We start from the raw sequence: 48,357 nt of genomic DNA on the forward strand, positions 1-48,357 counted from the left end.
TGAAACATTACTCCGTGAGGAGTTATGATAATAATTGTATTGGGCTTTTTTTCAGCTATTTCTTTACCTATTTTATGAAAATTGTCGCTTGTATCACTTATTTTCTTTTCTTCACCTTTTCCCACCTCTGGGATTACAATTGGTGGATGTGGTAATAAATATGTTCCACTTATACTCACTCAAATCACCTCATAATTCTATTTATTTCTCAAAATAAAAAGCATCACAATTAAGTGATACTTCTTATTTTAATAGAGGTTTTATCACCTCAAAAGTAGCCTTTATTTATTTAAACCTATTTTCTCGTTTATTGCTTCGTCTCTTATCTCTTTTCTCATTCCATCTAAAGCTTCTTCTCTTCTTTCATTTTTAGCTGATAACACTTCTTTTGTATGTGGATCATCAGTTCTTTCTATAGTTTCATCAGCAAGTTCACAATTTCTTATAGTATTACTAATATTATGCTGAATTCTCTCTACATTATTACTTCTATCATCAGGTTTGTTCTTCATAATTACGTTCCTCCTTGGTTTAAAATTATATGAAGAGTCTCTAAACAACTTCACTTTTATTTTGTCTAGAAAAATATTAATTATGCTACTAAAAACATGCTTACATTAGTATCCATTGGATATTTTCATATATAGTGATAAAATTAATTATTATATTTTGTGGAGGAAAAAATCTTGAATTTAAAAGAAAAAATAAAAGAACTTCCTTCTACTCCTGGCGTATATCTTATGAAGGATTCTTTAAATAATATAATTTATGTTGGTAAATCTAAAAACTTAAAAAGCAGAGTTGGATCATATTTTCAAAATTCAAAGTCTCATTCACCAAAAGTTATAAAATTAGTTCAAAACTTGAAAGATTTTGATTATATTCTTACTGATACAGAGTTTGAGGCTTTTCTGCTTGAATGTAAACTTATTAAGGAAATTAAACCTAGATATAATAGATTAATGAAAAGTCCAAATTCTTATTCATATATAAAAATAAATATTAATGATAAATACCCTAATCTAGAACTTTCTCAAAGCATTACTACAGATGATGGAAATATTTATTTTGGGCCTTACAAAAATAAAAATACCCTTGAAAAAGGAATTAAAAATCTAAAGGATTTTTATAAAATACAATGCACTAATAATTCAAGAAAAGGCTCTTCTTGTTTAAATTATTCCTTAGGCTTATGTATGGGAATGTGTCAAAATAAACTTCCAAGGGAAGAATATATGATTACAATTAACAAAATTATTAATCTTCTAAATAATGAAGATAAAAGTATTCTTTATGAAGTAGAGTCTATGATGAACATTGCTGCCACAAATTTTGATTTTGAGAATGCCGCAAAATATAGAGATTATCTAACTTCTGTTAATTATCTAATAAATAAAGTTAAAGTTATTGAATATACAAAAGAAAATAAAAATATTGTTTTACTTGAACCATTAAATAATGAAGAAGTCAAAATCTTTCTCATAAGTGGAACTGAAATATTGTATAGCTATATTGATAAATTAGATAATCTTCAAGAATTAAAATTAAGCATAAAAACTTATATTAATACTTATTTCAGCTCTGAAATACTAAACTCTTCAATACAAATTGGACGAGATGAAATTGATCAGACTGAAATCATTTATTCATATGTAAAAAATAAATCTAATAACTGCAGATTCTTTGTTGTTACTGAATCTTTATTAAGAACTAATAGTTTGCTAAAAGGCGGTTTAATTGATAAATTACTTTTAACTTTATAATAATCATATTAATTTAAATAAACTCATATTAAAAAAATCAGGTAGTATTCAAATACTACCTGATTTCTATATCATTAATTAATTAGCTTTTGCTTTAAAATAGTTTGTCCCCCAAACTCCTAGAAGAATCATTGTTGATCCCATAACATGATATAAATGAAAACTTTCATGTAAAAATACTACTCCAGCAACTATTGATACAATTGTTGAAATATTAGCAAATACTGAAGACCTTGAGGCTTCTAACTTAGAAAGTGTAAAATTGATTAAAAAATAAGCTATTATTGATGATAAAATTCCAAGGTATAAAACTGAAGTAATAAAGGTTGTACTACTTAAAGGTTTAAAATACTCTGAGATATTTTTATTAATTAAATGATTAATAATTGAAATTCCATTAAAACATATTGCACCTAAGAACATCATGAAGTAAGTAACCTCAAAAGGAGTGAAATGTCTAGAAATTCTCCTAGCAATTATATTAAAGAAGGCAGCAGAGAACACTGCTCCTGCTAATAATAATACTCCTAAAAGTGAACTTCCTGAATCATTAGAACTATCCATTAATATTATTAAAATAACTCCTGATACGGATATTATTATACTAATTCCTTGTTTTAAAGTTGGTTTTTCATCTAGTATATATACGGCTAGGATTGTTACTACTATTGGAATTAATGCTATCATAAGCCCACCTAAGGAAGTGGACGTCCTTTGAATTCCATAAGTTTCAAAGATAAAATAAATGATTGGCTCAATAAAAGCAAGAATGACAAGCCACTTTAAAGGTTTATTTCTATAATCAACCTTTATTATCTTAAATATTATTAGTACAGTCATAACAAGAAACGCTGCTAAAAATCTAAAGGAAAGCAATGCAAACGGGTCAGCAACACTCAAAGCTTTTTTTGAAAATAAAAAGCTAAGTCCAAATATAAAGTTAGTAATTACAGCAGTAATGTAGGGTATAATGGTAGATTTATTTTTCATTTTATCAGTCCTTTTCTTAAGTTAGTCTATATAATTGTTAAAACAATTTACATTAATAAAAGTAAAAAAGTCGCTATAGAATATAGTTCTCCGACAGGAACTAATATAGCGACCTATAATAAACACAATAATTATCACTAAAAATGAGTATACTACATTGTCTAGGAATGCTCAATACTATTCATATATTTTACTTTTAATTATATAACCTTGAAAAAGGATCATTTTCTCTATCTTCATTCCAAAAATACTCTATTCTCTTACTAATATCTAAAGCTTTATCTTTCGAAAAAATGTCTTCAATGAATCCTAATGCTAAGTCCATTCCTGCTGATACTCCAGCTGAAGAATATATGTTTTCATCCTTTACCCATCTAGCTTGTTTGATCCACAATACTTTTTCATTTTGCTCTGTTACCCAGTTAAATGCCTTTTTATTAGTTGTTGCTTTTCTATTATTAAGTAGTTCTGTCTTTGCAAGAAGAGCTGTTCCAGTACACACAGTCAATACATATTTAGCCTTAGAGGCAATATCATTAATTAATTTTATAAATTCCTTATCATTAACTTTTTCTCTTGTTCCCGCTCCTCCTGGAATAAATAATATTTCCTCCACTGATAAATCTTCTTTATAAGTATTAGTTTCAACTCTTACCCCATGACTATTTGAAATAATTCCTCCATTAAGAGATATAAAATTAAGCTTAATTGCTTCTGGTATTTTCCCAAATATCTCAACTGGCCCAAAGACATCTAAGGTTTCAAATTCATCAAACATTAATATATTCATTCTAAATCTCACTTTTATCACTCCTTTAGCTTAAGTAAATAATAAATTTTAACTCACTACTCTTTTTAAATATTTTATTTTTCTAAATATAATTGATATTAAACAACTACCCATAAACGCTAAAAAAATAACTATAGGAATATCAATAATGGTATTACCTGTTATATTACTTAAATCTACTCCAAAGACGTTCATTTTTATAATAGTTAAGAAAAATGGATGAATTAAATATATACCAAAAGTATTATTTGATATCATCTCAAATATATCATCTTTTTTATTAAAGAAATTCTTTGATAAAATAAAAACTGCCATTGACATTAAAATACAAGTTATTGAGCCACTACTTAGGAAAAACTGATCTAGACCTCCGCTCTTATAAAGCTCAGTAGTTCCAAATATGGTTACAAAAATGCTTAAAAATCCTATTAGGTATATTATATTTTCTAGAACTTTATTTAAGCAATAATTATTTAAATAGTATCCTAGCACAAAGTATCCAACTTCCCATCCAAATATAGTTACCTTTAGATTCACATCCACACCTAAAAATTTTGTGATTAATGGTAAAATACCACTTATAACAAAACATATCACAATAAAGTATTCTATATCATTCTTTGAAGCAGAATTAATAAATATTTTAATAATAGGTAAAGAAAGATATAATCCAAACAGCATATATAAATACCACATATGATAAGATGTAGTACCCAATAATAGCTCACTCACCATATCATAAATTGAAAATGTATGAATGTATCCCATTGAATATAAATTAAATAAGTAATAGAAAATCCCCCAGAATACCATTGGTATAATAATTCTTATTAACCTTTTCTTTAAATTAAGTTTTCTTTCTTTCTCTAATAATAAGGCACCACTTATCATTATAAAAATTGGCACAGCCCATCTACCTATAGAATTATATACTATAGCGCCCCACCAATTAGTTGTAAATGACAAATTTTTATCTACTACTAGCGAGCCTGTTGCATGAATTGCTATTACTGCAACACAAGCAAATACCTTTAATGCTTCGAAGTAATTATTTTTTCCCCTCATATATATCACCCCATCTAATTTTACTCCTTTAAATACCTAATGTAAAATTATGTAATAATAATTATATATATTCATCAAAATGAAAAAGAGCCCTGTTTTTTTAGGGCTCCTTATTATAAATTTATTTATATAATCTTTTGATTAAATTATTTATGCTGCTTCAGCATCTTTTTCAAAGCTACTAACAAATTTATTCTTTTTAAAAATCACATTTATTAATGACTTAATTAGAAATCCACCGATTAAAAAAGCAAACATAAATGTTAACATTATTCTAATATCTTGATGAAGCACTGAAGAATTTATACCAGATATGATCATTCTTAGTGTATTTATTGAATAAGTCATTGGGAAAACATGTCCTACAACTTTATAGAATGTCGGTGCAGTTTCTATAGGGAATGTTCCACCTGAAGATGAGAGTTGAAGTAAAAATACAACAAACATAATTGGTGTACCTATAATTCCTATTGCATAAGATACTCCATACATTACACTAAAGAATACTACTGATATAAACATATTGCTTAAATAAAAATTAGGTATACTTGTTACATCAATTTTTAATCCTTTTACTAATGCAAAACTTAAAATTAAAGCTTGAACTATTGTCATTAATGAACCTGCTGCAAACTTTCCAATAAAGCTCTTTAAAAACTTATTTTCTACAATATCTAGACGTTTTATGATAGACATTATTAGGTTTACAAACATAGCTCCAAGCCATAATGATAATGAAACAAAATATGGCGCCAAACCTTCTCCATAGTACTTAACTCCGTTTATAGAATTATCCTTTAAGGCAACTGGTTCAGAAACGAATTTAGACATGTCATCAGCAGTAAATTTAAGATTACTATTCATTTCATTATATCCATCATTTAATCCATTACTAAGTTTTTCAGCTCCATCATTAGCATCCTTTAATCCATTTGCTAAATCTACAGAACCACTATTTAACTTATTTAAACCTTCGGCTAAACCTATACTTCCAGCATTTGCAGTTTTTAAACCCTCTTTTAATGAATTAGTTCCATTATTAAGCTGACCCAATCCATTTGAAAGCTCACCAGTTTTTTCTGTAGCTGTCTTTAATCCTCCAAGTATTGCTTCATTTCCGCTCTGTATTCCTTGAGCTCCTACTAAAAGCCTATCTATACCTGCAACGGCTGATTTTTGTGACTCTCCTAATCCAGTAACTACTTGATCAACTCCATCTGAAACTCCCTTGGTACCTAGTTGTAATAACTCCATGTTTTTATCTAAATCATCAGCTACGTTTGCTGAGGCTTTTAACTGATCACCAATATTTGAGCCAATATTAGAAGCATTTACATTATCTATAATTCCTATAGCATTAATTAATGAATCTTTATCTGACTGACTCATATTTGAATTGTTAATGCTATCTACTTCTGCCTTTAATAGTACATCAGCTTGATTAATACCACTTGAAGCTAATTTAACTCCATCACCTGCAGATGTAAGTTTAGTTTTCAACGTAGTATTTAGCTCATCTGTACCTTGCTTAATCAAAGATGCATTTTTACTAACCGCAGATGCACCTTTTTGTAGTTCGTTTATCTTATTATTAGGTTGTGATAATCCAAGCTTTAGAGTATTCAACCCATTGATTAATTCTCCTGAACCTATATATAATTTTTCTTCACCGTATGAAAGTGTATTTAATCCATCTTTAAGATTTTTAGATCCATTTGCAGCTGAACCTAATCCACTTGAAATAGAATCACTACCATTTAACAATTGTCCAATTCCATTATTGAGACTTTTCGAGCCATCATATGCTTGTCCAACACCTTTTGATAATTCATTTCCACCATCGAGTAACTTTTGTGTTCCGTCTTGTAGCGTGCCAGCTCCCTCTCCAGCATCCCTTATTGAAACTTTAACATCATAAAGGTTGTCCACTAATGCTTTTGAGATTTCCTTTTGTATATTTGAACTCACTTCTGATTTAAGACTTTCAGCTACCCTTTGAGAAATTTGAGAAAATATGAAATTTCTTCCTGTATTACCTTCATATATAACTTCTGGTATATTAAATTGTCCATCCTGAGCATCAGCTATCTTCTTAGAGAAGTCTTCTGGAATTACTATCATTGCATAATAGTCCTTGCCTTCTACCCCTTTTTTTGCTTCATCATAGCTTACAAACTTCCAAGACACTTTATCATTATCCTTAAGATTTTCTTCTAATTCCTTACCTACTTCATAAGTTTTGTTATCTTTAGTAACTGATTTATCTTGATTTACAAAAGCAACTGGTACATTTTTAAGACTACCATATGGATCCCAAAAAGCACCTAGATATATTGAAGAATATAGCATAGGTATAATCATAACTGCAGCAATTGTTATCGCCAAAATAATTTTCATTGACTTCTTGCTGTCACTTGAATTTTTTAAACTCATTTAAGTTCCTCCTTTATTTATCTTACGTAATTAACTAAGAATATTATTAAATTTACTATTAGATTTTTGTTTGCTACTACAGAACTTTATACCTTCAAAATTACTTAAACTTAAGTTATTTCCCAGAATCTCTAGTTGCCTTCAATTGAGTTAATAAGTAGTTTTATTTTTTCTATTGGTTCCTTTAATGTAAGAAAATAAATATTTTCAGCCCCTACTTTTCTACTGCCTACAAATCCTGCCTGTTTTAAAACTTTTAAATGATGAGAAATGGCTGGCCTTGATAGTGGCATTCTTTCAGTTATCATATTAACATTAAGTCCTTCAAGTTCTTGTCCTAACAGAATTATAATATTTTGTCTTATCTCATCTGCTAAAACGCTAAAGAAAGGAATACATTCCTTAAATTGCTTTAAAATATCTTCTATGTCTCTCTCTCTTTCCATATTTCACCTCAAGAATGTTTATTGGTTTAATCTATTAAACATATTATTATTTTTATTTTGCCCTGTCAACGGATAAAAATAGCAAAATGTAACTATCCTCTATTATTTACATTTTTGAAAAATTTATATTATTTTTATTAATCCTTTATTTATGAACCTGTAAACTTTTTCTCTGAAAATGGATTGTTGATTATTTTTGTATTTGTTAAAGTTGTATGAACAAGCTTTTTAAAAGCAATTCTTCACTCTAATAATGCCATGTGATTTAAGTTTTATCACATGGCATTTTTTTAAATATTATTTTCCTATAAAAGTTCCCATTCCATTATCTCCAGTATATGCTGGTGCTCCAGGGACAGTTACATAACAGACTACAACTTTATATTCTTCCCCTTTAGGTATACTTTGACTAAATGTTATTACAAATGTTTTTTGTGAACCAGCTACAGGGCTTATTTTAGCCAAATTATCTTTTAGAGAATTGTTTTGATTAACCTTATCATTCTTACCAAGTGTTGCTATACCTTTTGGAGTAACATTTTTAACATCTTGTACCCAGTAGTTTGTTATTTTATTTCCAAGCTTTGTATCTACGTCTTTATCATAGGTTACTTGCACTTGATTTGGTGCTGTCTGTTCAACTTTTACAACCATTGGAACAGGAAATTTTTTGTCCATTTCTTTTGCAATTGAAATATGATTATAATGATCCATAATCGGTCTTGCACTTACCTTATTTCCATAAAATAGTTGACCTGTTATTACTGTACATAGTATTAAAGCACAGTTTAAATACCTCTTCATAAATACCTCCTAAAATAAATTAATAAATTTACGTACAAAAATATCTTCTCCATAATATTTAAAAATATAAATTTTATTCTTTACATATTATCCATAAAAAGAGAGCTTTCGCTCTCAATCCATTACTTGCTTTTGCCCTTTATTCCATTTCCTTGACGTTCACTACTATCAGTTCTTTTAGTTCCAACATTAACTTTTTGCTTATTTTGTTCTTTATTATTACCTTTATTCATAAATAATCACCTCACTAAATATTATATTTTCCTTTTAAAGTGTTAATATTCGTTTTTCTACACCAAAGTAACATATAAAACTAAAAGTATAATATGAAAAACGGTGTTCATAATAAGATTGAAAGGTGGCTTTATAATGAAGAAATTAATCATTTTATTTTTTACTTGCTTATGCATTTCATTTAATATTTCAACCTTGGCTCCTAATGCTGCTCCAAACTCCTTAAAGGAAGGAATATATAAATTATCTGATTTACCGCCCTCAAAGAATAGAGTTTACACTTGTCAAAATATTTCTAAAAAAGAAAGCGTCTTAGTTGTACTATTTGATGATCATCAAATAGCTATACAAGGAATTAGACTTGATCCATCATCAACTAAATACAATTTACTTCCGATGAAAGATGATTACCGACTTGTGATCTTGGGAAAAGGAGAAGTATATATATCATAAATGATTTTGTAAATTTAAGTAGAAATAATTTATTTCCACCTCTTAAGTACTAAAAAAATGCCACAATCTTCTTTATGAAAGTTGTGGCATATAGCTTGCTATTTATTTTCGTTTCGATTGATCATTTAAATTTTTTATCTCTTGTATATCACTAGAACTTGTCATTCCAAAACCAGATGGGTTATTTGGAATTCCTGATTTAATTGAGCTATATGTATTATCCGTCTGCCTTGATTGAGCATTAAGATTTTTTATCTCTTGTATATCACTTTCATTAGATGAAGTTGAACTAAAAGTTGATGCCGTACTTCCCCCTTGTTTTGCTTGAGCATTTAACTTCTTAGTTTCTTCAATTGTTTTTTGACTACTCATAATAAAATTCTCCTTTTCATACTATATATTTTGTTGTCATTGATATTGAATTTGACTCACAAGATATATTATTTCTTGTTGCATGTTACATATAACAAGAATGTTGTTACTATTATACCTATGTTTCATATGTAAAGAAGATTAAGGAAATGCTTAGCTCTTTAGTATAGCAAGCTATGAATTTCTATTTTCAGAAATTTCCCTTTTTCAAACAGTTGGATATCTACTCCAACTGTTTTTCTATATAGTAATTCTCCACTCTCTTATTTAAAATCTTAAATATAGAAAATCCAATCAATGCACCTAATGTATTTAAAATCACATCATCAATATCCACCGATCTAAAGTTTCCTAAATAATATGATATGTATTGAAGGAATTCAATTAATAACGATACTGAAAAGCAAAGAAGTATAACACTTCTATAACTTCTAAATTTATTAGTGATTATTGGAGCCAGAACCGATAAAGGAGCTAGTAGTATTAAATTACCTAAAATATTTATTATCCAAAACTCAATCATATAATGTCTTAAGTCCATTCTTGCATTAATCATATCTTTCACTGTATTAAATACTGGAACTATATTAGGTTCAGGCCTGTCCAACATAGTTCTACCAGAAGTGTTGATAAATAGTGGAAGTAATGTAACCGAAATTAATACTATTAAATAAATAAAAAGTAGTACTATGCTTACTTCTTTATAATCTATAAATTTCTTATTTTGCGATTTTACTTTGAAATATCTAAAAACTTCAATGATAATCACTAATGGAATACCTATTATAAATGCTACTATTCTGTTAATAAACATATTTTTTCTTTAGAGAAAGTACCAAACTTCCTCTAAAATTCACCTCTTTTCTTCATACCTATTTTTTAGAACTTCACTGCTTCATAATTTGGTTATACTCCTTAGTAACGCAGGTGGCTGTAAAAGAATATAATTAACTTACTTAAATTTATAAGTGACAATTCTAGATATCACTATTCCTAATGATATAATGGATATTGTTCCAATCAAGGCTAATATATTGAGAATTTTGTTTGTTTTCTCTTTCAATATTTTAGAAAACACCATATAACATCCTATGCCTACAGCACCGCCAAGTGTATTGCTGATTAAATCTGTTATATCAGTTCCACCAATTGCAAATATGAATTGTAATAGTTCAAATAATAGACTAACTCCTGCTATTGTTATGATTTTTTTACAAAAGGACCAATTATGCTTTATCATACTCAAGTATAATCCAAAGGGCATAAATACTATGATATTTAGAATTATCTCGGTATAATCCAGTTGATTATTTCTAATAACAGAACCAGCAAAAGGTATCAAATTCACTCCTCTAAAATGTGGTAAAGTATTAAAAGATAATTGCAATTTAAATAAAATAATCCAAATTAAAACTAAAAAATATACTACGAATAATCCAAATGTTAGTTTTGCTTGATTGTTTTTGTTTATTTCCATGTCTACTCCTAATAAAAAAGTTTTTATATTCATTTATCTAATTGCTTTCTTAGTTTATATAGTTCTATTACTACAGCTGTATTGGTTTTGATTATAAATTATGTTTTAGGCCTGTACAATACTTGCAGCTCATTCTTAATGTTTCGTAAGGTTTTCTTCATTTATATTTAATTAACATAACTTTATTTGAATTTTTTTAAGTTTATTGGCAATACTGTAATGTGTAATAATTTTCTAATTGGAGGTATATCTTATGGAAACTACAATAATGGCTATAACTATTGACCCTAGAACTGCGCATGCTCCACAAGTTCAAACTGTATTAACTAAACATGGTTGCATTATTACAACAAGGCTTGGGTTACATGAGACTAGTGAAAAATCATGTTCTGAAAGAGGATTGATTCTTTTACATATCAATTCAGAATCAAATGAAGTTGAACAACTTGAAAATGAGCTAACAGAAATTGAAGGTGTTAATGTTAAATCTATGACTTTATAAAATAGCTAAATGACTTCTATTCAACATAAATTAAAGGAGCTTAGTAAAATCTAGCTCCTTTAACATTTAATTATTTTATAATCAATCTTCTTATTCATTATATTATATAAAGTGTCTACAAAAACCTTACTTCCTTCTAATGTATTATAATACACGGCTATTTGTTTTGGATCAAAGCCTTCGATTACTTCGTCTTTTATTTCAACCTTTGGTAATATATAACGAACTCTAGTTATATTACCATACTTATCTATTCCAATTATTAATTTATCTCCAGCTTTTAGTGTAAACATTGAATTGGGATAAAGTATATTTTGTACTATTCCTAGACCATCTTCAACCTTAAATGGAAGTGCATATACACTCCAAACATTAGCTATTTTGATATGCTCACATACCAAGATAATATTACCTACCCAAGTAATTACTGCCCCCGCAGCAGTTATATATTTATGAATATTTTTTAAGTTTCCAGTTCCTATTGGTGCTCCTTGATCTCCAATAATGCTTGTTACTTGAATAGTCCCTGCTCCATCACAAGGCAAGGTGTAATCTGGTCTATTTCCATCATCAACTGAACAAGTGTATCTCTTTAGGCAAACACATCTTTTTAAGCAATGTCTCATATTATTTTCATCTCCTTAATTTAATAATATGAAACCTAAAATATATTTGTTCGATACATTAATTTAACTATTAAGTTCTATCTATCCTAATGGAAACTTTACTTGAATGTCTAGTTTATCATCCACTAATGTCGCTTCTACGCTTCCGCCTATCTGGTCTACTAAAATCTTTACGATGGATAAGCCTAATCCCGTGCTATTATTCCTTGCTTTATCTCCAGTATAGAACCGTTCAAATATTCTATTAACCTCTATCTTCTTAGAATCTTCAACTGGATTTCTAAATGATATTACCGCATCTTTCTTTTTTAACACTTTAACTTCTATATCTCCGCTTGAATGCTGAATGCAATTTCTTATTAGATTTTGAATGATTCTCTTAACCATTTCTTTATCAACATATACATAAATAGGTGGTGTTTCTTCAAATTTTAGCTTCAAATTCCTTTCCTCTAATGAAGGAATAGATGAAACTAAGCATTCTGTCACCATTTTTGTTATGTTTATGGATTCTAATTTAAGTTCTGGATCTGTATTTATAAGGTATGAATACTCGAAAAAATACTCAATTAATTTTCCTAATTCTTGCGTATGTTTTTGAGCAATTTCAAGCTTATTTCGCTGATTATCATTTAATTCACTTTTTTCCATAAGCTGCTGATATCCCTTTATAGCAGTTAATGGTGTACGTAAATCATGTGAAATATTAGCGATTAACTCCTTAACCCGCTTCTCCTCATTAACACTTTTAAGACGGAGGGTTTCCTCCGCCTTAAGGCATCTATTTATATTTGCCCCCAAAGTATTTAGTTTTCTACTTTGAAGTGCTAAACTTATTGGTTGACGCGTTTTGTCTTGTAGCCTTTTATCTAATTGCTTATTTATATTTTTAAGTTGCAGCTCCATAAAGACTATATATATTGCGAGCAAAATTATTATAATTATTAAAATGCAAACTGCAACCATCATAAGCTTTTACCAACCTTTCATTACTTAATTTCTGCTTTTCTAAAAACACTATATGAAACAAGCATCATAATGACTATAAATGCTAAACTAACAATAAGCGCTTTAAATATATCTCCTACTCCAGAATCCAAAGTTAAAAAAGTATAGTTTCCTCCATATGGTGTCCAAGAGAAAATATCACTTAGCACTTGAAACTTATCTTTTAGACCTACTAATTGAGCAAAAAGAATAGTAATTCCATAATAAATAGCAATAACAAATACTGGTCTTCTGATAGTAAGCGAAATTGGTATACATATACTTAATTGAGCACCATATACAACTATCAATGTTAAGATTATCGCAACAAGTTTCCCTACATAACTTAATGTCAAGGTTACTCCAGAATTCCTAGTAATCAAGTTTAAAAAACCTACTCCTACTGAACCCATACTAAATTCTAAACCTGAGTTTAAAGAAATTACTGCTACTAATGCATAGGGGATTAATAGAATTCCTATAGAAATTAAAAACACAATTGATTTTCCTGCAATAACTGTACCCCTACTATATCCGCTGGAAATTGCTGTATGAATAACTTTATTATCAAAATCACCACATATGAATATCCCTGCAATAACAGCACCAATAATGCTCATCATATTTATATCTGAGAACATAAATCCTATTCCAGTCATGCTTTTGTCAATCGTCCCTTTAGGAATAAAATAGGCCATCAGTGCCATTACAATTGAGCTAAATGTTGTAATTCCAACAAGAACTTTAACAGCAAATGACTTTCTTAACTTAAATATGTCTGCTTGGATTAAATTAAGCACTTTGCCCACCTCCTATAACTGAAATAAAGAAGTTCTCAAGAGTATCTCCTTCAACTGAAAAATTTGTAACTATTATCTCATTATCATAAATAGCTTTAGCTACAGTTTTTTTATCATCAAGATAATCATATAGCTTTACACTTTTATCAGGCATGACTTTATAGTTTGTTGTATTTAACTTCATCTCTAAGACTCTTGCTAGTTTTTCTGTTTCATCACATTTAATAAGAATATGATGCTTGGACTTTTCCTCCAGTTCAGAATGTGTTAAAGTCTGCTTAATTTCCCCTTTATGAATAATAATATAATCTGTTGCAGTCTGATATAACTCCGGCAAATTATGACTTGATATTAGTATTGTCATTTGCTTATCTTCACATAATTTTTTTAATAGATTTCTTATTTCCACAACTCCCATTGGATCTAGTCCATTAATTGGCTCATCTAATATAAGAAATTCAGGATTTCCTATTAGAGCAATAGCAATCCCTAAGCGTTGCTTCATTCCTAATGAAAAGTTTTTTGCTTTCTTTTTCCCTGTTTCACTTAAGCCCACTAACTCTAAGAGTTCATCTTCTATCTCCTTATTTGGAATCCCTTTCATTACTCTATAAAGTCTTAAGTTTTCTTTTGCAGTCATGTTAAGTGTAATGCTAGGATATTCAATCATGCATCCAAGTCTTTTTCTTTCCTTTTGCAAAGACTTCTCCTCTGCATTTCCGAAGAGTTCAATACTTCCACTTGTCGGGAAAGAATGTCCTGCTATAATACGCATAAGTGTGGTTTTTCCTGCACCATTTTGTCCTATAAGTCCATATATTTTACCCTCTTCTAATGTAAGAGACACATCGCTTAAAGATTTTATTCCATTATAGCTTTTAGTCAGGTTATTTGCTTTAAAAACATATTCTTTCATTTTCATCACCTGTCCTTTCTATAATCAGTTTAGTGTATAATGGTTTAGAAAAGGTTAAGCTATCCGAAAAGTTGTAAAGAAAAAGATAATTTATTCTTTATATAATCTATAACCTAGACCCCATACAGTTTCTATATATTCTTCTTCTGGATTTGCTTTTTTAAGTTTAGTACGTAAATTACTCATATGGGTTTTTACAGCATTATCATCTCCAAGATATTCTTCTTTCCATATGGATTCATATATATTACCTTTTGAAAATACCTTTCCTTGATTTTGCATTAATAGTTCAATTATTAAATACTCTTTGGCTGTTAAATCTAACTCACTATCATTAACTATAATGCTTTTTGTAGCGGTGTCTAACATCATATCCTTATACTGAAATATTTTATCTACTTTCTTTTGTCTATTTAATCGTCTTAAATTTGTTGCTACTCTAGCTGCAACTTCACCTAAGTCAAAGGGTTTTGTAATATAGTCATCTGCTCCCAGTTTTAATAAATCAATTTTAGTTCCAACCATATCTTTAGCCGATATAATAATCACAGGTATATCTGAGAAATCTCTAATTTCTCTTAAAATCTCATCCCCACTTTTATAAGGAAGCATAATATCTAATAAAATTAAGTCATACTCGTGAGTTTTAGCTTCCTTAATTCCCTCAATACCATTAAAAGATGATTTTATTAAATACCCTTCAGAACTTAATGCTTCTGCTAACATCATATTTACATCTTTATTGTCTTCAATAATAAGTATTTTTTCCATTTTATTCACCCAATTATTTTATATTTATAAACTTATTAATTACCAAAATATCACTAATTATATCATAGGTATAAAATTCTATAAATAGAAACTCTTAATGTATACAGAAAAAGCAATAGGATGAGTTTTCCTATTGCTTTAATTTACTATTTATTAATCTTAACTGAAGTAGAGATATTCTCTTCTTTTCCTGAAGAATTGATAATATTAAATGTTACATTAATAGTTTTTGCAGACTTAAGTTCACTTCTAAATCCTGTTTTATCTAAGTCTAAATAGTAGTTAAATTCATAGCCTTTTCCCTTTTTTAGTTCAGATACTTTTTCTTCCTTTTCAGATGGATCAAGTACTTCATATAATTCATCTGCTGATAAACTTAAAACATTATTTGCTACTTTAAATACAGTCTTATCTGAGCTTATTGTATTAGTTGCCCAGCTCCAATTAAACTTTTTATTAGAACTTTCAGAACTAAACATAACTTTATTTATTTTAATGGCTTCATTCACATCAAATACTAACTTAATATGGCCTTCTTTTTTTCCGTCTTCAAGGCAGTATATTTCTCCCCCTACTCTTCCCCAAAAGTCTTCATCTAGACCTAGCCAACTAGCTTCCTTAAATTCCACACTTTTTACTTTTTTAGTTTCATTTGTATCTTTCGTATCTTTTTTATTATTTGCCTCTTTTTCTTCTGCAACCTTATTACTTGTATTAACAACAGCATCATCTTGCGATTCTGCTGTCTTTTTATTGTCTTGATTATCAATTGCTTTATTATTACTACAACCAGTTGTTATAAATAATAATAAACCAAGTATGCTTAATAAGAATACTTTTTCTTTAACTTTTTTCATTAATTAAGCCTCCAATTTTTTTTAGTATTATACATTATATAAACATATCCATAATTTAGAATATAAATACATTATTACCAACTTCTCAAGTATGTTTCAAAAGTATATAAAAAAAACAATAGGGCTACTTGAGCCCTATTGTTTTGCTTTACTCATAAAATTACTACTATTTGAGTTTGACTTATTTTCTTCAGTATTTAAAACATCAATATCATTAGTAAAGCCTCTATAATTTATAGCTTTATTTGTTTTATTATTTTTATTATTTTTATTTCTGTTCATATTATACTCCCTTCACGATAAACTAATTTTTTTAATAAATTATCCTTCATAGTTTTTGCATATTTAATTGCTATATGTGTGGAAGTTTTTTCACCTTAGAACTTATTACTATATAAAATAAAGCCAGAGATTATATAAATCTCTGACCACAAGATAAGTGTACTTCTGGAGACTTTAACTTCATTTTCGGAGTAATCCTAAAATATAGTTGTTATCAAAATCTGTTCCCATAAGAATCACCTCTCTCAGATTATATTATGTGCAATATAAAGTTAACTATACATGAAGTTTAAGTTTAGTAAAACTCTTATTTTATTCCTAATTTTTCTCTTAATTCTGTTATTTCCGTAGAACTTGCAAGCATGTTTATATCTTTCCTGTCGACAACTACTTCTCCACTTGAATTAATTGAAGCTATATGAGTTTCTCCATTAGTGTATATATCTCTATTATCATTTTTATCTAATTCATCAACAACAATTGCATAATATAGATTATTATTGCCGTCTATAAATATTGCTAAATCAGATGCAAATTCATATCTTCTATTTTGTCTACTTTTCTTATAATAATCATCAATCACAAGATAAACCTCAAATTTATCTAGTTTTTGTAGTTCATCCTTTAATTTTTTATTTTTATCTTCTTCTTTTTGTTTTTCTATTTTTTCTTTTTCAAGCTGTTCAGCCCTACTAACCTCACTTTTAATATTTCCTTCTAATTCACTAATTTGTGCTTCTACTTCTTTAAACTTTTTTTCTTCTATTAATGATTCACATTCACTAATCTTAATTTCAATTTCATTCTTCTGAATAGCTGTTAATTTTGATAAATCAATATCCTCTACTTCTTTTAAATTTTTATTTAAGATATTTATGTTTTCTTTAATTGATTTGTTTTTATTATATATAAATATAATTGCAATAAATAATACAACTAGAACTATACCACAAATAACCCATAATACTTTACTATTTCTATTTAGCTTTATCATATTACCTCCTTTTGAATGATTTTATTATTACTCATTAAGATTATATTTATATATATGAACTAATATTTATAAGTTCCATAAAAACAAAAAAATACTCAAGGGATAAATCTAATTATCCTTTGAGTATTTATAATTATTTTATTAGCTTTCCATAAACATCTTCATATCATCTTCAACATTAGTGATTCCACCAATACCAAAGTTATCTACTAATACCTTAGCAACATTTGGTGAAAGGAATGCTGGAAGTGTTGGTCCTAAATGAATGTTCTTAACACCTAAGTATAATAATGATAATAATACAATTACAGCTTTTTGTTCATACCAAGCTATGTTGTATGATATAGGTAATTCATTAACACTCTTTAATCCAAATACTTCTTGCAGTTTTAAAGCTATTACAACTAATGAATATGAATCATTACATTGTCCAGCATCTAATACTCTTGGAATTCCGCCAATATCACCTAGGTTTAACTTGTTATATTTATATTTAGCACAACCTGCTGTTAAAATAACTGTATCTTTTGGTAACTTTTCTGCAAATTCTGTGTAGTAATTTCTTGATTTAGCTCTTCCATCACAACCAGCCATTACAAAGAATCTCTTTATTGCACCAGTTTTAACTGCATCTACAACTTTATCTGCTAGTGCTAAAACTTGGTTATGAGCAAATCCACCAACGATTTGTCCTTTTTCAATTTCAGTTGGAGCTTTACATTTCTTAGCCATTTCAATGACTTTTGAGAAATCTTTTGTTCCATCTGCTTTAGCTTCTATGTGAGCACATCCTGGCATTCCAGTAGCTCCAGTTGTAAATAATCTATCTTTATATGAATCCTTAGGTATAACTATGCAATTAGTAGTCATAAGAATTGCTCCGTTAAACTTTTCGAATTCTTCTTTTTGTTTCCACCATGCGTTACCATAGTTTCCTGCAAAGTGGCTATATTTTTTAAACTTTGGATAGTATTGTCCAGCAAGCATTTCTCCGTGAGTATATACGTCTACTCCAGTTCCTTCTGTTTGCTCAAGTAACAATTCTAAATCTCTTAGATCATGTCCTGATATTAATATTCCTGGGTTTTTTCTAACTCCAATATCTACTGTTGTTATTTCAGGGTGTCCATAAGTTTCAGTATTAGCTTTATCAAGTAATGCCATACCATCTACACCAAATTTTCCTGCTTCTAATGCAAGTGCAACTAAATTGTCAACAGTTAAACTATCATCTATTGTAGCTGCTAATGCTTTTGACATAAACGCATGAACTTCTTCATTATTGTATTTTAAGTTCATAGCGTGCTTCATGTAAGCAGATAATCCCTTAAGTCCATAAGTTATAAGTTCTCTTAAACTTCTTATATCTTCATTCTCTGTTGCAAGTACTCCAACTTTTTCAGCTTTAGCATCAAATGCTATAGTATTATCAGCTGTCCATGCTACTGCATCTGGCATGATAACTTCTGTTGTTTGCATTCCAAATATTTTTTTGAAGAAACCTCCTGTAATTCTTACTTCTCCAACTTGGCCGCCAGCTTTAACAACTTTATGCTTTAACGCTTCTCTTAATCTTAAAGTTTCTTTTACTCTATCTAAAATAGAATCTCTATCAAAATTTGCATTTGTAATTGTAGTGAATAAATTCTCTACTATATATTTATCAACTTTAGCATCTGTAACTCCAACTTTTCTACCTTCATTACTTACTATAGCTAGTCCCTTAGTTACATATATTAATAAATCTTGAGCTTTTGCTACATGCTCGTCTTTACCACATACTCCTACTTTAGTACAACCTTTGCACCCAGCAGTTTCTTGACATTGATAACAAAACATTGACATATTATGTCCTCCTATTTCTCTATTAGCTATTTCTATATTCAACGTTTTAAATCATACTATATTACTTTGATTTATTCTGTAACTTAAGTTACTAATAAAAAATTAATGATTTATTTTTTTATTTTTATTATTAAAAAAGTGTTTTCATAATAATATTAAGGTGGTATAATATGGATGTGTTAAAAATATGCGGGTGTAGCTCAATGGTAGAGCCCTAGCTTCCCAAGCTAGTTACGTGGGTTCGATTCCCATCACCCGCTCCAAAATAATAAGTATTGGTTAAGAACACTATAAGTAATTTAAGGACTTTGGATTTAATTAATCCTAAGTCCTTTTTTATATTCACTTATCCTAATAAAATATATTTTCCTATACACTATCATTTATAAATTTATTTTCATATTATAAACCATGAAATTTATTACATTGGAGGAATTTTATGAAAAAACTAAAGGTAGTTCTCGCAGCTATTTTATCTCTTTTACTATTAGTTCCTTTCTCAGGCTGTGCTAAAAAATCTACTCCTGAAGGTACAAAGGAATTAAAAAAGGTAAGATTAAATGAAGTTGTTCGTTCAGTTTTTTATGCACCGATGTATGTTGCTATAAATAATGGTTATTTCAAAGATGAGGGCATAGAAATAGACCTTTCTACTGGACAAGGAGCCGACAAAACCATGCAACAGGTTTTAAGTAAAAATGCTGATATTGGCTTCTGTGGACCAGAACAAGTTGTTTACATTAATAATCAAGGTAGAGATGATTACCCTATTCTTTTTGCTTGCTTAACTCAAAAAGATGGTTCTTTCTTAGTAAGTAGAACTGATGAAAAAGATTTTAAATGGGAATCTTTAAAGGGTAAGACAATAATCGGAGGAAGACCTGGTGGTGTTCCAGAAATGTCTTTAGAGTATGTTCTTAGAAATCATGGATTAGAACCTGGTACAGATGTTAAGTTTGTTACAAATCTTGACTTCACAGCAACTGCTGCAGCATTTAAATCTGGTACTGGAGACTATGTTGCTCTATTTGAACCTACTGCTTCCGTACTTGAAAAAGATAATGGTGGATATATAGTAAGTTCAGTTGGAAAGGAAGCTGGTCCAATAGCATATACAGCATTCTTCTCTACAAAATCTTACATGGATAAGAATCCAGATACAATCCAAGGCTTTACTAATGCAATTTATAAAGGACAACTATGGGTAGCTTCTCATTCTGATGAGGAAGTTGCAAAGACTATAAGTTCCTTCTTCCCAGGTACTGATGAATCAATATTAGTAAATGTAGTTAAAAATTATAGAAGTATTGAAGCATTCGCTCCTGATCCAACAGTAAAAGAAGAGAATTTAACAAAATTGATGGATGTTATACAGTCCTATGATAAAAAACTTATACCTACCCGCCCAGCTTATGACAAAATAGTAAATACAGATTTTGCTGCAAAGGCAATTAAAGATGTTAAACTAAATAAATAACTTAAAGGTTTTGAGGATTGCTCCTGCAGTCCTCCTACATAATATAAGGTAGGTGAGCTTATGAGTTTATTAGAACTAAAAGATATAAATCTTAATTATCATTCAAAATCCGGAGAAATAAAAACACTAACTAATATAGATTTAAAGTTAAATCAAGGAGAATTTATTACAGTTCTAGGCCCATCTGGTTGTGGTAAATCTACTCTATTGAATATTATAAGTGGGCTTATTCCCCCATCCTCAGGTGACATTACTTTCAAAAATGAATCTCTAGAATTAAATAAAGATAAAATGGGTTATATGTTTCAAAAGGATCACTTATTTCCTTGGCTTAGCGTTTGGAATAATGTAATCTTACCACTAAAAATCAAACATGAACTTAAAAAGGAAAAACTCGAAAAAGCTGAAGAGCTTTTAAAGGCATATGCTTTATGGGAATTTAAAGATAGATTACCCACTGATTTATCTGGTGGTATGAGACAAAGAGTTGCACTAATTAGAACCTTAACTTTAGATCCTGAGCTATTACTATTAGATGAACCTTTTTCAGCATTAGATTATCTAACTAGACTTAAGGTATGTGATGAAGTTTATGAAATTATAAAAAAGGAAGGTAAAACAGCTATAATGGTAACTCATGATATTAGTGAGGCTATTTCTTTATCTCAAAGAGTAATAATATTATCTAGAAGACCTGCATATGTGAAAAAAGAGCTTACTATAAACTTTTCTGAAGCTGCTGATACTCCATTTAAAAGAAGAAAAGAAGAAAACTTCAGAAAATACTTTGATGAAATATGGGGGGATTTAGATGAGCAATAAAACAAATGAAATTTCAGAAAGTCAAAGAAGTTATCTAAAGAAACTTAAAATTGAAAGATTCAAAGTTGGATTTGTTAGGATACTTATTCTTGTTGTTTTTATATTATTGTGGGAAATAGCCGCTGACAACAAATGGATAGATCCTTTTTTGACTTCTTCACCTTCTAGAATAATGAAATCAACAATTAATCTCTATAATGAAGGAATATTGCTAAAAAATATATGGGTAACATGTTATGAAACCATATTAGGCTTTACTATAGGAACAGTACTAGGAACATTTATAGCAATTATTTTATGGGCATCTCCTTTTACTGCTAAAGTTCTAGATCCATATTTAGTAGTATTAAATGCATTACCTAAAGTAGCCTTAGCTCCTATAATTATATTTTGGGCTGGTAATGGTATAAGATCAATCATTGTTATTGCTTTGTTAATTTCAATAATCGTAACAATTATAAGTGTAGCTTCTGGCTTTAATGAGGTAGATAAAGAGAAGATTCTTCTTTTAAAAACCTTTAATGCAAATAAACTTCAAATATTAAGACACTTAATTATTCCAGCCTCCGTCCCCACATTAATATCTGCACTAAAAATTAACGTTGGTCTATCATGGGTTGGCGTTATAATGGGAGAATTCTTAGTTGCAAGAGAAGGTTTAGGCTTCTTAATTGTATACGGAGGACAAGTTGCTCAGCTAGATATGGTTATGATGAGTATAATATTATTATCAATAATTGCTTATGTCATGTACAAGTTAGTATGGCTCGTAGAGAGAAAAATATATGCAAGTTACGAATAAATGTTGGTAATTATTTATCCTCCATAGTATAATCAATATATATTGTATCGATTTCAATCCAATATATATAACTTTGATATGGGGGATAGACGAATGAAAAAAAATACTTTATTAAGTGCTTTTTCAAAATTAGATGGAATTTTATTAGTAGTTGTACTTATAGGATCTTTCTTAAATCCGATATTAGGTACGGTTTTGGGATGGGGACTAGTAGTATTTCTAATAATTGAGCATAGAGATGGAGTTGCAGCCTTTTTAGGAAACTATTACTATCACAATAAAAAGTATTCAAAAGCTATTAATTGGTATAAGACTGCTTCAAAAATAAAAGGAACTAATATAAAGAATGTAAAGAATTATGTGTTTTTGGAAATAAACTTTGGCTCTATTGATGAGGCTGAAGCTAATCTTAAAGTGCTAATTGAAAAGAATCAATATAAAGATAATAATCTTATAGAAATAAAACTAACTGAAGCAATGATCTATTGGAAAAAAGATGATTTAAACCGTGCCATAGAAGTTTTAAGACCTTTAATGAACGATTTAAATAGCTCTGCAATTCATGGAACATTAGGTTATTTATTAAACTATAGTGATGATTTAGATGAAGCTTTAAGTTTTAACTTAAATGCAAACACTTTATATCCTGAAGATATTTTTATAAAATCTAACTTAGCACAAAGCTATTATTTCAAAAAAGATTTTAATGAAGCATCTAAACTTTTGGATATGTTACTTGAATCACATCCAAGATTTCCAGAACCTTATTATTTTAAAGCTATGATTTTAAAGTCAGAGGGCTTAACAAAAGAAGCTTTTGAAATGTTTGATAAAGCTTATAAAATGCCTGCTGCAACCATGAGCTACGTAACAAAGGAAAGAATAAAAGAAGATTCTAAGGATGTAAATCCTAAATATAATAATGAAGAAGAACAAGAATAAAAAAATGCGACAAATGTCGCATTTTTTATTTTATAAATAATCAGAATTCTTTTTAATATATATTCTTAATGCTTTGATTACTAGATATAAGACATAAATCCCTACACCTAAAAATGCTAGATATAATATCGAAAAAAATGGAAACATAAACATACCCATAAAATCTCCTCCTCCCATAAACATAATTTTATTTCTTATTTTTTAAAGTTATTTCTTCCATTCTATTCATTCTTTTATCTTCTAATTGAGGTTTTTTATCTAAATACCAAGTATATGTTCTTTCTAATCCTACTTTAAGTGAAATGCTTGGCACATGTAATCCATCCTCTAATAATTTCTTAATATCAAGCATATAGGTTACATCTCTAAATGGGAAATACGTTCTAACATCATCTCTTATTTTATTTCTATCTATTTTAATAATATTAGGTTTTTCATTTACAACTTCTCCACAGATAATAATTAATTTTTCAAACGTTACTACATCTGGGTTTGTAATATTATATATCTTATTTTTCTTTTCCAAAAGCATTGCACTTTCAAAGGTTTTAACTAAATCATCAATATGTATAAATTGAGTTTTAGTATTACTTCCATTAGGCATTGGAATAGTTTTTTTATTTTTTATTCTATCAAAAAAATATCCTTCTCTATATAAGTTATTTCCTTCTCCATAAATATAAGTCGGTCTAAAGATTACATATGGAACTCTACTATTTATAATATAATCCTCTGCTTCTTTTTTATCTGTACCGTATTTACCCCAATTAGGGTTTTCACCTTTTTCATCATCTTCATTAATCAGCTCATAACTTGGCTTATAGACAGCTCCTGATGAACAAAATATATAACTCTTTAAATTACTTTTATCTATAGAAGTTAATATACTTTCAACATCCTCTTTTGTATATGCAGAGATATCAAAGATATATTCATAGCTTTTCCCATTTAGAATGTTTTCCACTTCGCTTTTTGACTTTCTATTGCATATTAAGTGATTTCTAAACCCTTTATAATCTAATGGTTTTATTCCTCTTGTAAGAATATCAATACTATAGCCTTGTTTTATAAGATGTTTTGCAAGTGAACTACTTACAAAAGTAGTTCCCCCCATTATAAGAATGTTTTTCATATTATCACTCCCCAAAGTAAACTTACACCTGTAAAATATTTCTATTTCATATATAGCGTAACACATTTACAACCATTGTGCTATACTATGTGAGTTAAGCGTAAATTCACCCTTGCATCTCATCTAAATAATCATCTATTAACTTAATATCTCTAAAATCTTTTTCTCGTCCTAGCTTAAGCTTTTGTTTTCTTATACTCTCTATTGTTGCAACTGAAAGCTCATTAACTGTTTCTACTTCATCCACGAACCAGTTTTCTATTACTTCTATTGAGCCATTTATTTCTATTACTCTTCTTCCATCTGCTAAAGTCTTATATTTATACCCTTTGTTAATTAAGCTGTCAAATAATTTAGAAGTGCAGCCTAAATCAATATCATTAGTTTTTTCTTTTATTCCATGAAGCACTAAGCCTGCCCCTGAAGATATCCAATACTCCCCTAGTGGTAAGTTTACTTCTTTCATAATTCTTATTATATCTTCTTTTATAAGCATCTTTATTACCTCCTCAATTCATATAGTAAATTATACCATTAAATTCTAATAATCAGTTATTAATATATTTCTTTATTAGGAATTGTTTGTCCTTAATATTCTTAATTATTAAGTAATGTAATTGTTTTACTTAAACATATTTGCTATATACGCTGTTTTACTTATATCTTCCATGGTGATAGAGTTATAAATGTGTAGTCCATATATTCTAATTACTTGATAATAATATAGTTTAATGGATTATATATTAGGAGGTTACAAATGAAACTTTTAAGAGAATTACTTATAATTACATTAATATATTTTTTAGGCGAGGTCCTGTCTAGGCTTCTTCATATACCTATTCCAGGAAACATATTAGGAATGCTTATTTTGCTGGCTTGCTTATGCACGAATCTTATTAAACTTCATCAGATTGAAAAAGTAGCAAATTTCTTTTTAAATCATTTAAGCTTTTTCTTTATACCTGCTGGTGTTGGTTTAATTACTTCCATAAGTGTTATAAAAGACTCATGGTACAAGCTTTTAGTAGTATGTATTTTAACTACAATCATAGTTATGGTTACAACAGGACATATAGTTCAATTTTTAGTAAAATTTTTATCCAAGGGAAGTGAGCAAAGTGAGTAGTCTTTTAGATTCTCCTATCTTCGGAATATTGTTATCTTTATTTGCTTTTGAGGTAGGTATGATTCTTTATAACAGAACTAAGTTTCCTCTTTTCAATCCATTACTTATTGCAATAGTTTTAATAATTGGATTTTTAGGAGTTTTTAAAATTAATTATCAAGAATTTAATATTGGCGGTCAATTTATAAATATGTTTTTAGGACCTGCTACGGTAGTATTAGCAGTACCGCTATATAAACAATTGCAATTACTAAAGAAACATGCTTTACCTATTATCCTAGGTATTTCAGTTGGAAGTTCCGTAGGAATCTTAAGCATAATTGGTCTTAGTTATATTTTAGGCTTAAATGGACTCTTAACTAAATCATTGCTAGCAAAATCTGTTTCTACTCCAATAGGAATGGAGATAACTAAATCCTTAAATGGAGTTATTCCTATAACAGTTATTGCAATAATAATTACTGGGATTTTAGGAGCAATTATTGGACCATGGGTACTTAAAACCTTTAGGATTCATAACAAAATAGCTGTGGGGATTTCTCTAGGAACTTCAGCTCATGCTGTAGGCACTTCCAAAGCACTGGAGCTTGGAGAAACTGAAGGAGCTATGAGCTCTCTTTCCATTGGAATTGCCGGGCTAATGACTGTAGCTTTAGCACCATTAATATATCATTTTGCAATATATGTATATTCGTTTATAAAATAGAAAAACCCATCTTCATAAAATTATGGAGATGGGTTTAGTTGTTTTGAAAATATAAACTTACTAAATGTTTCTACAGTTTCAAAATAGTAATCAGATTCATTTTTCATATATTCTTTTATTTCAGGAATTATATGTGACCAGCCTGCTGCTGCAAACTCTATATTGCAAGCTCTAGCCATATCTAATCCTGGTTTTAAATCATCTAATACTAAAATCTCATGCTCTTCTAAATTAAAAGTTTTCATGATTTTCAAAAGTGGATACGGACTTGGCTTCCGTTTATCATCCTCCACATCCCACCCAAATATTAAGTCTGGAGTAACATTGCAGTTTACAATATAATCTCTAAGAATTTGTTCACTCTCAGAATGTGATACTACACATATTATCCCACCTAATTCCTTATATCTTTTTATTAATTCTGGAAATCCAGAGTAGAACTCTGGAACTATAGACTTAGTATAGCTTCTCCATATTTCATTCTGCTTTTGCTGCTCTTCTTCACTAAATTCCAAAACATCTTTGCATAAGTGTGAAAAGCCTGGACTAAAACAACAAGAAACAAATTCTTCTAGGGTAAGTGGTTCAATGTCTGGCCTTAATAATTTCATTGCCTCCACAAAAGATGGATGGTGTATCTCTGGTGTACTCTTTGACACTGTATCATCATGATCCAAAACTAAACAACGGTATATCAATTGATTTCCTCCATTTAAATCGATTAATTTTTCTTAATTTCAATTCTTCTTTAATTTAAAAATTGCGTATGTAGGGGTATCCATATATCCATAATATCTTTTTATATTATCCTCTTTCCATTCAGCAGGAGGTAACGGTTCTAATAATTCTTCTATTTGCAGTCCAGCCTTAACAATACTATTTATATAATCTGACATTGTGTGGTGATAACTATATGAAAGATAGTTATCAATATTAGGATTATATTCAATCCATGGCTGTATATATGCTCTTAGTCCTCTATCTAAATATTTTACATTCCATTCATCGTCTACAGGGATTTCTCCATTTTCCTTTGACAAAGGATAGCACGCGGAGTACACTGGATTTATTACTGACAGTATACATGTACCTGCTGAAATCAAAACTCTATTTATTTCTTTCATGACTTCATTCAAATCTTTTACATAATGCAGTACTGTAGAAGAGAAAACAAAATCAATACTGTTATCATCAATAAAAGAAATATTCTCTATATCCCCTTGACTGAATTCTATTTGTGATCCCTTTTCTTTTGCTCTTTCCTTGCAGAAATTAATCATCTCATCTGATAAATCAATTCCTAATATCATCTTTGGATTAAGCTCCTCCAATAAAAAACTAAATCTTCCAGTTCCACATCCAAGATCAAGAATTGTTTTATTCTCTAATCTTGGCAAAATAGTTTTAATAGCTTTCCATTCAATTAAACTACTATAAGAGTCTTTGGTATTAGTGAAGTCTTCATAGAACTGTACCATCTTATCCCAATTAGATTTAAAATTTCTCTTTTCCATGACTTTTCTCCCAGTATATATCATTACTTATTTCAATTAATTTTATAAATTTAAGCAATACAAGATAGAGGCATTAAGCCTCTTCTTTTGCTATAATGCCTCTTTTAGTTCAATACATCTTTTATACAAAAGATCTAATTCACAACCACAGCTTCCACATTCTTTGTCTGCTTGCTCTACTGCTTTGATTAAATCTTCTTTGTTTCCATTTCCATCAAGATATGCTTTTGATGGAATGGCGATTAAATCCCAGCCTGAATTAGAAAACTTTTCTAAAATTACTTTTAATTCTTCCATGATAAATCTCCTTTCATTTTTTCATTAAAATTATTTATATTACTATAAGATTCTAATCGTTTCTCTAATGTTTCAGTATGAAGTTCAAATAAGTTATTGTCATAGTCATAAAAATAAATAGAATATCCTTCTCCTGGTACTCTTTCTCTTGGCGGCTTTAGTTCTAAATTCAACTCTTTTATTTTATTTAAATAATATTCAACTTCAGAAATTAAACTTTTAAATAACTTTGTAGTTTTCTCTAAATCTCTTTCAATAAAAGTAATATGACTTATACCCTCTATCATATCTATCACCTATCATTACAAATTTCATTTATCCTATTTAACTGTCTCTCAGTAGCTATAATAGCTTCATCATAGTTTTTATCCTCTACTTCGTTAAATTCTAGCGTAACTATATCTGGTTTTGCCTTACTTAATACCCACTTTAACAGTCCATAATCTTCTTCTTTCATCTCCTCATGAGTATCCATAGGGAACCCATCTTTGTCATAACCTGAGCCATTTATATGAATTTCCTTTACTCTATCAAGTTTTAAGTTATCTAGATAATCATATATGTCAAATCCTCGAAACTTTGCAGTTAGCTTTGCATGGGTAATATCAAGTAAAAAGAATACATCATTATCAATGAGGAGTTTATTAATTTGATCTGGTTCATTAAATGGATAAAGATCATAATCACTACGATCACTTGGTGTATCAGGTGAATTCTCAACTAATAAAGGCACAGATAAATTCTTTTTGAATATTTGTATGTTTTTACCCATTCTATTATAAATATTAACCTCACTCATACCTTCAAACATATCTTCATTTCTAATAGCTAAATGAAATCCATAATGAGGAGAACCACACTTATTTATAATTTCATTGGCACTCTTAAAGTCTATCATTTCTAAACTTTGAGTTCCTGCATTCTCAAAATATCCTAAACCATGAACTAAAATCGGACGCAAAGAACGCATAGTCGAAAACTCTTTATTAAAGTTACCAAAGGCGCCTGACTTAATATAATCTACATTTACTGCATCTTTTTCAAGAAGTACTTTTAAGGCTCTTGACCAATTACAACCAATCTTCATATTTTCATCTCCCTTAATCCACTTTAAAAAGTTTTAAGCTTTACTTGTTTTTCTTTTTATAATTATATCCCAATAGAATAAATGCGCATGTTAAACATATATAAGCAAGTCCCATTAATATCTGACTTTCTAAAAAGTAAATAATTGATGAAACTCCAAATAAAATTCCAGAGAAAAAATATAAATAGTGTGTAATATTCTTTTTCATATAGCTCACTCCCATAAAAGTTCTTAACTTCTAATACATACACTACATAAATTTATAAATATAAACAGCTACAAACAAAGTAATTGTCCATAATGAATATGTGCAAAAGCTAATAAGTTTCATTTTTTTATCTTCTGCTTTAATGTCAAATTTCATTACATTAATCTGTGCTCTAAATATAACCATTGCTGTTAAAACAAATAGCATTACCCAAAATGGTATTAAATTAGCACAAAACAAAAAATTAATTATTGTTGAAATAATAACCACAAAATAAAATGTATAAAACATTTTAATATTAGTCACACCCATTCCCCCAATCTATATACATACTTATTTAAATATCTTCTTAATAATCACCTACAGTAAAAAGACTTATTATCTATGGCTCTCATAGTAGCAAGAATTCCATCTAAATGATCATACTCATGTTGTAGTAATTCTGATAAGTCTCCTTCTAATTCTATTTTTCTATCATTAAAATCTATATCCATAAATTCAATTACACATCTTTTATGTCTTTCAACCTTAACTAATAGCTTTGGAAAGGACATGCAATCATCCATTACTTCCATCATCTCATCATCTTTAAAGCTTAAAACTGGATTTATAAAAACCACTGGTTTATCTATATACATATAAATCAATCTCTTAAACACACCTATTTGAGGAGCTGCAATTGCTCTTCCTACCCCATACTTTTTTCTAAAATCCATAAGGGTATCATGTAGATCACTCACAACTTCTTTGATACTTTCTAATTCTTTTTCTTCTATAACTGAACTAACATCATATAAATTTTCATTTCCTAACAATAATATTTCTCTAATCATAACTACTGCCTCAATTCTCCCCTAATGAATATTTTAAGAAAACATGAATTATTTAATTTCTGCAAAAATTTCATGTATATTTCCATCTGGGTCTGCAAATAGAGCTGTTCTTTGATTCCAAGGCATATCTTGTGGTTCATGAATAGAAGTTGCACCTTTAGAGATTAATTTCTTAAATGATTCATCAACATCTTTCGGATCTTCACATGGGAAAGCAAGTTCAAATCCCTGTCCAAATGACTCTTTTCTATATTCACTACTATAAACATACATAACATCTCTCATACAAATAGCAAATCTTACCCCATCGTTTTCAAATTCAACATAGTTACCCAGGTCATTTTCAATTCTAAATCCGAGAACTTGATTATAAAAATTTTTCATTTTATCAATATCATTTGTCCAAATCGTAATAAGATTAATTTTTGCTTTCATCATATATTTTCACCTTTCTTGATTTAACATGTAGTTTGCTTTATTTTACAATTGTCTATTTTATTTAATTATACTTAATGACAGTATTAATTTCAAATTTTTAGCATTACTGTATATATATGAGCTCCGTTAAAATTAAAAGCCAGTAATACACATTAGGCATTACTGGTTTTTAACTTTCTATTTACTTAAGTCAACTTCTATTGCTTTATCTTCGTAAATTTTGTATATATTATCTAAATATTTGTCATCATTTCCTACATTAAATGATATATGATAGTTCTTATCTTTTCCAAAATACTTATTAAACTTTAATATAAATTTCTCATTATTTATGTTTTGGTTTATTAGCTTCCTACTTTCAGGATTCATATTGCTAGCCTTAGAATTATTGCTGTCGTTCTTTACTAATAGCAGCCTATCTAATAAGTCAGCTCTTAAATATCCCTTTATATTTACTGTAACCTCTACATAATCTCCCTTATCCTCTATTGACTCAATATCTAATGACCCGTTCTCACCTTTATAAAGGGAAACATCTTTACTTCCAATAGCATAACTTTTTCCAATCATAGTATTATAAGAATCATTTGATATCTCATATGGAATAATTTTCATTTTACTAGGTAACTTGCCATTTAATTTATATCCATAATAAACTTCTGAAAGATTATCTGCATTAATCCACTTATTTACGCCATAATTACTTGATAAGGATAGTAGTTTATTATTTTCATCAAGAACAATATAATTAATATAAGCATTTGGGTTTTCCTTATCATTAATGTTTTCTTTAGAAGTAATATCTAACTCAATAGGTGACAATGTAATATTTTTTATATTAAAATCTCCTATATCTAATTTATCTCCTTTATTAACATCCATAGTCTTAGTATCTTTTGCTAACTCTTCACTATCAACATTAATATCAAAATTCCATTTTCCTTCATTATTTGATATATTATAGATATTCCATTTAAAATTGAATGTCTTGGGAAGCTCTTTTCCCACTCTCATAACTAACATATTTCCAGACCAGTTCTTATTGTCATCTTGAACCAAATATTCTTCTGAGGATATTCCCCCGTAATCAACAAGATCTTTATCATCTATTTTCATTTCATTTCCCCAAATGCCTGGCTTTTGTTCTCCTGTTTTATCCGAATTTATGTTATAAAATATTCTAATGGTATGAGCATCTGATATTATATTTTCAATACTAACAGTGTATCCACTATCATTTACTTTTTTATCTAAAATTTTTGAATAGAGATCAATCTTCTCAGGGGCTTCTCCTTTTTCCTCAAAAGACTTAAGTAAGTCTAACACCTTTGCATAAACATTATACTTTACTCCTAGAGATACTGATATTATTATGGCAAGCCCAGCTACAAAAGCAAACTTTCTAATGTTAAATCTTTTTTTCATATTAGACTCAAATTGTAGTTCTTCTTTTATATCTTCTTTCATTATCATGCCTAAAGTTGCTTCTACTCTTTTATTTACTTTTTCACTTATTTCATCATTTGACTTATTTTCTTTTATAAGTTTATCTATGTTATCCATTATTAAACCTCCTTGAGCATGTGATAAAGATTTTGCCTAGCTCTTGATAATCTAGATTTAACAGTACCAGCTGATATCTCCAAAACATTTACAATTTCTTCCACTGTCATATCTTGATAATAATAAAGTTCAATAATTACCCTATGTTTATGTGATAAGTTATCTAATGCTGCTTTAATATCTAGATTTTCATACTTATCATTAAATTCTATCAGCTCAAAATCATTTTTATCTACAACGATAACCTTTGAACTCTTTCTTAATATGGAGTTACATTCATTCACTAAAATTTTAAGCAGCCAACTTTTAAAAACCATTGGATTTTTAAGTGTATTCATATGCTTATATGCTTTAAGTATAGCTTCTGACATAGCATCAGCCACATCCTCTTCATCTCTTAAAATACACATAGCTACTGAGTTCATATCCTTTTTATAAAATCTAATAAGATCACAAAAACTCTCTTTATCTCCAGCTATAGCATTATTTACTTTGTGAAATATAGAATCAATTTTTTCAGTCTTTCCTATTAAACTTAACTTCATGTTTACCCCCTTGTTTTTCACATTTCATAAATAAGATGCTAAAGATTTAGCTTTGGTTCCATTTATTTATAAAATAAAAAAGCTATCCTATTAACTAGGACAGCTCTAAAATCCTTGTTTTGTTTAACTTATTTCTCAAAATCCTTATATAACAAGCTTGGTTGTATTCCTTCATTGTCTTGGTATTTACCACTTGAATAATGGTCATATTCCCCTTCTATTGCATGGTAATATATTTGGCATATATCTACATCTGGATATATTCTTATAGGTTGAATGCAATGAATTTCTAATGTCCAATACCCCTTAAACCCAACATCACCAAACCCTGCAGTTACATGAACAAAAAGACCTAGTCTACCTACAGAGGATCTTCCTTCAAGCATTGGAACATATTTATCAGTTTCTGTATATTCCTTTGTTCTTCCTAAGTATAACTTATTAGGCTCTAATACTAATCCTTTCTTAGGAATTATAAGGCTTTTACACTTATTTTCTTTTTTCATATCTAATGATACTTCTTCATATATAAGAAGTTCATTATGTAACTTAAGATTATAGCTATTAGGATTCAGCTGTTTTTCATTGAAAGGTTCTATTTTAATTTCATTGCCTAGCTTGGCTTTTATTTCTCTTCCTGATAATATCATAAAAATTGCCTCCCGCATTCTACATAAAAAATCTTAACTCAATTATACATAAATGTAATCGTTTTTTCAAATATTTAACAATATTTTTTTAATAGCAATGTTTATAATCTACTATATTTTAGGAGAACTCATTTTAAAGTTCTCCTAATTGAATTTTTAGATGAATACTAATTAAAATGTTTTATTACTTAGTATTGTTTTTAACGTCTATATATGCCTCTTCAAAACTTTGATAAACTTTATTTGATAAATTAAAATTAGCTTCATCAATTACCTTTCTAAAAAACTGCCCCATCTGTGTTGTAGCCATTTTACCTGTAATTAAAATTGGCATTGAGAATTTCCATGATTCAACTACTTTTTCTTTCTGTCTGTGCGGATACCTAATTACCCACCTACCTACTCTAAGCGAATGTTCATTTCCTGTCATCTTTCCTTGATTCATTGCTTCTACATCATATCCCCAAAGATTTCCGAATGCAAATGAGCATTCTGGACAATCAAGAGGTCCGCCACCAAGTTCATTTCCACAAGTTTTACACTTAACCATTTTCATTGCTGAATCAACAATTGTCCATGAATGCTTATCTATTTCTTCAATTATTACTTCAGCAAGTATCTTTTCATCATTACTACCTGATAATATACATTCTTTTTCTATTAACTCTTTCCAATCTAATATCCATAAATCCTCAATTGTGTTATAGCACTCTAAGCAACTTTTATAATTTCGACCTAAAGGTGCTCCACAACTTTTACATACCTTAACCTCATTAGGACGTTGATATACTCGTCCTCCCGATGGTCTTTCAGGAAAGTCTTTATATAATCCTTTCATTGGCTCAACCTCTTTTCTTCTGTAACACTAATAATCCAAAGTTCTTTATTAGTATAAACCATTACGTTAGGTCAAACTCAATATTTATTTAATACTTATTTCCTCTATTTTTATAAAATTATCTCATACAACTTAAACCAAATTAGATGCGGTATGTTTAACCCTAAATCTACTGTTCCAACATATTTATAACCACACTTTTCATATAAAGCAATAGCAGGTTTATTATGAATTGAAACATCCAATCTAATAGATTTCATTTTCTCTTCTATACTATAACTTTTAGCAAAATCCATTAGCTTTTTGCCTACACCATTTTTCATATACTTTGGATGAACAACGAAAGTATGTATAACAATAATATCTTTATAAGCAGCTTCGATTCCCCATGTTACATCCCTGTATGCCTCTTCTGGCTCATGGCTAAGTATTACAGAGCCTGCAATCTTATTATTTACTCTCAGTACAAATAAAGTTCCTGCTTTAATTCCATCTGCAGCAGTTTCTCTAATTGGATATATTCCTTTAATCCATCCAGGATAATTTATCCCGCTTTCTAAATAATCATTTAAATCATCATAGAGACGTTCTAGCTCATCTATATCATTTTCAGTTCCTTTTTCTATTTTATAATCCGTTGCGTTTAAATCTATCATCTTTATAATTCTCCTAGTAGATATCTATTTATAAGTTTTTTTTCTTCGAATAAGCATAATAAATGCTGTTAATAGAACCGCTAAAATAATCGAAGGAATAATATTTTGATTAAAGGTCCTAACATAATATTCTCTAAGTTTGTCCCAAATTGTCACCCCTTCTACCCAGTGAATTGCTGCAAAAACTGTACTTTTAACATATCCAACTATAAGATATGTACATAGTAATGAACTAATAAAAGTAACTATAACTTTCAAACTATATCTCAAAGCTTACACCTCACTATTAAAGTTTCATATATTCTTGTTCACTCTTTACTTTCACTATGCTAGTTATTAATACATATCCGAAAATAATCTGAAAAATTGCTAAAAAGTCACTTTTAATTAATAAAAGACGTAATATTGGATATGTGAAGGTTTGTTTAAAAAAGTTAATTGGACTATATGCCAAAAATAACCCAAGTGAAAAATAAAGTGATGGCAATCCTAAGAAGATAAATTTAGGTAAATTAACTCTTAACCTTCCTTCTTTCCTTATCTCTAATAAAAATCTTTCAACTCCAAGTAATACTCCTAATCCGATAAATAGTACACTTGACCAAATTAATATTGGAATCACATTGAAGGTTACCTTACTTTCTTTATCTAATGATATAAATAACTTGCTTGAAAATAAAATATAACATGCAAATATTAGGGCGTAGATAAGATACATTAACCAGCTTTTCTTTTTCATTTTTACTCCTACTTTCAATTTTATTATTAGCTATTTATAAATCCTATGCTACAATAACCTGATAAATACATCTTACGTAACCCGCTTATATAATATTTTCTTAATTATACATAAAATAACAATACTTTTCAAATATTTTACATTAGGATTTTGTAAAAAAACAGGAGCCTGCTGACTCCTGCTAATTATTTTCATAACACTTTTTTACTCTCAAAAGATTAGTATTTATTTTATATAAAATATTATTTCTATATTGTATTACCTTTGAAATATTATTTTCTGTGTACTTCTCAAGCTTTTCCATAAATTCATCAGCTGCTATTTCTTTTGAGTAGACCATTCCTAGTCCTTTTTCCCATGAAGCTGTTAACGTTGGATTTAATAGTGATGGAATAGATGCTTTTATAACCTCATATATCATTTCTCCTTTTTTAGTTGGAGTTAGAATTTGAGTTTTATTATTTGAAGTTAGATATTCTATCCTAATTAACTTCTTAATTATCTCTGCTCTAGTTGCCGACGTCCCTATTCCACTACCTTTTATTTGCTCTCTTAGTTCATCATCTTCTATAAGCTTTCCTGCATTTTCCATAGCGATGATTATAGATCCTGTCGTATATCTTTTAGGAGGTGTTGTTTCTCCTTCTTTTATATTTAAATCTTTAAGTGGAAGCTTCTTTCCCTTTTTTAATTGAGTTATATCAAGTTCTTTCTCTTCTTGAGATTCTTTTCCTAAGATCTCTAGATATCCTTTCTCAACTAAAATCTTCTTAGTAAAGTTAAATCTTTCTCTATCCACTTCAACTGTTAAATTAGTTTTATTATATTTTGCTGGTGGAAAGAAAATACTTAAAAATCTTCTTATAACTAGCTCATAAACCTCTTGCTCTAAGGAGGTTAATCCCGATGCATTATATTCTCCTGTTGGAATAATTGCATAGTGATCTGTAATTTTAGAATCATCTACATATTTACTTTTTACTAGATTTTGTGACCACTTATTCTCTGATATCTTTTTAAGGTACTCTTTACACCAAGTTTCGGGGTGATTCTTATATAAAGCTGATAGGTTTTTACCTATATCCTTTGCTACTGCTTTAGATAATACTCTTGCATCTGTTCTTGGATACGTTAGCATCTTTTTTTCATATAACTTTTGAGCGATTCCCAAAGTTTCATCTGGACTTATTTTAAACTTCTTAGTACATTCATTTTGAAGCTCTGCTAGATTAAATAGTAAAGGTGGATTCTTAGTTTCCTTTGTTTTCTTAACTTCTACTATCTCACCTTCTTCAAAGGAATTTAATCTATTAATAAGCTCTTCAGCAGTTTTTCTCTCCTTAAATCCAGTTTCATTATATAAAAATGGTGAATTGAAATATGTAGAACCTTCATAAACTTTCCATTCTAGATTTAACTCTGCATCGTTTAATAAAAAATTACTATTTACCTTAAAAAACGGAGTTTTAACAAATTCTCTTATTTCTCTTTCCTTATCCACTACCATCGCAAGTACACAAGTCATAACTCTACCAACTGCTATTACAACTCTATCCTCTTTTAATACTGTTCCTAAGTTTCTCGCGTAAATAAGTGTTAGTAATCTTGAAAAATTTATTCCTAGTAAATAATCTTCCTTTGCCCTAAGATAAGCAGATGAACCTAATGAATCATAATATTCTAGCGGCTTAGCCTCTTTTATTCCTCTTTTTATTTCTTCTTCAGTTTGAGAATCTATCCATACTCTAAACTTTTCTTTTTTAGGGTTCCCCGCCATATGATCTACCAATCTATATATGTATTCTCCCTCACGTCCTGAGTCAGTACAAACGTATACTTTATCCACATCTTCTCTATTTAATAGACCTTTAACTATTTCAAATTGCTTTGAAACAGATGGAATTACTTCGTACAAATACTCTTTGGGTAAAAAAGGTAATTGTTCAAGGTTCCAAAATTTTAATTTTTCATCATATTTTTCTGGATAACTCATAGTAACCATATGTCCTACGCACCATGTAAAAATAGCCTTATCTCCTTCTATATAGCCATCCTGCCTTCTTCCTTCAATTTTCAAAATGTTGTAATAATCCATAGCCACAGAAGGCTTTTCCATGACAAAAAGAGCTTTTCCCATATATTTCTCCAATCCAAATTAATAAGACTCCTCTAGATAAACTTAATGTTAGTTATCTATAAATAGGAGCCCCTAAATAAGCATTACTATTATACTATATTTTCGAATTTTTTTCAAAGGACATTAATATTTGCTTGTTGCTAAGCTTCATTTAATAACCAAATATAAAAGTTTAAAACCCCTGCAAATATTAGCCATAGTAAATATGGAATTAGTAATATTCCTGCAAGCTTATCCTTTCTAAAAAACTTAATAAATGTTATTAAAACTAAAATAAATAAAATAGCTAACTCTATACATGCTAGTCCATATAGTCTAAAACTAAAAAATATAAACACCCATAAGTAATTAAATATTAATTGGATATAGTAAAAAAACATTGCTGAGGATACATCTTCTCCACTCATGCCAAGCATATAAATTCTGTAGGCTGAAACTCCCATTAGTAAGTATAATATAGCCCATACTATTGGAAAAACTATTCCTGGTGGAGCAAAAAATGGTTTTGTTAATTCTATATATTGCCCCATTGTGTTTCTATTTAAGTACCCTACCAACGCCCCTCCAATTAGAGGCATAAAAACTTGAATTAAAAATGTGCTTATCTTAAAATTACCCTTAACCTTAAAAGGATTTTTCATAATATCACCTCTCTTCATAAAATAATATATGTTCCCAGTTATGTTACTATTCTTCATTTATGTGTTATAATTTCTTAAGAACTATAGATTATAAAGGTGGTTTTAGTATGAATATATTATTAGCTGAAGATGATAAAGACATTAGAGATTTGATAAGTTTACATCTCTCAACAGAAGATTTTGAAGTGTTTTTTGCTGAGGATGGCAGAAAAGCCATTGAAATTTTTGAAAATAATTCTATAGATTTAGCTATTCTAGATGTTATGATGCCTTACTTTGATGGTTTCGAGGTTCTTAAACATATAAGACAAGATAGTGAAATTCCAGTAATTTTCTTAACGGCTCGTGGTGATGATACAGATAAAATACTAGGACTTGGACTCGGTGCAGATGATTACATGGTCAAGCCTTTTAGTCCTGTTGAACTTAAAGCAAGAATACATGCTCAATTAAGAAGATATTATAAATATTCTCCAGGTAAAAAACAAAATATTATAAAACTTGGCTATTTAACACTTGATAAAGAAAGCTGCCAGATATTTAAAGGTGATACTCTATTAGAATTAAATGCTAAAGAATTTAAAATTCTAGAGCTTCTCATTGAAAATCCAGGAAAAGTATATACTAAAAAGAAAATATACGAACTTGTTTGGGATGATACCTATTATGGCGATGATAATACCATAATGGTTCATATGAGTCATATTCGTGAAAAAATTGAAGAGGATTCAAAAAAACCAACTTATCTTAAAACTATTAGAGGAATAGGATATAAAATGGAAAGGATTGAGTAATCTTGAAGTTTCTAAAGCTAAGGAGAAAAAAAACCCTAGCAAATCTCCTTATGAAAAATTATGTCATATCATTTTTTCTTATGTTCTTTGTGCTTATATTATCTTTATTTATAAGTGCAATCATTGGAATGGTTTATTTTAAGGTAGATTTATCAGACCCTACCTCTCCTAAAAACTTTATGCAAGATGATTACACTAAAATTGATTCTAGTCCTATTTTGGATATGGATGGATATATGGTTATCATTGATAAAAATGGTAAAATAGTTAATAAGCAGGGGCAAGTTGCAGCTCCATTTGACAAAGACAAAATTTCAATTGCAGATATAAGCACGTTAATAAACTATAGTGAAAAAGAATCAAATTTTGTTTTGGATGTTAGAAAGAAAAATTTTCCATACGTATATAGAACAGCTTATAATCATAAAAATGACTTTTTGATGGTAATTGGTATACCATCTAAAAAATATACAGAGTTAGAAATAGCCCCTAAAAGACTTACTGTTAAGCAATTTATTCTTATTTCCTTTAGTATTTTTATGTTGTTTTTCTTGCTAGTTTTTTATCTTTATTCAAGGATAACTTCATCCTACTTTTTGACACCATTAAAGATATTAACCCATGGAGCTAAGAAGCTTGCTACTGGAAATTATAGCACTAGAATTAACTTAACTAGTAAGAACGAATTTAAAAATCTTGGTGATGCTTTTAATATTATGGCTTCAAAAATTGAAGAAGAAACAAACTTAAGGGAAAAGTCTGAAGAATCAAGAAAAAGATTAATCTTAGACATATCTCATGACTTAAAAACTCCACTTGCATCAGTGCTTGGCTACTCTGATTATTTAATACAAAATCCTGATTTACCAAAAGAAGATGTTATAAAATATCTTTCTGTTATTAAGAGAAACTCTGAAAGATCAAATAATTTAATTCTAGACTTATTTGATTATTCTAAGTTAGACTCTTGGAACTTTACTCTCTCAAAAGAGAAAGAAGATATTTGTGAATTTTTAAGAGAATTCATAGCTTCATATATACCAAGACTTGAAGAGAATGGATTTGAATATGATTTTGATATTCCTGAAAAAGAAATACCATTACTTTTTGACAGAAAAAATCTAGATAGAGCATTAGGAAACATAGTAATAAACAGCACTAAATACAATCCTAACGGGACTTTATTAAAAATATCTTGCTTTGAAAAAAATAATTATTTAAATATAATTATTGAAGATAATGGCGTTGGAATACCTAAGAATGAAGCTCAAAGTATGTTTGATCCTTTTACTCGTGGAGATAAATCTAGAACCTCAGAAAATACTGGCACAGGCTTAGGACTAGCAATTACCAAAACTATTATAACTAAACATAATGGTACTATAACTCTTGAAAGTGAACTTAATAAAGGCTGTAAATTTATTATTAAGTTGCCCTTAAATAACTTAAAGAAAAAGTATAATTTAAAGCCTTTTAATATGAATCTTATTTAAATTTCCGAATATGGAGTGAATGTAGTATGAAATTAAAAATTACTTCTCTGCTTATGATTTTTGCTTTTTGTATATCTTTTATTGGGTGTACACAATCACAATCAGATAATATTAATGGAAAACAAATAGGTAAAAATATCGAAAATGCTTTATCTATGCCAGATAAAATCATTATTTACAGTAATAATACTTCAAAAGTATTAGATAAAACCAATTCAGATTTCAAGAAATTAGTTGATTTAACAAATAGCAGATTTCATAACAAATTATCTACATCACAAGATATTATAGATGATACAACAATAGAAAGCATGAAAAAAGATGGATTAGGGATGGAATTTATTTATTCTAATGAGCAAGACCTATCAATAAAGGGAGATGGATTTCAGCCTTTTAAATACCATAAATTATATTTTCAATTGACAAGTGAAAAGTATGGTAATGCGCAGGGTTCTTCTGTTCATACATTGCAGTATGGAGATAAGGATCATTATAAAGATTGTTCAAGAGGGCCTCTAAGATATTCAGAAGAACTAATTAAAATAGTAGAAAACTTAAAATAATAATTTAGATTTAATCACAATATTCATAAAGAATAAGTTATGGGAAGTCACTTTGACTTCCCATAAAATTTAAATATATATATCCGAGAATTCTATATCTATTTTTTCATCTACGTTACCTATTATAAAAGAATTGTTTTCACTCTCTGATATAGTTTCATCATAGGGTAAAGTAATTAAGAATTCATTTCCAAAATCCTTTTCAGTATTTAAGATAAGCTCGCCACCTTGCAGCTCTATTAAACTCTTACATAAATATAAACCTAACCCACTACCTTCTTTATCTCTATTAAGTGATTTATTTATTCTTGTAAACTTGTCAAAGAGGTATGGTTTTATGTCCTGAGATATAGCTGGCCCATCATTTTTAACACTAATGTATAACTTGTCTTCTTTATTGCTAATATTTATATAAATATATCCATTTTCCTTTCCGTACTTAATTGAATTTGAAAGTAAATTCAAAACTGCTCTTTCAATAAGTTCTCCGTCACAAGATGCAAAAATTTCTTCCTCTTCTGCATCAAAAACTAAAGTCATTTTTACTTTTCTTAAATATCTAACAGAAGCTTGTGCTACATTTTCCACTAGTTCTACTATGTTATATACTCCATACGTAGGAACCAAATACTCCTCAGATATTCTATTAGTATCTATAAAATTATTTATAGTCCTAATTAATCTCAGACAATTTTGTTTAATTACTCCACTATTTCTTTCAAGCGCTTCATAATTGTTATCAACTATATATAATCCTTTAACCTGTAAAGAAGAGTATATTAAATTAATAGGAGTTCTTAATTCATGTGATATATTTGAAAAAAATTGATTTTTTAATTTTTCCTCAGCTAAATTTTTTTCTAACTCCTCTTTTAACTTAAAGTTTTTATTATTTTCGGTTACATCCTTAATAAACAATATTTTAGCTTCAGCTTCTGATTTGAAAACATAAACCTCCAAATCTCTTACTTTGCCTAATATTTCTTTCTTAATAGAATATTGAATATACCCACTTATAGAAAAATCAGTTAATTCTATTTCTAATATGTCTAAAATATCTTTTAAATGCCTTCCTTCTATATTTACATTGTATCCATTAATGTAATATCCAATGGATTCATTGGAATATGAAACTCTATCCTCGTTGAATATTATTATACCATCAGAAATTGATTCAATTAAGGATACATATTTATTTTCACTTCTAACCAAAATACTCTTAACTTCACTCAATATTTTCATTCGTTCTTGTAAGGTCCTATTCAAAACTACCTGTATCTTTTCTACCTCTCTTAGTTCTTTATATATTCCATTATAAGTTTTATAAAATACAAATCTACCTATAGCGTCATATAAAGTATAATAGAAAATATACTTTAGTATATGTGCCAAAATTAGTGTATCTAGATCAAACTTAAAGTGTAACATTGCCACGAATTCATATGAAATTTCAAAAAACAAAATTAAATATAGGTATATCTGTTCTTTTCTACCTATAACTTCACGATTTTTAGCTATTAAAATTATTGTAATCAAAAGTAACCCATATAGTAACAACCAACCGTTAATAATATATTGAGTTACATCTTTATTCATTATTACACCTAGTTCAACTAATATTCCCAAAAGTGTAATTATAATAAGGAGAAATCCATAAGACACAAAGATAGTTTTATTATTTACCTTATATTTTATAAACAATATAGATAAAATAATTAAACTATAATCTAAAAAGTTATTGCTTACCCAAATGAATATGGTGCTTATGAATGCGTTTTGTTCTGAGATTGAAGAATTAACAAACATAACATGCAGAAAGTCTAATGAACACATAAGAGGAAACCCATATCCAATATATTTAAAAACAGACTTTTCATTACTACTTCTGGCAAATGAAATCAATGCCATGGATAAACCCAGTGCAGTACATATAAATTCTATTAATATATGAAATAAGCTATAATTATTGGTGAATATATATAAAACAAGCAGGGCCATCAACAATGGAATAAAGATTCTTATTCCTATATTTTTCTTAATTTTACTTACTTCTAAGTCAATCATTGTTATTTAATTCCCCTTTTTAAAAGTCAAAGTTACTGTTGTCCCAACATTTAACTTAGATTCTATTGTTATTTTTCCACCCTGAAGTTCAGTAAGATTTTTAACCACATACAAACCTATTCCATTTCCTACTTTGCCATACTCATTTTTACCTCTTTCATATCTATTGCACGCTTTATTCATAAATTCTTCTTCCATTCCTATACCATTGTCCACCACTCTTATTTTCACTTCTTCATCAATTAGAGAAATGCTTACCAAAATGGCTCCTCCTCTATTTGAAAACTTCAATGCATTAGAAATTAAATTTAGTATAATCCTTTCCACAAACTCACTATCCATATAAATATATATTTCTTCTTCTAAGGTATCAAAAATTAAATGTACATCCTTTGCTCTAGCATATTCTACTAAATTCATTGTTTGGTCTTCTATTACCTCAACTATATTACCTAACTGCATATTTGGTTTTAAATAATGAGAAGTTAATTTTGAACTATCAATTAAATTATTTGTAAGTCTTATAAGTGATAAACAATTATCTCTAGATAGTTGATTATACTTTTTCACTTCATCAATATTATTTTTTTCAATTAATAACTTCTCTAATTGAGTTGCTGAATATATTACATTTATTGGAGTTTTAATATCATGACTAATATTAGATAGAAAGTCTCCTCTTATTTTATCCTCTATTTTCTTTTGTTCTAGATTTCTTTTTATCTCTTCTATTTTCACCACTTCTGTTCTATCCTTAATTTGTACTAAACACTGGCTATCGTCTTCTGATAGCTGTATGAATTGAAATACTAAATAATATTTTAAGTCACCTTTTCCTAGTGTTGCTTCGTATATATTTGAAAAATCTACACTTGTCCCATTTTTACTAAATATCGCTTCATTAAAACTTACTAGGTCAGTAAGCTTCTTATTTATTACTCTTTTTAGTTTTTTCTCCTCAAAATAATCCAGAAAGGCAGAATTTGCGTATATTATTCTACCGTTGGACAAGTTTAACATTAACATTGGTATAGGCAAATTTTTAAATAAATTTTTAAACATGTCCTCACGCTTAAATACTCTATTTTTTGAAGACTCCAGTTCAAGATTTTTGGATAGTATAACCTTATTTAATAGATTTAACTCATTATTTCTTTCAAACAGATCATTAAAAAGAATATCATAAGAGTTATTTAAGAGTTTTTGAAATATGCACCCATAAAATATTATTTGAGATGCTAATTTAATTAAATCATATGCAGGATTTAATATCATTTCTTTAAACAATACCATCTGTATTGTATTAATAATGAATGCTACTAAGATTATATATGAATATATCTTAAAATAGTTTATGTTCATCCCCTTCTTTATGCTGAAGCCGTTAAAAGAGATGACTGCATATATAAATACAGTTATTGCTAAACAATTCCCTATAATATTAAATAGATGTCTATTTGATATTGTTATTGAAAGCGTAAAGCAAGTTATTAATGTTATTACTATTAATGAAATATATCTAATCTTAATATATTTCATATGGCTATTTCTAACAAAGTATGGTGTATAGGTTAACAATAAAGCAATTAAAATATCTGAGAAGAAATATATAAACTGCATATTTCCTTCAAAACTATTTTCAATAATCTCTGTTGGAACTAATTTAATAATATTAGCTATTGCTGATATAAAAAAAGTAATGGAAAAAAACTTAAAGTACTGACTCTTTATAATATTTGAAGTTGAATAAGTTAACATCATTATTGAAAAACTAACTACAATATATATTAATCCAATTATATTTCTTGTTAAATTCGGAATAATTATATTCAAAATTGCAATAATAAAAGTTGCATATATACATATAAGCGATATTTTTTCTAATATCACTCTATCTATATAGACAATTTTCTCTATCTCTTTGTTATACATATTTAATCCTCCTACATCTAAATTTTACCTAATCCAATGTAAAATGTGAATAAAAAAGTTATAAATTGTAATTTTTTTATTAGTTAATTAAAATTTACTTAATATATTATACAAATCCTCTGTTTTTACTTGCTTTTCTGCTAATTATTTCAAAAGGGGTGATTGTTATATTAAAAGAATTTAAAGAATTTGCAATAAAAGGAAAGGTATTGGAGTTAGCAATCGGTGTTGTAGTTGGTGGTGCATTCGGTAAAATTGTAACTTCTTTGGTAAATGATATTATTATGCCAATTGTTGGTGGCCTAACTGGAGGTATTAATTTTACATATTTAAAATTCGTAATTAAAGAGGCTAATGGAAGTTTTCCAGGAGTTACACTTAACTACGGTAATTTCATCCAAAATGTAATTGATTTTCTTATAATTTCTTTTTCAATATTCCTATTTGTAAAATCTATAAAAAAGTTAAAACAGCAGGATGAAGAATCAAAATCTGAGAAACCATCAGATGAGATTCTGCTTCTTCAAGAAATTAGAGACCTTTTAAGGAATCAATCACAAAAATAACTATATATATTACTAATTTAAATAAGCAGAAGCTTTATTAATACAGCTTCTGCTTATTTTTATAAATTCGGCTATTTATCATTTATTTCATTTTCTACAAATTCTTTAAAGCAATTCATATTAGTTATCTCTTCAAGTTCTTCATCCTCTAATATATATTTTAAGAAGTCTGGATATATATTAAGTGCTTCTATTAGATCATTGCAAGCTTTGTGATTTTCGCCTATTAAAGTATAGAAGCAACTTCTGTTATAATACAAGAAATGTACTTCCTCACAATTTTCAATTCCTTTTGTTAGAACCTCTATTCCTTTTTCTGTATCTTTATATTTATAAATTACTGCTAGATTTAAGTAACTATAAGCGTAAATAGGATTCATTTTTATTGATCGATTATAAAAACCTATAGCTTTATTAATCATATTAAATTTAAACGCAATAACACCCATATTAAATAATGCTAAATAATTATTGGGCTTTATTTCAAGAGCTTTAGAAAATCGCTTATATGCTAAATCATTTTTGCCGAGTGCTTCATATATTGATCCTACATTAGTATTTGCCCAAAAATCCATCGGATTTAATGAAAGAAGTTTTTCATAAGTTATAATTGCTAATTCCTCTTCCCCACATATGTCATAAACATTTGCAAGAAAAAAATATGCTTTATGATAGTTAGGACTTATATATATTGCTTTCTTATATAATCTAATTGCCTCATCATAGAGTTCATCTTCATCATATATAACTGCTAATCCATAATAAGCTCTTTCCTCATTTTCATCTATCCTTAAGGCCTTATTATAATATTCCTTGGCTGTCTCTGATTTTCCTAATGAGTCATAAATTAAAGCTATTTCAATAATTATATCTACATCTTCTTCATTAGATAATTCGTTAGCCCTACTAAATAAATCTAACGCTTTAACTAATTTATCATCTTCTAATGCTTTATAAGCTCTTTCTATATATTTCTGTATTAAAACATCTTCCTTCATTTTATCACCTGCTATATGAATTATACACTTTCATGCAAAATAAAAAAAGAGGGTATTACCCTCTTAAAAACTATATCGAACTTCCAAAATACCGTTGCCCTTCTTTTGACACCTATCTCTCGATAGGTGGGTGTCCTCACTGATGCATATGTGTCCTGGCCTCTCGGACTTATAAGACAATCTTGCATCTAGGTACTTGAACTCCCGTAAATTAACTGTAGGTTCAAAATAAGAGCCTGACAAATACCCCAGAAGTAATTCTTTGTTTTTCTGATATGATTATAAAACATAATAAATACAAAATCAAATCTAAATAATTGAAATTACTTAAGAAAACAAGAGTTTAACTAGGCTTAATCATACTAATATAGCTATGAACGCAAAAATTCATCAATTAGCTTCCTTGCAATTGATAGATTATTTGGTATATCAGGCAGCTTATCTTTTTTAAACCATTTAGCTTCTCCGATTTCAGTGCCATCAACCTTTATCTCGCCGCTTTCATATTCAGCAGTAAATCCTATCATTACAGAATTGGGAAATGGCCAAGGTTGGTTTCCAAAGTATTTAATATTATTTACCTTAATCCCCACTTCTTCCATAACTTCTCTTTTTACACTTTCTTCAAAGGTTTCTCCTGCCTCAACAAATCCAGCAATTACACTAAACAAACCTTCCTTAAAATTCAGGTTATGAGCAAGTAAAATCTCCTCTCCTTTTATAACTGATACAATTATAGCAGGAGATAATTGAGGATAATATGTTGTTCCACAAGCATCACATTTTTTTGCTCTCTCATTATCTAATTTATGAATTTCACTTCCGCATTTTCCACAAAATCTATTATTTTTATCCCAATTTATTATCTGCTTTCCTCTCCCAAGTAATAAAAAGAATCTCTCACCTAAAATTATTCCTAATGATCTTATGTCAATAAACTCAAAATATGGCTTATTATATATCTTATCTTCTGAGATTTCACAGGCGTAACACTCAGTCCCCTTTAAACTTCCTATGTAGTATTCTTCTTTTATATCTAAAAAATCAATTTTATCATAAGTTGGTATATGAACTTCTTCATTTTCCTTATAAGTCAAAACTTTATCATCATTAAAAACAAACCATAAATCCATATTAGTTTTAGCTTTCACCGAAACTACTCCTGGAACAAAATCTAAATATTCTTCTATATTATTCATTATAAAGCCTACTTTCATATTAGAATTTGATTAATTATTATTATACATCTTTTTATATAAAAAAGGAGCATATTTGAACTGAACCCATAATTTTAGACAATTTTTAATTAAGCTATCTTCAAGGACTGGAGCCTGTATTGAACAGGACTCAGTCCTTTTAGTTTGATCTTAATACGATTATTGTTGTA

Annotated in this window: 59 protein-coding genes, 1 tRNA gene and 1 other RNA gene (1 of these 61 running past the window's edge); 14 read left to right on the forward strand and 47 right to left on the reverse strand. The window is 28.5% G+C overall.

From position 1 onward, the window contains the following. Positions 1-179: the 5' portion of an AmmeMemoRadiSam system protein A gene (amrA, locus tag JK634_RS05115; protein ID WP_202766543.1), read on the reverse strand. 1,228 nt of this gene lie to the left of the window's left edge; only the first 179 of its 1,407 coding nucleotides appear in the window; the start codon lies at positions 177-179; its stop codon lies beyond the left edge, outside the window. A gap of 102 nt (positions 180-281) precedes the next feature. Further along, positions 282-512 carry a small acid-soluble spore protein Tlp gene (gene tlp / locus JK634_RS05120; RefSeq protein ID WP_202766544.1) on the reverse strand — a complete coding sequence of 77 codons (231 nt, stop codon included), beginning with the start codon at positions 510-512 and terminating at the stop codon, positions 282-284. Positions 513-686: 174 nt separating this feature from the next. On the opposite strand from tlp, the gene JK634_RS05125 reads away from it, so the two are divergent. Next, a complete protein-coding gene (locus JK634_RS05125) occupies positions 687-1,763 on the forward strand; it encodes a GIY-YIG nuclease family protein (RefSeq protein ID WP_202766545.1) in 1,077 nt (358 codons plus the stop codon). A 78-nt stretch (positions 1,764-1,841) separates the two neighbouring features. Here the strand turns inward: JK634_RS05125 and JK634_RS05130 are convergent, their stop codons facing one another. From JK634_RS05130 to JK634_RS05155, 6 genes are all read right to left on the reverse strand, one after another. Further along, positions 1,842-2,753 (reverse strand): DMT family transporter, encoded by a 912-nt coding sequence (locus JK634_RS05130; RefSeq protein ID WP_202766546.1) that lies wholly within the window; start codon positions 2,751-2,753, stop codon positions 1,842-1,844. Positions 2,754-2,949: 196 nt separating this feature from the next. Continuing rightward, a complete protein-coding gene (locus JK634_RS05135) occupies positions 2,950-3,555 on the reverse strand; it encodes a DJ-1/PfpI family protein (protein WP_202766547.1) in 606 nt (201 codons plus the stop codon). Between the two features lie 36 nt (positions 3,556-3,591). Next, on the reverse strand, positions 3,592-4,608 hold the full coding sequence (locus tag JK634_RS05140) for an acyltransferase (protein WP_202766548.1): 1,017 nt from the start codon (positions 4,606-4,608) through the stop codon (positions 3,592-3,594). A 150-nt stretch (positions 4,609-4,758) separates the two neighbouring features. After that, complete coding sequence (locus JK634_RS05145; protein WP_202766549.1) at positions 4,759-7,041, reverse strand: YhgE/Pip family protein; 2,283 nt, start codon at positions 7,039-7,041, stop codon at positions 4,759-4,761. 131 nt (positions 7,042-7,172) lie between these two features. Beyond that, positions 7,173-7,487, reverse strand: a complete 315-nt coding sequence (locus tag JK634_RS05150; protein ID WP_202766550.1) for an ArsR/SmtB family transcription factor — start codon at positions 7,485-7,487, stop codon at positions 7,173-7,175. A gap of 297 nt (positions 7,488-7,784) precedes the next feature. After that, complete coding sequence (locus tag JK634_RS05155; RefSeq protein WP_202766551.1) at positions 7,785-8,291, reverse strand: hypothetical protein; 507 nt, start codon at positions 8,289-8,291, stop codon at positions 7,785-7,787. 369 nt (positions 8,292-8,660) lie between these two features. Between JK634_RS05155 and JK634_RS05160 the strand changes: the two genes are divergently transcribed. Further along, on the forward strand, positions 8,661-8,978 hold the full coding sequence (locus JK634_RS05160) for a hypothetical protein (protein WP_202766552.1): 318 nt from the start codon (positions 8,661-8,663) through the stop codon (positions 8,976-8,978). Between the two features lie 102 nt (positions 8,979-9,080). On the opposite strand, the gene JK634_RS05165 is transcribed toward JK634_RS05160, so the two are convergent. From JK634_RS05165 to JK634_RS05175, 3 genes are all read right to left on the reverse strand, one after another. Further along, the gene (locus tag JK634_RS05165; protein ID WP_202766553.1) at positions 9,081-9,350 is read right to left on the reverse strand and encodes a hypothetical protein; all 270 of its coding nucleotides are present in this window, start codon (positions 9,348-9,350) and stop codon (positions 9,081-9,083) included. A gap of 223 nt (positions 9,351-9,573) precedes the next feature. Beyond that, entirely contained in the window at positions 9,574-10,164 is a 591-nt protein-coding gene (locus JK634_RS05170; protein WP_202766554.1) for a VanZ family protein, read from the reverse strand. A gap of 138 nt (positions 10,165-10,302) precedes the next feature. Further along, a complete protein-coding gene (locus JK634_RS05175) occupies positions 10,303-10,827 on the reverse strand; it encodes a VanZ family protein (RefSeq protein WP_202766555.1) in 525 nt (174 codons plus the stop codon). Positions 10,828-11,080: 253 nt separating this feature from the next. On the opposite strand from JK634_RS05175, the gene JK634_RS05180 reads away from it, so the two are divergent. Then, positions 11,081-11,329 carry a CPF_0552 family protein gene (locus JK634_RS05180; RefSeq protein ID WP_202766556.1) on the forward strand — a complete coding sequence of 83 codons (249 nt, stop codon included), beginning with the start codon at positions 11,081-11,083 and terminating at the stop codon, positions 11,327-11,329. A 59-nt stretch (positions 11,330-11,388) separates the two neighbouring features. Here JK634_RS05180 and JK634_RS05185 read toward each other — a convergent pair whose 3' ends face one another. The 9 genes from JK634_RS05185 to hcp all read right to left on the reverse strand — a co-directional run bounded on the left by JK634_RS05185 (position 11,389) and on the right by hcp (position 19,407). Beyond that, positions 11,389-11,955: a hypothetical protein gene (locus JK634_RS05185; protein ID WP_202766557.1), complete on the reverse strand. Its 567-nt coding sequence runs from the start codon at positions 11,953-11,955 to the stop codon at positions 11,389-11,391. 81 nt (positions 11,956-12,036) lie between these two features. Beyond that, complete coding sequence (locus JK634_RS05190) at positions 12,037-12,861, reverse strand: sensor histidine kinase (protein WP_338031208.1); 825 nt, start codon at positions 12,859-12,861, stop codon at positions 12,037-12,039. Positions 12,862-12,944: 83 nt separating this feature from the next. Then, positions 12,945-13,742 (reverse strand): ABC transporter permease, encoded by a 798-nt coding sequence (locus tag JK634_RS05195; RefSeq protein ID WP_202766559.1) that lies wholly within the window; start codon positions 13,740-13,742, stop codon positions 12,945-12,947. Beyond that, positions 13,735-14,658, reverse strand: coding sequence for an ABC transporter ATP-binding protein (locus tag JK634_RS05200; protein WP_202766560.1), 924 nt, complete (start codon positions 14,656-14,658; stop codon positions 13,735-13,737). The genes JK634_RS05195 and JK634_RS05200 overlap by 8 nt, the downstream gene beginning before the upstream one ends. 90 nt (positions 14,659-14,748) lie before the next feature. Then, positions 14,749-15,429, reverse strand: a complete 681-nt coding sequence (locus JK634_RS05205) for a response regulator transcription factor (RefSeq protein WP_202766561.1) — start codon at positions 15,427-15,429, stop codon at positions 14,749-14,751. A gap of 146 nt (positions 15,430-15,575) precedes the next feature. After that, complete coding sequence (locus JK634_RS05210; protein ID WP_202766562.1) at positions 15,576-16,286, reverse strand: hypothetical protein; 711 nt, start codon at positions 16,284-16,286, stop codon at positions 15,576-15,578. A gap of 135 nt (positions 16,287-16,421) precedes the next feature. Continuing rightward, a complete protein-coding gene (locus JK634_RS05215; protein ID WP_202766563.1) occupies positions 16,422-16,568 on the reverse strand; it encodes a hypothetical protein in 147 nt (48 codons plus the stop codon). Between the two features lie 307 nt (positions 16,569-16,875). Further along, positions 16,876-17,562, reverse strand: coding sequence for a hypothetical protein (locus tag JK634_RS05220; RefSeq protein ID WP_202766564.1), 687 nt, complete (start codon positions 17,560-17,562; stop codon positions 16,876-16,878). A gap of 141 nt (positions 17,563-17,703) precedes the next feature. Next, positions 17,704-19,407: a hydroxylamine reductase gene (gene hcp / locus JK634_RS05225; RefSeq protein ID WP_202766565.1), complete on the reverse strand. Its 1,704-nt coding sequence runs from the start codon at positions 19,405-19,407 to the stop codon at positions 17,704-17,706. A gap of 189 nt (positions 19,408-19,596) precedes the next feature. On the opposite strand from hcp, the gene JK634_RS05230 reads away from it, so the two are divergent. From JK634_RS05230 to JK634_RS05250, 5 genes are all read left to right on the forward strand, one after another. After that, positions 19,597-19,670 (forward strand) — tRNA-Gly (locus tag JK634_RS05230). A 176-nt stretch (positions 19,671-19,846) separates the two neighbouring features. Next, positions 19,847-20,884, forward strand: coding sequence for an ABC transporter substrate-binding protein (locus JK634_RS05235; RefSeq protein ID WP_202766566.1), 1,038 nt, complete (start codon positions 19,847-19,849; stop codon positions 20,882-20,884). A gap of 60 nt (positions 20,885-20,944) precedes the next feature. Next, positions 20,945-21,706, forward strand: coding sequence for an ABC transporter ATP-binding protein (locus JK634_RS05240; protein ID WP_202766567.1), 762 nt, complete (start codon positions 20,945-20,947; stop codon positions 21,704-21,706). Further along, on the forward strand, positions 21,696-22,508 hold the full coding sequence (locus JK634_RS05245; protein ID WP_202766568.1) for an ABC transporter permease: 813 nt from the start codon (positions 21,696-21,698) through the stop codon (positions 22,506-22,508). Before JK634_RS05240 ends, JK634_RS05245 begins: the two co-directional genes overlap by 11 nt. Positions 22,509-22,601: 93 nt before the next feature. Beyond that, positions 22,602-23,450, forward strand: a complete 849-nt coding sequence (locus JK634_RS05250) for a tetratricopeptide repeat protein (protein WP_202766569.1) — start codon at positions 22,602-22,604, stop codon at positions 23,448-23,450. Between the two features lie 30 nt (positions 23,451-23,480). On the opposite strand, the gene JK634_RS20520 is transcribed toward JK634_RS05250, so the two are convergent. From JK634_RS20520 to JK634_RS05260, 3 genes are all read right to left on the reverse strand, one after another. Further along, complete coding sequence (locus tag JK634_RS20520) at positions 23,481-23,609, reverse strand: hypothetical protein (RefSeq protein WP_274601337.1); 129 nt, start codon at positions 23,607-23,609, stop codon at positions 23,481-23,483. Between the two features lie 28 nt (positions 23,610-23,637). After that, positions 23,638-24,582, reverse strand: coding sequence for an SDR family oxidoreductase (locus tag JK634_RS05255; protein ID WP_202766570.1), 945 nt, complete (start codon positions 24,580-24,582; stop codon positions 23,638-23,640). Positions 24,583-24,688: 106 nt separating this feature from the next. Continuing rightward, positions 24,689-25,078 carry a hypothetical protein gene (locus JK634_RS05260; RefSeq protein WP_202766571.1) on the reverse strand — a complete coding sequence of 130 codons (390 nt, stop codon included), beginning with the start codon at positions 25,076-25,078 and terminating at the stop codon, positions 24,689-24,691. A 261-nt stretch (positions 25,079-25,339) separates the two neighbouring features. Between JK634_RS05260 and JK634_RS05265 the strand changes: the two genes are divergently transcribed. Both JK634_RS05265 and JK634_RS05270 read left to right on the forward strand, forming a co-directional pair. Then, positions 25,340-25,708, forward strand: a complete 369-nt coding sequence (locus tag JK634_RS05265) for a CidA/LrgA family protein (RefSeq protein WP_202766572.1) — start codon at positions 25,340-25,342, stop codon at positions 25,706-25,708. Further along, positions 25,701-26,414, forward strand: coding sequence for an LrgB family protein (locus JK634_RS05270; protein WP_202766573.1), 714 nt, complete (start codon positions 25,701-25,703; stop codon positions 26,412-26,414). Before JK634_RS05265 ends, JK634_RS05270 begins: the two co-directional genes overlap by 8 nt. 20 nt (positions 26,415-26,434) lie before the next feature. Here JK634_RS05270 and JK634_RS05275 read toward each other — a convergent pair whose 3' ends face one another. From JK634_RS05275 to JK634_RS05360, 18 genes are all read right to left on the reverse strand, one after another. Next, positions 26,435-27,112 carry an HAD family hydrolase gene (locus tag JK634_RS05275; protein WP_202766574.1) on the reverse strand — a complete coding sequence of 226 codons (678 nt, stop codon included), beginning with the start codon at positions 27,110-27,112 and terminating at the stop codon, positions 26,435-26,437. A 39-nt stretch (positions 27,113-27,151) separates the two neighbouring features. Continuing rightward, complete coding sequence (locus JK634_RS05280) at positions 27,152-27,928, reverse strand: methyltransferase domain-containing protein (RefSeq protein WP_202766575.1); 777 nt, start codon at positions 27,926-27,928, stop codon at positions 27,152-27,154. A 90-nt stretch (positions 27,929-28,018) separates the two neighbouring features. Next, the gene (locus tag JK634_RS05285) at positions 28,019-28,225 is read right to left on the reverse strand and encodes a hypothetical protein (protein WP_202766576.1); all 207 of its coding nucleotides are present in this window, start codon (positions 28,223-28,225) and stop codon (positions 28,019-28,021) included. Continuing rightward, positions 28,213-28,512, reverse strand: a complete 300-nt coding sequence (locus JK634_RS05290) for a VOC family protein (protein WP_202766577.1) — start codon at positions 28,510-28,512, stop codon at positions 28,213-28,215. The genes JK634_RS05285 and JK634_RS05290 overlap by 13 nt, the downstream gene beginning before the upstream one ends. 5 nt (positions 28,513-28,517) lie before the next feature. Continuing rightward, positions 28,518-29,312 (reverse strand): multinuclear nonheme iron-dependent oxidase, encoded by a 795-nt coding sequence (locus tag JK634_RS05295; RefSeq protein ID WP_202766578.1) that lies wholly within the window; start codon positions 29,310-29,312, stop codon positions 28,518-28,520. A gap of 40 nt (positions 29,313-29,352) precedes the next feature. Beyond that, the gene (locus JK634_RS05300) at positions 29,353-29,520 is read right to left on the reverse strand and encodes a hypothetical protein (protein ID WP_202766579.1); all 168 of its coding nucleotides are present in this window, start codon (positions 29,518-29,520) and stop codon (positions 29,353-29,355) included. A gap of 42 nt (positions 29,521-29,562) precedes the next feature. After that, positions 29,563-29,826, reverse strand: coding sequence for a hypothetical protein (locus JK634_RS05305; RefSeq protein ID WP_202766580.1), 264 nt, complete (start codon positions 29,824-29,826; stop codon positions 29,563-29,565). 50 nt (positions 29,827-29,876) lie between these two features. Beyond that, positions 29,877-30,353 carry a peptide deformylase gene (locus tag JK634_RS05310; RefSeq protein ID WP_202766581.1) on the reverse strand — a complete coding sequence of 159 codons (477 nt, stop codon included), beginning with the start codon at positions 30,351-30,353 and terminating at the stop codon, positions 29,877-29,879. Positions 30,354-30,401: 48 nt separating this feature from the next. Next, positions 30,402-30,788 (reverse strand): VOC family protein, encoded by a 387-nt coding sequence (locus JK634_RS05315; RefSeq protein WP_202766613.1) that lies wholly within the window; start codon positions 30,786-30,788, stop codon positions 30,402-30,404. A 180-nt stretch (positions 30,789-30,968) separates the two neighbouring features. Then, entirely contained in the window at positions 30,969-32,354 is a 1,386-nt protein-coding gene (locus JK634_RS05320; protein ID WP_202766582.1) for a DUF4179 domain-containing protein, read from the reverse strand. Between the two features lie 2 nt (positions 32,355-32,356). Further along, positions 32,357-32,899 carry an RNA polymerase sigma factor gene (locus JK634_RS05325; RefSeq protein WP_202766583.1) on the reverse strand — a complete coding sequence of 181 codons (543 nt, stop codon included), beginning with the start codon at positions 32,897-32,899 and terminating at the stop codon, positions 32,357-32,359. Between the two features lie 128 nt (positions 32,900-33,027). Next, complete coding sequence (gene dcd, locus JK634_RS05330; RefSeq protein WP_202766584.1) at positions 33,028-33,549, reverse strand: dCTP deaminase; 522 nt, start codon at positions 33,547-33,549, stop codon at positions 33,028-33,030. A 184-nt stretch (positions 33,550-33,733) separates the two neighbouring features. Continuing rightward, the gene (locus JK634_RS05335; protein ID WP_202766585.1) at positions 33,734-34,387 is read right to left on the reverse strand and encodes a hypothetical protein; all 654 of its coding nucleotides are present in this window, start codon (positions 34,385-34,387) and stop codon (positions 33,734-33,736) included. Positions 34,388-34,497: 110 nt separating this feature from the next. Then, positions 34,498-35,043, reverse strand: coding sequence for a GNAT family N-acetyltransferase (locus JK634_RS05340; protein ID WP_202766586.1), 546 nt, complete (start codon positions 35,041-35,043; stop codon positions 34,498-34,500). Positions 35,044-35,067: 24 nt separating this feature from the next. Beyond that, entirely contained in the window at positions 35,068-35,313 is a 246-nt protein-coding gene (locus JK634_RS05345; RefSeq protein WP_202766587.1) for a hypothetical protein, read from the reverse strand. 16 nt (positions 35,314-35,329) lie between these two features. After that, positions 35,330-35,782, reverse strand: coding sequence for a hypothetical protein (locus tag JK634_RS05350; RefSeq protein ID WP_202766588.1), 453 nt, complete (start codon positions 35,780-35,782; stop codon positions 35,330-35,332). 181 nt (positions 35,783-35,963) lie between these two features. Next, the gene (locus JK634_RS05355) at positions 35,964-37,919 is read right to left on the reverse strand and encodes a DNA topoisomerase (protein ID WP_202766589.1); all 1,956 of its coding nucleotides are present in this window, start codon (positions 37,917-37,919) and stop codon (positions 35,964-35,966) included. Between the two features lie 140 nt (positions 37,920-38,059). Next, positions 38,060-38,560: a TspO/MBR family protein gene (locus JK634_RS05360; RefSeq protein WP_202766590.1), complete on the reverse strand. Its 501-nt coding sequence runs from the start codon at positions 38,558-38,560 to the stop codon at positions 38,060-38,062. Positions 38,561-38,667: 107 nt separating this feature from the next. Between JK634_RS05360 and JK634_RS05365 the strand changes: the two genes are divergently transcribed. Genes JK634_RS05365 through JK634_RS05375 form a run of 3 tightly spaced genes read left to right on the forward strand, consistent with a single transcriptional unit; the run spans position 38,668 to position 41,410 of the window. Beyond that, on the forward strand, positions 38,668-39,354 hold the full coding sequence (locus tag JK634_RS05365; RefSeq protein ID WP_202766591.1) for a response regulator transcription factor: 687 nt from the start codon (positions 38,668-38,670) through the stop codon (positions 39,352-39,354). 50 nt (positions 39,355-39,404) lie between these two features. After that, the gene (locus JK634_RS05370; RefSeq protein WP_202766592.1) at positions 39,405-40,847 is read left to right on the forward strand and encodes a sensor histidine kinase; all 1,443 of its coding nucleotides are present in this window, start codon (positions 39,405-39,407) and stop codon (positions 40,845-40,847) included. Between the two features lie 26 nt (positions 40,848-40,873). After that, entirely contained in the window at positions 40,874-41,410 is a 537-nt protein-coding gene (locus JK634_RS05375; RefSeq protein WP_202766593.1) for a hypothetical protein, read from the forward strand. 69 nt (positions 41,411-41,479) lie between these two features. Here the strand turns inward: JK634_RS05375 and JK634_RS05380 are convergent, their stop codons facing one another. Then, a complete protein-coding gene (locus tag JK634_RS05380) occupies positions 41,480-43,474 on the reverse strand; it encodes a sensor histidine kinase (protein ID WP_202766594.1) in 1,995 nt (664 codons plus the stop codon). Positions 43,475-43,480: 6 nt separating this feature from the next. Then, positions 43,481-45,406, reverse strand: a complete 1,926-nt coding sequence (locus tag JK634_RS05385; RefSeq protein ID WP_202766595.1) for an ATP-binding protein — start codon at positions 45,404-45,406, stop codon at positions 43,481-43,483. A gap of 158 nt (positions 45,407-45,564) precedes the next feature. On the opposite strand from JK634_RS05385, the gene mscL reads away from it, so the two are divergent. Beyond that, positions 45,565-45,972 carry a large-conductance mechanosensitive channel protein MscL gene (gene mscL / locus JK634_RS05390; RefSeq protein ID WP_338031209.1) on the forward strand — a complete coding sequence of 136 codons (408 nt, stop codon included), beginning with the start codon at positions 45,565-45,567 and terminating at the stop codon, positions 45,970-45,972. A 71-nt stretch (positions 45,973-46,043) separates the two neighbouring features. Here mscL and JK634_RS05395 read toward each other — a convergent pair whose 3' ends face one another. From JK634_RS05395 to JK634_RS05410, 4 genes are all read right to left on the reverse strand, one after another. Then, positions 46,044-46,970: a tetratricopeptide repeat protein gene (locus JK634_RS05395; RefSeq protein ID WP_202766596.1), complete on the reverse strand. Its 927-nt coding sequence runs from the start codon at positions 46,968-46,970 to the stop codon at positions 46,044-46,046. Between the two features lie 76 nt (positions 46,971-47,046). Continuing rightward, positions 47,047-47,228, reverse strand: a non-coding RNA gene (gene ssrS, locus JK634_RS05400) — 6S RNA. A 113-nt stretch (positions 47,229-47,341) separates the two neighbouring features. Beyond that, positions 47,342-48,169, reverse strand: a complete 828-nt coding sequence (gene nudC / locus JK634_RS05405) for an NAD(+) diphosphatase (RefSeq protein WP_243425555.1) — start codon at positions 48,167-48,169, stop codon at positions 47,342-47,344. A 107-nt stretch (positions 48,170-48,276) separates the two neighbouring features. Next, the coding region (locus JK634_RS05410) for an IS3 family transposase (RefSeq protein WP_202765671.1) at positions 48,277-48,357 on the reverse strand (81 nt) is incomplete at its 5' end.

Source organism: Clostridium paridis, from assembly GCF_016765615.1.
GTDB classification, from domain to species: Bacteria; Bacillota; Clostridia; order Clostridiales; family Clostridiaceae; genus Clostridium_T; species Clostridium_T paridis.

Coding starts and splice junctions, on each gene's coding strand:
- JK634_RS05205 (WP_202766561.1), bottom strand. CDS start 15,429: ATGGAAAAAATACTTATTATTGAAGACAATAAAGATGTAAATATGATG.
- JK634_RS05185 (WP_202766557.1), bottom strand. CDS start 11,955: ATGAGACATTGCTTAAAAAGATGTGTTTGCCTAAAGAGATACACTTGT.
- JK634_RS05385 (WP_202766595.1), bottom strand. CDS start 45,406: ATGTATAACAAAGAGATAGAGAAAATTGTCTATATAGATAGAGTGATA.
- JK634_RS05145 (WP_202766549.1), bottom strand. CDS start 7,041: ATGAGTTTAAAAAATTCAAGTGACAGCAAGAAGTCAATGAAAATTATT.
- tlp (WP_202766544.1), bottom strand. CDS start 512: ATGAAGAACAAACCTGATGATAGAAGTAATAATGTAGAGAGAATTCAG.
- JK634_RS05375 (WP_202766593.1), top strand. CDS start 40,874: ATGAAATTAAAAATTACTTCTCTGCTTATGATTTTTGCTTTTTGTATA.
- JK634_RS05140 (WP_202766548.1), bottom strand. CDS start 4,608: ATGAGGGGAAAAAATAATTACTTCGAAGCATTAAAGGTATTTGCTTGT.
- hcp (WP_202766565.1), bottom strand. CDS start 19,407: ATGTCAATGTTTTGTTATCAATGTCAAGAAACTGCTGGGTGCAAAGGT.
- JK634_RS05380 (WP_202766594.1), bottom strand. CDS start 43,474: ATGATTGACTTAGAAGTAAGTAAAATTAAGAAAAATATAGGAATAAGA.
- JK634_RS05260 (WP_202766571.1), bottom strand. CDS start 25,078: ATGCTTATAAAAGAAGATATAATAAGAATTATGAAAGAAGTAAACTTA.
- JK634_RS05300 (WP_202766579.1), bottom strand. CDS start 29,520: ATGAAAAAGAATATTACACACTATTTATATTTTTTCTCTGGAATTTTA.
- JK634_RS05180 (WP_202766556.1), top strand. CDS start 11,081: ATGGAAACTACAATAATGGCTATAACTATTGACCCTAGAACTGCGCAT.
- JK634_RS05165 (WP_202766553.1), bottom strand. CDS start 9,350: ATGAGTAGTCAAAAAACAATTGAAGAAACTAAGAAGTTAAATGCTCAA.
- JK634_RS05395 (WP_202766596.1), bottom strand. CDS start 46,970: ATGAAGGAAGATGTTTTAATACAGAAATATATAGAAAGAGCTTATAAA.
- JK634_RS05215 (WP_202766563.1), bottom strand. CDS start 16,568: ATGAACAGAAATAAAAATAATAAAAATAATAAAACAAATAAAGCTATA.
- JK634_RS05160 (WP_202766552.1), top strand. CDS start 8,661: ATGAAGAAATTAATCATTTTATTTTTTACTTGCTTATGCATTTCATTT.
- JK634_RS05265 (WP_202766572.1), top strand. CDS start 25,340: ATGAAACTTTTAAGAGAATTACTTATAATTACATTAATATATTTTTTA.
- JK634_RS05235 (WP_202766566.1), top strand. CDS start 19,847: ATGAAAAAACTAAAGGTAGTTCTCGCAGCTATTTTATCTCTTTTACTA.
- dcd (WP_202766584.1), bottom strand. CDS start 33,549: ATGATATTATCAGGAAGAGAAATAAAAGCCAAGCTAGGCAATGAAATT.
- JK634_RS05200 (WP_202766560.1), bottom strand. CDS start 14,658: ATGAAAGAATATGTTTTTAAAGCAAATAACCTGACTAAAAGCTATAAT.
- JK634_RS05170 (WP_202766554.1), bottom strand. CDS start 10,164: ATGTTTATTAACAGAATAGTAGCATTTATAATAGGTATTCCATTAGTG.
- JK634_RS05295 (WP_202766578.1), bottom strand. CDS start 29,312: ATGAAGATTGGTTGTAATTGGTCAAGAGCCTTAAAAGTACTTCTTGAA.
- JK634_RS05250 (WP_202766569.1), top strand. CDS start 22,602: ATGAAAAAAAATACTTTATTAAGTGCTTTTTCAAAATTAGATGGAATT.
- JK634_RS05240 (WP_202766567.1), top strand. CDS start 20,945: ATGAGTTTATTAGAACTAAAAGATATAAATCTTAATTATCATTCAAAA.
- JK634_RS20520 (WP_274601337.1), bottom strand. CDS start 23,609: ATGGGTATGTTTATGTTTCCATTTTTTTCGATATTATATCTAGCATTT.
- nudC (WP_243425555.1), bottom strand. CDS start 48,169: ATGAATAATATAGAAGAATATTTAGATTTTGTTCCAGGAGTAGTTTCG.
- JK634_RS05315 (WP_202766613.1), bottom strand. CDS start 30,788: ATGAAAGCAAAAATTAATCTTATTACGATTTGGACAAATGATATTGAT.
- JK634_RS05350 (WP_202766588.1), bottom strand. CDS start 35,782: ATGAAAAAGAAAAGCTGGTTAATGTATCTTATCTACGCCCTAATATTT.
- JK634_RS05150 (WP_202766550.1), bottom strand. CDS start 7,487: ATGGAAAGAGAGAGAGACATAGAAGATATTTTAAAGCAATTTAAGGAA.
- JK634_RS05290 (WP_202766577.1), bottom strand. CDS start 28,512: ATGATAGAGGGTATAAGTCATATTACTTTTATTGAAAGAGATTTAGAG.
- JK634_RS05370 (WP_202766592.1), top strand. CDS start 39,405: ATGAAAAATTATGTCATATCATTTTTTCTTATGTTCTTTGTGCTTATA.
- JK634_RS05175 (WP_202766555.1), bottom strand. CDS start 10,827: ATGGAAATAAACAAAAACAATCAAGCAAAACTAACATTTGGATTATTC.
- JK634_RS05210 (WP_202766562.1), bottom strand. CDS start 16,286: ATGAAAAAAGTTAAAGAAAAAGTATTCTTATTAAGCATACTTGGTTTA.
- JK634_RS05130 (WP_202766546.1), bottom strand. CDS start 2,753: ATGAAAAATAAATCTACCATTATACCCTACATTACTGCTGTAATTACT.
- JK634_RS05190 (WP_338031208.1), bottom strand. CDS start 12,861: ATGGAGCTGCAACTTAAAAATATAAATAAGCAATTAGATAAAAGGCTA.
- JK634_RS05320 (WP_202766582.1), bottom strand. CDS start 32,354: ATGGATAACATAGATAAACTTATAAAAGAAAATAAGTCAAATGATGAA.
- JK634_RS05255 (WP_202766570.1), bottom strand. CDS start 24,582: ATGAAAAACATTCTTATAATGGGGGGAACTACTTTTGTAAGTAGTTCA.
- JK634_RS05245 (WP_202766568.1), top strand. CDS start 21,696: ATGAGCAATAAAACAAATGAAATTTCAGAAAGTCAAAGAAGTTATCTA.
- JK634_RS05280 (WP_202766575.1), bottom strand. CDS start 27,928: ATGGAAAAGAGAAATTTTAAATCTAATTGGGATAAGATGGTACAGTTC.
- JK634_RS05365 (WP_202766591.1), top strand. CDS start 38,668: ATGAATATATTATTAGCTGAAGATGATAAAGACATTAGAGATTTGATA.
- JK634_RS05325 (WP_202766583.1), bottom strand. CDS start 32,899: ATGAAGTTAAGTTTAATAGGAAAGACTGAAAAAATTGATTCTATATTT.
- JK634_RS05360 (WP_202766590.1), bottom strand. CDS start 38,560: ATGAAAAATCCTTTTAAGGTTAAGGGTAATTTTAAGATAAGCACATTT.
- JK634_RS05340 (WP_202766586.1), bottom strand. CDS start 35,043: ATGATAGATTTAAACGCAACGGATTATAAAATAGAAAAAGGAACTGAA.
- JK634_RS05355 (WP_202766589.1), bottom strand. CDS start 37,919: ATGGGAAAAGCTCTTTTTGTCATGGAAAAGCCTTCTGTGGCTATGGAT.
- JK634_RS05310 (WP_202766581.1), bottom strand. CDS start 30,353: ATGATTAGAGAAATATTATTGTTAGGAAATGAAAATTTATATGATGTT.
- JK634_RS05335 (WP_202766585.1), bottom strand. CDS start 34,387: ATGAAAGGATTATATAAAGACTTTCCTGAAAGACCATCGGGAGGACGA.
- JK634_RS05155 (WP_202766551.1), bottom strand. CDS start 8,291: ATGAAGAGGTATTTAAACTGTGCTTTAATACTATGTACAGTAATAACA.
- JK634_RS05220 (WP_202766564.1), bottom strand. CDS start 17,562: ATGATAAAGCTAAATAGAAATAGTAAAGTATTATGGGTTATTTGTGGT.
- JK634_RS05285 (WP_202766576.1), bottom strand. CDS start 28,225: ATGGAAGAATTAAAAGTAATTTTAGAAAAGTTTTCTAATTCAGGCTGG.